Source organism: Bacillus sp. 1NLA3E, from assembly GCF_000242895.2.
Lineage (GTDB): Bacteria > Bacillota > Bacilli > Bacillales > Cytobacillaceae > Bacillus_BU.
Genome location: NC_021171.1, coordinates 3,114,258 through 3,171,928, shown reverse-complemented (window position 1 = coordinate 3,171,928; position 57,671 = coordinate 3,114,258). Strand labels below are relative to the sequence as shown.

Here is a 57,671-nt window from a genome sequence, read left to right as displayed (position 1 = left end):
CTTTACGCCATTTTATGTAAGTCATTATAATTACGGAGCCATCAATCCAGGATCCAACTATCACTAATGTTAATCCAACGTAATAAAGCCAATGCGCTTGTAATGGAGCGTAAAATGTATAAAGCACAGATGCTTTACCTAATAGGACCATAACTGCAGCAATCACTGTTCCAAGTGTCATCGTCCAAAATCCAATCCAACCAGTCTTACGAACACCGCTGGTAAACGTACCAGATGTTGCACTTGTAGCTGCCATTTGGAAGCCCATAATAAAGAAGGTTGTTAACACTAGTCCTAACAAGACACCGTGGACCGTTAAAATTTGATAATATCCAATGCCAGCTGGCAATATTAATTTTCCTGAACGAACTAGTACTTGTAAAAGTCCAGCAATTCCACCGATTGCAAGTGCTGTAAAAGCCACGAAAAAGTGAGCCATTGCCAGTTTCCCATCATGACGATCAACTTTGATATTAACTGATTGAGTTTGCATTATTCAACCACCTCTATTTTCGACGTCATCAAGTGATGTCCACTTCCACAATATTCATTACATAAAATTAAGAATTCACCCGTTTTGCTAAATGTTGCGACATATTCACTGACAAAACCAGGTTCAAGCATCATATTAATGTTTGTGCCAGCTACTTCAAATCCGTGAATAACATCTTTTGTTGTTGCCATAATTTTAACCTTCGAGCCTTTTGGGATTTTCACATCTCCAGGAGTGTAATTAAATGCTGATGCTACAAAAACTAACTCGTAGTCCCATTCTTTTCCTTCTACCTTTTTTAATCCTGGCTTGTCAAATGGAGCTGTCGTATCAACCTTTGTCGGATCAATTGTTGTTAAACAACTCGGTGGTTGATTCCCCAAATAGAAAGCACTTACCCCAATAACAGATAAAAAGACGATTAACATGGTTATCCCGAAAATTAGCCAAATCTTTTCAAACTTATGGATATGCATGGCTTTTTTTCTCCTTTCCCTAATCTACAGCCGATCTAAATACAAAAAGTAAACTCCAACCCAAGCAACTACAAGGACAAATCCGACAAAGAAAACGGAAGCTAACGTTCCTTTTAGGGAAGAGTTATCTTCTGTTTTTGTGGGTACGTGTGTTTTGTTTCCAAGTTCCGTTCTCGCCACTTTGTCTCACTCCCTTCATAAATTTGTAAATATTAATGATTACACTTTCATCATACAGAACAATAGAGAATATTCCATATTGTTTGACTAAGTTCACAAAATGTTCAATATGTAATTAATCACCATATTAATAGTGTAAACCCGTAATAACAGTGATTAATATCACTTGTTCCAATTTCAAATGTGAATTTAATGTGAAATAACGTTTCGAGGGGTTGCAATATTTGAAATTGAATGTAAGGGTTTTCTTTGCTGATAGATTTAGTATTTCAGTAAAAATTTCATCTTATAAAAACTACATGAATCTTTTCATTTTTTTCTATATTTACTTCTATTAACTATATTGATATAATAACATTTAATTAAATAGGATCTCTACTCATATAATAGCGGGAATATGGCCCGCAAGTTTCTACCAGATTGCCGTAAATAATCTGACTATGGGTGAGCAATGGAAGAAGGACTATCTTTTTTGAGTCCTTTTTAAATTCTTTTGGATATCAGCCTAAAGGTCATTGTCTCGCTCAATTTTTGAGGGAGAATGACCTTTAGGCTTTTTGTATTTATTTTCTTGGCTATGTTAAAGCTCATTGTTGATTTTTTGCACAGTGTTGATTGGAGTGGAAGGCGCGAAGACTCCTGCGGGAGCAGCGGGACAGGTGAGACCCCACAGGCGCTTAAGCGCCGAGGAGGCTCACCGCCCGCCCCGCGGAAAGCGAGTGCCTGAAACGGAAATCAACATTCTAGTTTAACAGAGCCATTTTCTTAAAAAAATAAAAGATCGATAGAGACATAGGGGGAGCAGAATGGAAGCTTTAAAGAAAATAATTTTAAAAGAGGGAATAGTATTATCTGATTCAGTATTAAAGGTGGATACTTTTTTAAACCATCAAATTGACCCAGAATTAATGATGCAGGTTGGGAAGGAATTTGCCGCACGCTTTGAAAGTGACGGAATCACCAAAGTTTTAACAATTGAATCTTCCGGAATTGCTCCGGGTGTTATGGCTGCATTATATCTAAATGTTCCGTTAGTTTTTGCTAGAAAAAGAAAATCACTTACAATGGCTTGTGATTTATTTACGAGTCAAGTCCATTCATTTACGAAACAAGAGACAAATGAAATTTCAGTTTCCAAAAAGTTTTTATCTGAAGGAGAACGTGTATTAGTCATTGATGATTTCCTAGCGAATGGACAAGCGGCCCTTGGTTTAGCTGACATAGTAAATCAAGCAAAGGCTGAGGTAATCGGATTTGGCATTGTGATTGAAAAATCGTTCCAAGAAGGCGGTCAAATCCTACGTAATAAAGGATATAGAGTCGAATCATTAGCTGAAATTCAATCATTACATGCAGGACAAGTTCAATTTATTAAAAGGAATATGGAGGAGTTGGCATAATGAAACAACAACCATTAAAGATTGCCTCATTAGCAATTCAACACGTATTAGCGATGTACGCGGGTGCTGTTATTGTTCCATTAATTGTTGGTGGAGCCTTGGGTCTATCAGGAGAACAATTGACTTATTTAGTTTCCATTGACATTCTTATGTGCGGAATTGCCTCGATTTTGCAAGTTTGGCGAAATCGTTTCTTTGGAATTGGCTTACCTGTTATGCTTGGATGTACGTTTACTGCTGTTGGACCGATGATTGCCATCGGTGGTCAGTATGGAGTTTCAGCTATTTATGGGTCAATTATTATATCTGGTCTTTTTGTTGTTATTATTGCTACATTTTTTGGAAGGCTCGTTCGTTTTTTTCCACCGGTTGTTACGGGTTCAGTAGTAACCATCATTGGAATCACACTCATTCCTGTTGCCATGAACAATATGGCTGGCGGGCAAGGGAGTAAAGATTTTGGAGCATTATCTAATATTGCGTTAGCCTTCGGAACACTAGTATTCATTCTATTACTTTATAAATTTGCAAAAGGATTTGTTCGGTCTATTTCTATCTTATTAGGTTTGGCTGCAGGGACTGTTGTTGCTTATTTCTTAGGGAAAGTAAACTTTGCGGCGGTAGGGGACGCATCATGGGGCCATATTCCAAGTTTATTTTACTTTGGTACACCAACCTTTGAGATCACCCCAATTCTAACAATGACTCTTGTAGCAATGGTAAGCTTAGTAGAATCAACAGGTGTATACTTTGCTTTATCTGATATTTGTAAGCAAAATTTGTCTGATAAAGATTTAACAAGAGGATATCGTGCTGAGGGATTGGCGATTATTCTGGGGGGACTTTTCAATGCTTTCCCGTATACCACTTATTCACAAAATGTCGGACTAGTGCAATTGTCTGGTGTGAAAAGTAAAAGTGTTATTTATACTGCAGGAGGATTCTTAGTTTTGTTAGGATTTGTACCTAAAATTGGGGCACTTACAACGGTCATTCCAACTCCGGTACTTGGTGGTGCCATGGTGGCAATGTTTGGGATGGTCATAGCCTATGGGATCAAAATGCTAAGCAAAGTGGAGTTTGCATCACAAGAAAATCTGCTCATTATTGCCTGTTCAGTTGGAATTGGTCTAGGTGTAACAGCTGTGCCAGATTTATTTGCGAAAATGCCTGAAAATATTCAAATCCTAACAGACAATGGCATTGTTGCTGGAAGTTTAACTGCTATTATCCTGAACATTGTCTTTAATGTTTTTACAAAAGAAAAGAAGGCACAATTTGGTAGTTTAAAAGAACAAAAGATTTCATAAGTATGTCTGTTTTATCCTAAAAATTTTAAACGTTAATACGTCGCCTACATTTTTTAAACAAAAATGACTTAGGAGGCGTATTTTTTTTGAAGGCTTTGTTAAAGCTCAATGTTGATTTTTGGCACAATGTTGATTGGAGTGGAAGGCGCGAAGACTCCTGCGGGAGCAGCGGGATAGGTGAGACCCCACAGGCGCTTGCGCCGAGGAGGCTCACCGCCCGCCCCGCGGAAAGCGAAGCGCCTGAAGCGGAAATCAACATTCTAGTTTTTTCCATAGGTAAACTAAAATCCACGTAAACCATAAAATGTTAATTTATGGATTAATTTGGAAGGTTATTGATGTCCTTATGGCGAAATATAAATTGTACTAACATATTCTTGCGGGATTGTTATGAAAAAGTTCTGGTTAACTAACCTTCCTAAATCATCCATTATTACTCTACATACTGTAAATTAGTGGGTATACAAAATGTGTTTAAAAAGGGATTTTTTAATCCAGTAGGTTATCGTATTCAAAGCTGTGAGAAAAAAACAAACAAGAGGGAGACTTATATGAAGGAAACTCATTTAGAAGAATCAATCTCATTCGAGGAACAACGCAATGTTGCACAAACCAATACATCGTATTACGATTTAAAATGGGGATCAGTTAAAAATCCAGCAAAGGAGAACACTTGGAATTGGGTGGCATTTTTCTTCACTTTATTTTGGTTAGCATATCGTAAAATGTTTAAGCCTTTTTTTGTGTTAGGAGTAATAGAAATGCTTTGGATGGTACCCTTTTATCTTGTAGATATACCTTTTTGGGTGGATATTCCCTTTTATATTGTTATTTCTTTAGTGGTGGGGTGGAATGGAAATCGTTGGTATTATAACCATACTTCTCGAATTCTGAAACAAGCTGCAACTCTATCTGAATCCCAACAACTTGCCTATTTACGAACAAAAGGCGGATCACACATCGGTATTATGCTCGGACTAAATATATTCTTAATAGTATTGTACTTTATTGCAGACTTAGGATTATCCTACCTACCAACTAAGACAAATATTAAAGATGTTGTGCGTTTAAGTGGTGAAGGCGAAACATTAGAAGTATTTACTGATAAACCAAAATGGAAGTATGTCCAAAAAAACGGCCGCCACTATGTAACAGAATTTAAAGGCTATGATTATAGCGAAAAAGAAAATGTACGTATCGTATTCTATGTATATCTAGATAAGCAAATATATGAATGGAGGCAAATCTACATTAATGGTAAGAAGTTAAGTAAAAAGGAAGCGGAAGATTACGAGGTTTGGATTGAAGATAACTCATGGTATTGATGTGAAAAGTTTAAAAAAAGGTCGTTGTACATGCTGTTACATTTTGTATCATTCAGTCACCAATTCCGGTTTGTGCAATATACTAAAACAAACGGTCAAATGACGGGAAGTGATTGGGCTGAATGGAAAAATATTATTGTGATCTTTGTTTGCTTTTATATGATGATATAAAAAAATGTGACATTTGTGGCGCTTTAGCCGATAATAGGATCTTTATTGAAGTTCAGAAACAGCCTAAACAAAAATAATGAATGGAAAAGATTTCATCGTGACCTAATTAGTCCTGAAGATTATAATGTAAGAGCACAACAACTTCTTCAAAACGTTCTTGCCTCCTTCTTAACCGATGGGGGCTTTTTTTCTGCTCATACGGCATTCCTTGTGAATACTCCTTGTGTAAGTTGGAAAAAGTAACCTAACTGATCCTTTAAGGAGAGAAGTTTAATGCCGTCTATTGTTTCAATTGGCGATGCCGTTCCAAGGAATGTAATAGAGCAATCTCAGGCAATAGAATTTGCTACTGAGCTGTTTTCTCCTTCCTTTAAAGATATCGAACGATTACTAGCTGCATTTCAAAATGGTCAAATAAAGAAGCGTCATCTAGTGAAGCCACTAGATTGGTACAAGCAAGGGCACAGCTTTGCTGAGAAAAATGCTGCCTATATTGAGGCTTCAATCACTTTAGGCGCTGAAGCCATTACGAAATGCTTAACGAACACAACCTTTTTACAGGAATCTGTTCCATATGAAGACATCTCGGCGATTTTTATGATTTCTAGCACTGGAGTGGCCACTCCAAGTATTGAAGCGAGAATAATGAATTACTTACCATTCTTACCGCATACAAAACGGATTCCAATTTGGGGCTTAGGCTGTGCGGGTGGTGCTTCAGGTTTATCTAGAGCCTATGAATATTGTCTAGCATATCCACATGAAAAGGTAATCGTCCTTTCAATCGAATTGTCCAGTTTAACGTTTCAAAGGAATGATTTTTCAAAGAGTAATTTAATCGGAACGTCATTATTTGCTGACGGAGCAGCCTGCGCATTAGTTTGTGGTGACAAAACAGATCTCGAATCAATTCAGAAGCATAAAGCAGCGCCAAACATTATCGCGACGCAGTCTACCCTAAAACCTCAATCGCTCGATGTGATGGGTTGGGAAGTAAGGAATGAAGGATTTTTCGTTATTTTTTCTAAAGATATCCCGACCATTGTGGAAGGTTGGTTGAAACCAAATGTTACAGAATTTTTAACTAAAACTGGTTTTGAATGGAGAGAAATAAACCATTTTATCGCCCATCCTGGTGGGAAAAAGGTTTTGGAGGCCTATACGAAAGCACTTGAAATCCCAAATACAATGACGGAAGTTTCATTGGAAATATTACAGAACTATGGAAATATGTCCTCTGCCACTATCTTTTATGTTTTACAAAGAATGATGGAGAGTGCTGACATGGGGGATATCGGTCTTGCAACAGCATTAGGACCAGGATTCAGTTCAGAACTGTTGTTAATGAGGTGGGAATGACTAGGATGGTATTTGAAGGTTTTATTTCTTTCGTTGTCCTGCAGCGTTTGGTGGAATTAGTGATTGCTAAGAAAAATGAAAAAGTTATGAAGGAAAAGGGAGCAATCGAGTTTGGTCAATTACACTACCGGTTTATGGTATTGATGCATGTAATGTTTTTTGTTGTTTTGATTTTTGAGGTCAGTATTTTTAATGAGCAGGTCTCTCAATTTTGGCCCATTTTATTCCCTATGTTCCTTTTAGTACAAGCAGGAAGAATTTGGGCCTTAACTTCACTTGGGGAATTTTGGAACACAAAGATTATTGTGTTACCAGAAGCCCGCCCAATTAAGCGTGGACCTTATCGCTATTTAAAACACCCGAATTATGTAATTGTTAGTATTGAGTTGTTGGTGATTCCATTATTATTCCATGCGTATATGACCGCAGTTATTTTTACGATTTTGAATGGTTACCTTTTATCGATTAGAATACCTGCGGAAGAGCAGGCTCTTGCGCAATTGACCGAATATAAAACAACAATGAATCAAGTTCAACATCCTCACCATCGACAATGAAAAAATGTTAAATAAATGTGACGATTCAAAAAGGTGATTGAAAACGGTTATCATTCATGGTAAACTATTCTTAATGAAAATCATTATCATTTACGTTCACCTAAGGTGGTGTTACATATGCTGGCAATTTTCATCATTTTGACGATTGTAAGCTATTCGTTTCTTATGAAATATGTTTTGAACCATGTAGCAGGAACTACACATACTAAATAATATGGCATGATCAATAATAGCCTGGGTCTAGGACCTCGGCTATTTATTTTTGCATATTAATGCTAAAAGATAGGAAAAGATTGAAAAATCGGATAAAATAAAATGATAACGATAACAAGGGGTATATGTATGGTTCTTATTGTAAAACAAAAGGAGCAATCTTTACTTGGAAAGATTGCCGCTCTATACGAGCTTTTCAAAAAAAATCATGATGAACAAACAGCAGAACGAGCACAACAGTTAGCGAAGAAACTGGATGAAAAAGAATTTTCAATTGCTTTTTGTGGCCATTTTTCGGCAGGAAAATCGACGATGATTAACAAGCTGGTAGGAGATAACCTCCTTCCATCGAGTCCAATTCCGACAAGTGCTAACCTGGTAAAGGTAAAAGCAGGGGAAGAGTACGCAAAGGTATTTTTCAAACAAGGAAAACCTCGCCTTTATTTGGCACCTTATGATTACGAAAAAGTAAAAACGTATTGTAAAGATGGCGATGAGATTGAAGCAGTTGAAATCAGCCATAAAAATGCAAGTCTTCCGAATCATGTTATCATCATGGACACACCTGGGATTGATTCCACTGATGATGCCCATCGAATTGCAACCGAGTCCGCACTTCATTTAGCTGATCTTATTTTTTATGTCATGGACTATAATCATGTCCAATCAGAAGTGAATTTCCTATTTACAAAAGAATTAACCCAAGCAGGGAAACAATTGTGCTTGGTTATTAATCAAATCGATAAACACCGCGATGAGGAACTGAGTTTTTCAGATTTTAAGGAAAGTGTTTCACAATCGTTTGCTTCATGGGGGGTTAGACCTGAACAGATATTGTACACTTCATTAAAAGATGTAGACCATCCTAACAATCAGTTTTTGGAGCTTCAACATTTGCTTCATGAAAAAATTGATCATCGCGATGAAAATTTGCCTACCACTATCTATCAATCTCTCGTAAAATTAACAAATGATCATTTGAAAATGATGAAAGAACAAGATGAACAGGAAATTTCCGCTTTAGAGGGTAAACTAAGTTCTCTTTCTGATAGTGAGCGAGTTTCATTATTTGAACGAATGGGTAAAATCGAGAGTATATTACATGACTTGACTCAAGCGTGCGAGAAAGCTGGTCAAGAATTAGAAGATGAAATAGACAAAATATTAGATAATGCTTATATTATGCCATTTCAAACAAGGGAATTAGCCCAACAATATTTAGAAGCAAATCAGCCAGATTTTAAAGTGGGTCTCTTTTTTGCAAAAAATAAAACAGATTTGGAAAGACAAGAGCGACTTGATCGCCTTTTTACTGATCTTTCTGAACGGGTGAAATCCCAATTAGAGTGGCATTTGCGAGAGTTGGCACTTAGAACTTTAAAAGAATCTGGTTTTCAGAAACCTGAATTAATAGAAGTTGCCCAGTCTATCTCGATATCCTTTAATGCAGATCTTCTCGAGAAGAACATTAAACAAGGGGCGCGGTTATCAGGTGAGTACGTATTAAACTATACCAACGATGTGGCTAATTCTCTAAAAAGGCTATCTCGCAATAGTATGGCGGAAATAAAAGCGCTTTACCAAAGCGAAGTAAAGAAACAAAATGAAATGACCGCCAGCCAACTTAAGGGAGAACTCCAACACTTACAAACATTCCAAACGGCAATGGGGCAACTTGAATTGCTTAACAAGAAACAACAAAATGTTGCTAATGTAATAGAAACAACGCTAAGTGGTCAAATAGATCTCACGCCTTTTTTACAGCAAGCGCATAAAATATTGGAATCAGTTGTAGAAGAGGTAGAAATCGTCCGGGATTCAGGACAGAAGATCGAATCTAATGGTAAAAAAACTGAAGTAGCTATAGAAATAGAAGAAAGTCAAATAAATCTATCCAATACATTTTCAAAAAACCAAGTCGAGCGGATTGTAGAACACTTGAAGTTTTCTGCGCAAAAAGTTCACTCTGTCCCAGGTTTAGAGAAAATTTCTTCCGAGTTAGAACTAAGAGCGGAGCGGTTAGAAAGCCAGCAATTCACGGTGGCATTATTTGGGGCATTTAGTGCAGGAAAATCGTCTTTTGCTAATGCGCTAATTGGTGAGAAAATCTTACCTGTTTCACCAAACCCAACAACAGCAGCAATAAATAAAATTAAACCTATTGATCATGATTACCCACATGGGACTGTATTAGTGAAGCTCAAAAGTCCAGTTATATTACTTGAAGATGTTAAACGTTCTTTGGAAATATTTGATTTTGATGCAACTAATTTTGCTGATGCAGTTGTGAAAATTGAAAAAGTTCTAGGCAATGAGGAACATTTAGATGCCTATAGTAAAGTGCACTATGCATTTTTGCGAGCATTTTATAATGGGTTTGCAAACTATGAATCTCGTCTTGGTCAAGTAATAGAAACAGATTTGGAGGCATTTCGTGATTTTGTGGCTTTAGAAGAAAAATCCTGTCTCGTTGATTGGATTGATGTTTACTACGATTGTCCATTGACGAGAGAAGGTATTACCCTTGTGGATACCCCAGGAGCAGATTCAATCAATGCTCGCCATACAAATGTTGCGTTTGAGTATATCAAAAGCTCGGACGCTATCCTGTTTGTTACCTATTACAATCATGCCTTTTCGAAGGCTGACCGTGAATTCCTAATCCAATTAGGTCGTGTTAAGGATACCTTTGAATTAGATAAGATGTTCTTTATCATCAATGCGATTGACCTTGCTAATAGTGAAGAGGAAATGTCTACAGTAATAGAATATGTCAAAGAGCAATTAATTGGATATGGGATTAGAAAGCCAAATATGTTTGCTATTTCAAGCTTGTTAGCTATACAAGAAAAACTCCAGCATTTAACCACAAATGAATCGCGAATTAAATTGTTTGAAAATGCCTTTTATCATTTCATATCTGGAGAGCTAAAGGAAATGGTTGTGGACGCTGCTAAAGCAGAGCACAGTCGTGCCGTTCAAATCTTGAATCAACTTATTTCATCAGCACAAGAAGATAAAACGGTGAAAGAAACAAAACGATTACACATCATCGCCGAGCATAAGGAACTAAAGAATTATCTTGAGCAACAAACAGATGGTTTCTTGAAAAAGCGGTTAACCCAGGAAGCCGATGAACTTCTCTTCTACATTAAACAAAGGGTATTTTTCAGATTCAGTGACTTTTTCAAGGAATCCTTTAGTCCGGCAGTTTTAAAGGAAGACGGACGAAATATGAAAAAAGCCTTACAAATGTCATTACAGGAGCTTATCGATTCACTTGGATTTGATTTTTCTCAAGAAATTAGAGCAACCACTTTAAGATTAGAAACATTCATCGGAAAAATTTTAAAGGAGAGACTTGAACATCTAACCGAGGAGCTAAGGCTGAAAAACAATAGTTTATCCTTCTCACCATATGAGTCGGAAAAAATGGAAGGGCTTCAAGTGGAGACTGCCTTCCAAACGATTGATATGAAGAAGTTTCAAAAGGCGTTGTCTTTCTTTAAAAATGCAAAGTCCTTTTTTGAAAAAAACGAGAAAAAATTGATGCAGGAGGAACTTGAAAAGGTTCTACAGCAGCCTGCTGATGATTATTTGCAATCGGAGGGAAATCAAGTAAAATCCTTCTATATTAGCACTCTTGAAGCTGAAACGAGTAAAATGATTGATCATATTTCCGAACAGATTGATGAATTTTATAAAGGGATTATTGCTTCTCTAAGTGATGAATTTCCAATTGAAAAATTATTGGAAGTGGAGAGACAAATCAACTCTTTTGAGCAGGTACACCAATAAAATAATGCTGTTTAGATTATTAAATTTTGCATGAATTAGGTGGGAATATGCATAATCGCTATCATGTTTGTGCAACATGCGTTAATTATAAGATTGAAAAAAAAGATGCAATAATGAACTATTATTGCGGAAGATTAGGATTTGAGACGAATCCAAAATACCAATTTCAGTGTTGGACACCAAAAGAACAGGTTCGGAAATTGATGGATAAACGTGATCAGTTCCAAAAAGGGAATGGTCCTGAAGTTTGCTAAAATAGTATTGAAAAGACAAAAAAGGCTTGGTTTTCGGACCAAGTCTTTTTGTCTTTTATTAAATACTCCAAATCGAATCAACATTTTAATACAATCATTGAGCAAAGGTTACCTAAAATTTAGGAAAATTGTCACTTACATCAAGGGTTTCCCCTGATATAGTTTATAAATATAACTCCTAAAAAATCATTAGAAAAATCATAACAAAAGGGGGATTGATTAGGGTGGAACTTCAAGTTGGCCTTGATATCGGTTCAACAACCGCAAAGTTAGTCGTGTTAAATGAAAAAAATGAAATTATCCTTAAATCGTATCAACGGCATTTTTCCGATATTAAAAATACAACCTTAAAGCTATTACATCTTGTCCAGAATCAATTTCCAAATGCGAGACTAAAAATGAATGCAAGTGGTTCCTCAGGTTTAGGGCTGTGTGAACAATTGGGAATTCCTTTTATACAGGAGGTAGTCGCATGCACTGAGGCTGTCAAATCAACAGAGCCTAATATTGATGTGATTATTGAACTTGGAGGTGAAGATGCCAAACTTATTTTTTTAACAAACGGACTGGAGCAACGAATGAATGCCGCTTGTGCTGGTGGCACTGGTGCGTTTATCGATCAAATAGCTACATTGCTAAACACAGATGCGGAAGGATTGAATCGGCTCGCTGTTTCGGCTGATAAAATTTATCCAATCGCTTCAAGATGTGGCGTGTTTGCTAAAACGGACATTCAACCACTCTTGAATGAAGGGGCAAGGCGAGAGGATATCGCTGCTTCTGTGTTTCAGGCTGTCGTTAATCAGACGATTGGAGGTCTGGCCTGTGGTAGACCTATTCGTGGGAATGTGGCTTTTCTTGGAGGGCCATTAACGTTTTTGACGGAATTGAGATATCGCTTTATAGAAACACTTAAGTTAAAAGATGAGCATGTACTACATAGCGAAGATGGTCATTATTATGTTGCCATCGGCGCAGCACTAGAAAGCGAAAAAAATGATTCTATCGATATTAGAAGGCTTATTGAGCTATTATCCGAATTGAATCCAGAAAAAGATTCATCATCTGCTAACCGAATTGACTCACTTTTTAAAGATGAAAGTGATTATCAAGCTTTTCGCAATCGACATAATCGAGCAAAGGTAAAAACAGAATCATTGTCTACATACGTTGGGATAGCCTTTTTAGGAATTGATGCCGGATCAACGACGACCAAAATGGTTTTGACTAGCGAAAATGATGAAGTGTTGTTTAGTTTCTATGAGAAAAATAAAGGGAATCCCGTTGAAACAGTTAGGGAGGGATTAACTAGACTTTATGATTTGATTCCCGACCACGTACACATCGTCCGATCTACTGTGACAGGATATGGAGAAAAATTAATCCAAGCTGCCTTCCAGATTGATGAGGGTGAAATTGAGACCGTTGCACATTATACTGCCGCGAAAAAATTTCAGCCAGATGTCGATTTTATTATCGATATTGGCGGTCAGGATATGAAGTGCATCAAAATTAAGGATGGTGTGATCGATCAAATTATTTTAAATGAAGCATGTTCCGCTGGGTGTGGTTCATTTTTGGAAAGCTTTGCTGAAAACTTAGGACGGAGTGTCCAAGAGTTTTCCAAACTTGCTTTAACGGCAAGTAATCCTGTTGATCTCGGCTCCCGTTGCACTGTTTTTATGAATTCGAAAGTCAAGCAAGTTCAAAAAGAGGGAGCAAGCATAGCGGATATTTCCGCGGGCTTATCCTATTCAATTGTCACGAATGCATTATATAAGGTTATTAAACTAAAAACAGTGGAAGAATTAGGCCACAGAGTTGTTGTTCAGGGCGGAACGTTTTTAAATGATGCTGTGTTAAGATCCTTCGAAAAATTGACTGAAAAAGACGTAGTCCGCCCCGATTTAGCTGGTTTAATGGGAGCCTATGGATGTGCGCTCCTGGCAAGGAAAAGGTGGACAAAAAATTCTCAATCTGCACTTTTATCTAGAGACAAGCTCACAGAGTTTCAGGTTACATCAACCAATCGACGGTGCGGAATTTGTGAAAACCGCTGCCCAATTACCATAAATCGTTTTGCTGACAAACGGACATTCATAACTGGAAATCGATGTGAGCGAGGGGAAGGAAAACCAAAATTCAAAAGTCCATTGCCAAATTTGATGGAAGAAAAGCTAGAAAAATTATTTAATCGAAAGGGTTTGACGGGTCCAGCTGCATTTCGGGGAACAATCGGGATTCCACGCGTATTAAATCTATTTGAGAACTACCCATTTTGGCACCAGTTTTTTACTGAACTAGGCTTCGAAGTTGTCTTATCGGATCCATCAAACAAGGGAATATTTGAAAAAGGAATTGAAACGATTCCATCTGAATCTGTTTGTTATCCAGCAAAACTTACCCACGGACATATGATGAATTTAATCGAGAATGGCATCAAGAATATTTTTTATCCAGCCATTGTCTTTGAAAAAAGAGAAAATAAATCACTGCAGAACCATTTTAACTGCCCAATTGTTGCTTCATATCCTGAAGTGATTCGTGTTAATATGGAAAGAATTTTTGAAGAACAACAAGTCCGACTTTTTCATCCATTTTTAACACTTGATGATACAACCGCTTTGACAAAAGAATTGATGGTTTGCTTTTCAGATATTCCAAAGCAGGAAATCAAGCAGGCGCTAAAAAAAGCCAAACAAGAAGAGGCTTCCTTTACGGGATGGCTTCGTCGCCGTGGTGAAGAGGTCATCAAGCAATTGAAAAAGGGAAATCACAAAGGCATTGTGGTTGCAGGTCACCCATACCATATTGATCCGGCAATCAACCACGGGTTACCAGAGGAAATCAATCGCCTCGGTATGGCTGTTCTAACTGAGGATTCAATATGCCACCTTGCAAAAGAACAACCGCGATTGGATGTTGTTAATCAATGGACCTTCCATTCAAGGCTTTATCAAGCGGCAGACGTTGTAAAAGCTCATTCTCAGCTTGAATTGCTTCAACTTACTTCTTTTGGCTGCGGTTTGGATGCGATAACGACAGATGCTGTTTCAGAGATATTATCAGCAGATCATCAGTTATACACATGGATTAAAATGGATGAGATCAGCAATTTGGGAGCAGCAAGGATTCGGCTACGTTCTTTACAGGCAGCCATTTTAGAAAGAGATAAACAAACGGAACCACGAAAAAAGAATCTGCTTCAAAAGCGGGGAGAACCTATTTTTACTAAAGAAGCTAAATCGGGGTATACAATCCTTTCCCCACAGATGATTCCGACCCATTTTGAATTGTTTGAGAAGGCTTTTCAGCTTCATGGTTACAATTTTAAAGTTCTTAAAGAGGTTTATGATCATGAAGTGGAGGAAGGTTTGCGCTATGTAAATAATGACGCCTGCTATCCTGCAGTCGTATCAATCGGTCAATTAATAGCCGCATTAAAAAGTGGTGACTATGATTTGAACCGGACGGCAGTCATCATGTCTCAGACAGGTGGGGGGTGCCGGGCGACCAATTATTTAGCTTTGCTGAAAAAAGCCTTGAAAAATGCTGGCATTTCGCACGTTCCAGTTCTCTCATTGAATTCTGGTGGTTTGGCGGGAGAAACCCAGCCTGGGTTTAAAATAAGCCTGTCGTTAGCGAAGAAATTAGTCATTTCCGCCTGTCTTGGGGATTTGTTGATGAGATTAAAGCTTGCAGTTAGACCGTATGAAAAAATCAAAGGCAGCACCGAGTTTTTATATGATCAATGGCTAGGTCGTTGTCAGGGAATGTTGGTAGATTTTTCAATGAAAAAGTACCAAAGGATCATCAAATCGATGATTGCTGATTTTAAAAATCTCCCCGTCTTTGATGTAAAAAAACCACGTGTTGGAGTTGTAGGCGAAATTCTTGTAAAATTCCATCCGTTTGCTAACAACCAGCTGATTGAACAAATTGAGTTGGAGGGCGGAGAGGCTGTCTTACCCGATTTCATCGACTTCTTTTTGTACTGTCTCCACGATAGTAGTTTTAATGCAGCCCATTTTGGAAAATCCAAGATTGATGCTGTGATTGATAAAATGGCCACACAATTTATCGAATACTACCGGAAGCCGATTCGTGAAGCTTTATTTGAAAGTGGACGATTCGATGCACCATTGGAATTCAGCAGGCTTGCTGACAAATCTGCTCGTTTTTTAAGCTTGGGTAATCAAATGGGTGAGGGGTGGCTCCTTCCAGGAGAGATGGCGGAACTGATGGAGATCGGGGTCGAGAATGTTGTGTGTGTTCAGCCGTTCGGTTGTTTACCTAATCATATTGTGGGTAGGGGGATGTTTAACGCGATTAAAAAAGACTATCCGAACGCAAATCTGATTTCAATCGATTATGATTCAAGCATTAGTAAGGTTAATCAGATTAATCGAATAAAGCTGATGATTAATATTGCAAAGAATAAGGTACTTGTATAAATTTTCTTAATGAAAGACTGTGTTAAAGCTCAATGTTGATTTTTTGCACAATGTTGATTGGAGTGGAAGGCGCGAAGACTCCTGCGGGAGCAGCGGGACAGGTGAGACCCCACAGGCGCTTAAGCGCCGAGGAGGCTCACCGCCCGCCCCGCGGAAAGCGAAGCGCCTGAGCGGAAATCAACATTCTATTTTAGCAGAGCCTAATGAAAAAAGACTAATGATTCTAAGTGAACAAGCCAGATCCTCTATTTGCGTAGTGGATTTGGCTTTTTGCAATTAATACCTTTTTGCATATTAGGCGGATGTCAAGCTAACCCTAAAATTGGAATTCACATTCTTGAAAGGGGTTTAGCCGACATGTTTGATCTATTGAATGGAATAGAGTATCAGAATCCTTTGGTGCTTAATTTTGAAGGGATTATGGCAGCCTTATTTTATTTTGCAATCTATTCTTTCTTTGGATGGATACTTGAAAATTGCTATAGTTTGATCGTGATTCGGAAGTTTTTTAAACCGAATTTTTTATGGGGACCTTTTAAACCAATGTATGGTTTTGCCCCTGTGCTTCTTGTTTTTCTGATAACGGAAAACACAAATTGGGCGATGATTTTATTTTTATGCTTTTTCATTCCTACCATGGTGGAGTATGTGAGTGGAGCAATGTTACAGAAATTTTTCCACCGAAAATGGTGGGATTATTCTAACATCCCTTTGCACATACACGGTCATATATGCCTGCCATTTTCCGTTTGTTGGATATTTTTATCCTTTGTTTGTTTGAAGTGGATTCATCCTTCAATAGTCCTGCTTTATAAGCTAATGGAGCCATTTTGGACTTGGATTTGGCCAGGTATTTATATATATTTTATGGCTGAATTAATGATTGCCATCCGCAAACACTCCTTATCCATTGTTCCAGAGAGTGAACCTTCAAATCCAAATTAATAGACTCATTATCGAATTCTATACATGTCCAAAACATTTCCAATCAAGTGAACTAGTCAAACGTGCTATAATTAGGATTGCTATTCATTGATTGGAGGTACATCAATGCAAACTAATAAACCAAATTTAATGCTGGTAGACGGAATGGCCTTATTATTTAGAGCCTACTTTGCTACTGCGGTTACTGGACAATTCATGATTAATTCCAAAGGAATTCCAACGAATGCAGTTAATGGATTTGTTAAGCATTTTTTAACAGCTATTTCAAACTTTAAACCAACTCATGTGGCAGTATGCTGGGACATGGGCAGTAAAACCTTTCGTTCTGAAATGTATGATGGGTATAAAGCTAACCGTTCAGAAGCACCCGTTGAAATGCTCCCACAATTCGATCTCGTAAAAGAAGTGGTTTCTTCCTTTGATATTCCAAACATCGGAATGGGTGGATTTGAAGCAGATGATTGCATCGGTACTATTGCTCAGAATGCAAGTGTAGAGGCGCATGTTCATATTTTAACTGGAGACCAGGATATTCTTCAGCTTATAGATGACAATATTCATGTTATTTTAATGAAAAAAGGATATGGTAATTATTTGGTTCATACGAGAGATTCTTTTTTTGAAGAAAAAGGAATCTCACCAAAACAAATGATAGATTTAAAGGCGTTAATGGGAGATCCAAGTGATAATTACCCTGGTGTAAAAGGAATCGGGGAGAAAACAGCACTTAAACTCCTTACTCAATTCCAAGATGTAGAAGGGATTGTGGCAAATTTAGATCAGCTTTCTAAATCGCATAAAACGAAAATTGAACAGGATCTTGACATGCTTTATTTAAGCAGACGCCTTGCAGAAATAAAATGTGATGTACCTGTAACCTACAGCATGGACGAAGCTTTGTTTAAATTTGATTACGACAAAGTCGTTTCAAAATTTGACGAGGTAGAAATGCGTGGACTTCATCGTTTCTTAGATTTCGGTAAACAGTACGCGTAAATGAAGAAATGCAACACACCTTATCCAAACTGGCTAAATGTGTTGCATTTTTTTTACGTTTTGGCAGGCTGCAATAAAGAGAGCTTGTTCACTTTTATTCTTCAATCCCCGTAACCGGCAGTATCGAAACCTATGTAGCTCTTTTGATATCACCACATATTTTTATTATTTTGTTTGAGTGGAAGGTCTGTATTGGAACCGCCCTGTTGATTGGAGTGGAAGGCGCGAAGACTCCTGTGGGAGCAGCGGGACAGGTGAGACCCCGCAGGAGCCTTAGCGACGAGGAGGCTCACCGCCCGCCCCGCGGAAAGCGAAGCGCCTGGAACGGAAATCAACAGACCTATTGAACAGCCTATTTATTTATAATAATTTGTTGTATTACAACAAATTAACGCAGTTAATTACTAAAGTTTTTAGGTAAAACAATAGACTGTCGAGAGTTTCTCGACAGTCTGACTGCTGTCAATTCGGCAGTTTTTTTGAATGTATTTTTTTGATAAACTAAGCTACTTTTTATTTGTTTTTTTCGCTGCGTTTTCGAGCTTACTTTTTGGCTCTTCAGAAAATTCAGCGTCCTGACCATAGCCTTGGGGATTTACCCCTGGAGCTTTAGTACCACGGTTTTTATGTCTACTCAACATTTTCACCACCATCAGTTTTTAATGAGCATTTCCATATTTAATGTACCCGTCTAGAATAAATTCACTCATGTTACTTCACAATAAGTATGAGGTGAACATAAATGAATAAAGGTGTATCAATTGCCCTCATTAGCATTGGACTGGCTCAGGCGGTGAAGATTCCGCTTCACTTTATGAAATCGGGTGAATGGAAGCCTGAAATGTTTTTTAGCACAGGTGGAATGCCAAGTTCTCATTCTGCAGGTGTAACGTCATTAACAACCTATATTGCCTTAAAACGTGGATTTCCAACAATTGATTTTGCATTATCGCTCGTTTATGGGCTAATCGTTATGTATGATGCGCAAGGAGTTCGGAGGCAGGCTGGTGAACTGACCCTTAGAGTAAATGACCTAGATGAACTAGTTGATAAAATTCAAAAGGATGAAAGCGTAAAGTTTGAGGAAAAACCGCCCAAAAAACTAAAAGAGGTACTTGGCCATAAGCCAGAAGAAGTGATTGGTGGAGCAATATTTGGTGTTTTAACAGGAGCAGCGGGATATTATCTTGGGAAAAAACGATAGAAAAACGTCGAAATTTGCGATAAGATAAAAAAGATGATAGTCGTTTGGAGAGGAATGGTAAGTCAGTGCAGACAATTGAAGAATACTTACACTTCTTGCAGGGGAAGGGCTTTCAATTTCAAGAAGATGCAATAGGCTTTATTTATTTTGGAAAACATTATACAAGTGCCACCGATGAACAGGTGATTTCAGCCATCGAGTTAACTCTTAAAGCACAAAAACAATTTGAGGGGAGCTTTTATGTCTCATTGCTCGAAATGTTAACAGCTAATCAAGTTCAAACTCGAAAAGATGCCATTCAATTTGTTAAAAAGAATGAATTATTAGCGATATAAAAATGAGGCTAACCCATATTATTAAACGGGTCAGCCTTTTTTATCATTATGAATTAGTTAATACTTATGCAGCAGATTTTTTCTTTAGTTTGTTTAAAGAAAAGATTTTTCCAAATTGTATTTCGGATAGGATCATTCCGAAAAAAATGAGCAAACAGCCGAATACGGCACTGCTGGAAAGCCGTTCTCCACCCCAAAAGTATGCCGTTATCGCCGCAAATACTGGTTCCATGGAGAATATTAATGCGACTCTTGTAGAGGTAGTATACTTTTGAAAGGTTGTTTGTGCAAAAAAAGCCAAAGCTGTGGCAAAAATTGATGTGATGAGTAAGGCAGAAATGACATCACTATTGAATAAAATATGGGGTTCCAAAGCTTTGTGCCAATCTTCAAATATAAAGGCAGATATACTAGATAAAACAGCGACTGTTGTTATTTGTATAACCGTTAATAATAGGGATGGATGGAAACTGCTATACTTTCCAGTCACAATAATTTGGAGGGCGAAGCTAACTGCACAAATAAACACTAAGCCATCACCGATGTTTAAAGGGGTAGAGTTGGTCATGGTTAAAAAATATAATCCTCCAGTAGCAACTAAAACCCCAATAACTGCATTTAAGCCTGGAAGTTGTTTTAGTAAAAAAATAGATAAGAGTGGTACTAATACAACACTTAACCCAGTAATAAATCCTGCATTTGAAGAGGTTGTATACATTAAGCCCATTGTTTGAGTTGCATAACCGACAAACAGCCAGAACCCCATTAAGGAACCAGCTAGGAATAATTTACTATTAAAGAATTTCAACTGCTCGCGTTTAAAAAGCAATAACCATCCTCCTAGTAAGACGGCTGCAATCGAAAAACGAATTCCATTAAAAGAAAATGGTTTTAGAAAAGAGATAGCATTTTGAACTAATACAAATGTCGCTCCCCATACGAGCGCGACAAGCATTAAACTGATATCAGCAAATAGGGATTTTTTCATGTAAACACCTCAATATATAAGTAATTTAATTTTTTCGAATGGCAGCCCTTGCTAATTCATCTGCTTGTTTATTCTGGCGGGAAGGAATCCATTTCATAAAAAATAATTCAAACTCTCTTGTTAATTCCAATGCCGTTTCAAGTAAAGGAGCGTGCTGTTTATTTTTCGCAAATTCTTTTTCGACAGACCGATTAACTAGCTCTGAATCAGTTCGGAAAGAAACAATTTGATAACCCTTTTCTATACAAATTTTAAGTCCTTCAATAAATGCGCGATATTCTGCTTCGTGATTGGACATGATTCCTAGTGGAATTGAATATTTCTCAAGTACTCCATTGCCTTTAATAAAGATCCCTGCACCGCTAGGACCGGGATTTCCAGCGCTTGCTCCATCAATATAAACTTCAATCAAGGTAATATTCCTCCATTTAAGCGTAAACTAAAAGTAAGTGTATCACAATCTGAAGTAAAATAAGAAAGATTAACAGTAAAAACAAAGAAATCGTTGACTATGAAAAAGAAAGGCTGAATATCATGAAATATAAAATGGAATGGAAATATAAAGTAAAAGGAATGGAACCTGTGCTATTCGAGTCTGGTTTAGTAACGGGAGAGGTTGCTCTTAAAATTGCTGAAGACCTAGAAAAGACGGGAAAAGCGGCGGATTTTACTTTTTATGATGAGATGGGTGCAGATTGGAATCTTAAACAATTGAAAAAACTACTCACTGAAATTGAGGAAGAGGCTAACGAAATTACGGTCTATTTTGATGGAGGTTTTCAAAAGGAAACAAATCAGGCTGGGTTGGGTGTTGTTATCTATTTTCAACAAGGTAAGAAGAAATATCGAATTAGAGCGAATGAAAAGTTTGACGAAATGGAAACTAATAATGAAGCAGAATATGCGGCCTTTTACTTTGCATTAAATCTTCTTGAAGAAATGGGCGTTCACCATTTACCATGTGAGTTTAGAGGGGATTCACAAGTTGTTTTAAAGCAGCTTGATGGTGAATGGCCTTGCTTTGAAGAGGAACTAAATCGCTGGCTTGATCGAATCGAAAAAAAAATGAAATCCTTGGCTATTAAGCCAAAATACTTCCCAATCCCAAGAAATGAAAACAAAGAAGCAGATAAGCTAGCAACACAAGCTTTAGAAGGAAAAATGGTTCAAAGTAAAATGCAAATTTTATAGGCAGAAATGAAAGGCGGGAATTCTTTGACTCGAAAAGAGTTATTAGAAGAGGTTGAACAGCTAATGAATCATTATTGTAATGGTTGCTTCCTAAATCAACATTTCAAAAAGGAAAAAGGTAGACGAGGTGCTCACCGATTTTGTATCTCGGAATGCACTGTAGGAGAAAAGCTAAGAAGCTATGGAAACAGGCTAAAAAAATAACAGGCTGGCAAAATGCCAGCCTGCTGTAATCTATTTATGAGAGCGGAAATTATAATTTTACAACATTTGCTGCTTGTGGTCCACGGTTACCTTCGACGATTTCAAAAGAAACCTCTTGACCTTCTTCTAACGCTTTATAACCTTCACCTTGGATAGCAGAAAAATGTACGAATACATCGTCTCCACCTTCAATTTCAATAAAACCAAATCCTTTTTCGTTATTGAACCATTTTACCTTACCGTTTTGCATAATTCCATTTCCTCCTAAGGCTTTAAAGACACCCCTGTGTCAAAGTAATATATTTTCATGTAACAGAAAATATTTTAGGATATATTTTAACAAAACCGGAAATATATTCTGCTAAATGATGATTTAAATATACAGGAACAAAGCGTATCAGTCAAGGGATGAAACCGCTTTAACAAAGGGAATAAGTTAATATTCGCAAAATTCCATAAACTCGTAAATGCCCAATTATCTTTATTTGTTCTAACCAAAAAAACAGCCACTTTTACGGTTGTTTTTTCATAATCAGATGCTTTTCTCATATGTATAAGTATAAAAGAAATTTTGATCTAAACTGGGGTGAGTAAATGTTCCGAATAACGATTGAAGCCGAGGAATGGATTTTTCGCTTTTCTCCCCATCTTTCGGTTGAAAAGGAAGAACGTGAGGCAATCGTTGATTCATTACTAAAACTTGGCGGCAAACTTACAAGATTCCCCCATGGAGACTCATTTATCATCATGAATGAAAAAATAGGAATGATTGTTTGTAGGGTTGAGAAAATTCCCTCACTGATCCTTATTATTTCAACAGTAGTTCCTAAGGAAAACTGGTTTGTACAAAAGGAACATTCAATACGAAGAGTTGATCCAGGTCAACAAATAATATTATTTAACTAAAATCGGCAGATTGCCGATTTTTTTATTTATTAAGGAGAAAATTGTTAACGATTTGAGAATATATATCATAATATAATTCAAAAGTTGCGTAAGGTAAAAAATATAGACCGGGGGAAATAAAAGTGGATATAGGGAACAAGCTAACTTTATTTGAGGGATGCAAGGGGGATCTAATAAAAATTGATCATCTAACCATTCAGGGTGTCATGCGGAGAAGATTATTGGACTTAGGGTTTGTTCCTGGCTCAGTGGTGGAAGTACAAAGAAAAAGTCCACTGGGTGATCCCACTGCATTTAGAGTAAGTAATACGACAATTGCCTTAAGGAAGGAAGAAAGTCAAAAAATTCACGGGGAGTTGGTTCAACATGCAGAGTAACTACCATATTGCTCTTGCTGGAAATCCTAATACAGGAAAAAGCTCATTGTTTAATTTGCTCACCGGTTTAAAACAGCATACAGGGAATTGGGCTGGGAAAACAGTCGATATGAAAGAAGGAATCTTTTTTCATAAAAATATTCAATACAGCTTAATAGACTTACCTGGGACCTATTCATTATTTTCTAATTCAATGGATGAAGAGGTCGCACGGAATTATCTAGTGTTTGAGAAACCAGATATTACCCTTGTTGTAGTAGATGCAACAGCAATCGAGCGAAATTTAAATCTTGTATTACAGGTTTTAGAAATAACAGATAAGGTGATTATTTGCATTAATATAATCGATGAAGCAGAAAAACGGGGAATTAACATTAATGAGCAGCTGCTTATGCGAAGATTAGGTGTCCCTGTAATAAAAGTTTCTGCACGAAATAAACTTGGGATTGCTAAGCTTCTTGATACCATCGATAGATTGGTTTCGGGAGCGATTACGTGTAATCCGCCTATATTGAGATACGACGAAGAGACTGAACAGAAAATTTCAAAATTGGAACAGGAAATAATAGAAGTTTTTGCTGAAGAGGTACCGGCTAGATGGATTGCACTTCGACTTCTTGATGGTGATGTAAAGCTGATGGTAGAGGTCAAAAACCGTTTGGTTGCGGAGAGGGGGAGAATAAGAAATGAATCTTCAAAGTATGGATGATTTGGAGGAAAGGCTATCAAAGTTAATTCACCAGGCAGATATCCTTTCTACCTATAATATGAGAGACAAAATGGTTGAGCGGATTTATAAAAGGAGTAAACAACTGACAAACGAGATTGTATCCTATAATGGCAGTAAAAGCGATAATCGAACTGAGAGGTTAGACTCCATTTTTACATCTTCCATTTGGGGTTTTCCAATCATGTTAACCATGTTAGGGGTACTATTTTATTTGACGATTGCTGGTGCAAATATACCTTCCGCACTCTTAGCCCAGTTTTTTGGATGGGTTGAGGGCTTTATTACCCATTTTTTTATGGCAATCGGGACCCCAGAATGGGTTCATGGCCTTCTCGTTTTGGGATTATATCGCGGAACTACTTGGGTAATCAGTGTCATGCTCCCTCCAATGGCGATTTTTTTTCCAGCATTTGCACTGCTTGAAAATTACGGTTATCTTCCCCGTGTTGCCTTCAATATGGATCGATTATTCAAATCAGTTGGAGCGCATGGAAAGCAATCATTAACAATGGCGATGGGCTTTGGATGCAATGCGGCTGCAGTCATGTCAACACGAATAATCGAATCACCACGAGAACGAATGTTAGCAATTTTAACGAATAACTTTGTTCCATGTAATGGACGGTGGGGGACGTTAATAGTCTTGTCTTCTTTATTTATGGCAACCGGTTTTACTGGAGGGATGAAATCGCTCGTTACGACATCAGTGATTGTAGGAATTGTTATGTTTGGCATCATTATCACCTTCGTTGTCTCTTGGGCTTTGTCCAAAACAGCATTAAAAGGAGTGCCAACCCACTATACATTGGAACTCCCTCCGTATAGGAAACCTAAATTTTTTGATACAGTAGTTAGATCCTCTCTAAATCGTTCGCTTTCAGTTTTAATCCGTGCTGTAAAAGTGGCGGCTCCAGCTGGGCTATTAACATGGATATTAGCCAATGTTGATGTGAGTGGCCAAAGCTTACTATTATACATTGTTCACTTTTTGGATCCTTTTGGGCAATCCTTGGGACTCGATGGATTTATCTTAATGGCCTTTTTGATAGGATTACCAGCCAACGAAATTGTTTTGCCAATTCTGTTAATGGGGTACTTATCTACTGGGGCACTAATTGAAGTGGATGAAATAAAAGATTTAAAATTAGTATTCCTGGAGCATGGCTGGACTTGGCTTACTGCATTAAATACAATGCTATTTTCGTTGCTCCATTTTCCATGCGGAACTACTTTGGTCAATATTTATAAAGAAACCAAAAGTAAAAAATGGACGTTCATGTCCTTCTTAATCCCAACTGTGATTGCCATCTTGATTACTTTTGTGATCGCCCAAACGGTAAGGCTACTTGGTTGGGTGTAGGGTCTAAAACATAATGTGCATTAAAAGTTCTATTATTTAAAAAATCCCCAAAATGATGACCAAATGCACCTAATTGGGGATTTTTTCAACCTTTATCAGTTTATTCATAATTAAATTTCTTTTGCTTGTATAAGAATTTATCCTTACAATAAAATTATCAATCTAAAAAATGAGGAGTACCAGGATGAAACTCATAATCGCCGAAAAGCCTGATCAAGGACTGACATTGGCTTCTGTTTTTAAAATGAAAAAGCAGCAGGGTTTCGTTGAAATATTGCCTAATGATATTTTCCCCAATGGAGCATTTGTCACCTGGGCGGTTGGACATGTGTGCCAGCTTATTTCACCAGAGAAATATGATAGTGGTTGGAAAAAATGGTCCTTAAACACTTTGCCGATGATTCCAAGTCAGTTTCAGTATGAAGTGACAAGGGACAAGGCAAAGCAATTTGCGATTATTAAGAGGCTGATTACGGATCCTAGAATCACTGGGATCATTCACGCAGGAGATGCCGGGCGCGAGGGAGAACTGATCGTTCGTAATATCCTTCGGCTTACAAAATGCAAAAAACCGATGCAAAGACTTTGGATTTCTTCGTTAACACCAAAATCAATTAAGGAAGGATTTCAATCACTTCTCGCCGAGTCTGATACCCGTAATCTATACTTTGAAGCCTATACAAGGGCATGTGCCGATTGGGTTGTGGGCATGAATGCATCGAGATTATATAGTTTACTTTTACAAAAACGAGGGTTTTCCGATGTGTTTTCAGTTGGAAGAGTTCAAACACCTACCCTTGCTTTAATTGTAAAAAGAGAACATGAAATTGAAAATTTTGTTTCTGAGCCTTTTTGGGAAGTCCAGGCTCATTTTAAAATAGCGGAGAAAAAATATACTGGTAAATGGGAAAAGGATGGAGAAACAAGGATAAAGACGAAAGAGATGGCCGAGAAAATTGCCGCTTTTTGCCAGCAGAAACCGGCTGAAATTGCTGAAGTAAAAGCTGAGAAAAAAGAATACATGCCCCCGCTGTTATACAATTTATCCGCTCTTCAAGCAGATGCTAACCGTAAATTCAAATTTCCTCCCAAAAAAACGTTGGATGTCCTGCAAAAGTTGTACCAAAAGGGTATTGTCTCATATCCCCGAAGTGATTCCAGACATGTGACAAAAGGCGAGGCAGAGACGTTTCCGGAAACCTTGAAAAAAATCGCCGGGTTATCAGAGTATCAAAGTTTATTTCCACTGCCTTTTGAGTCCATTGTTTCGAATAAACGTTATGTAAATGACAAAAAGGTAACGGATCACTATGCTCTAATCCCAACAGAGCAAGTTCCGAATATTGGAAAGCTATCTCCCGATGAAAAGCTGCTATACGATATGATTGTCAGAAGCCTGATTGCTGCTCACTATGGGAAATCAGTAAGCGAGTATACCACTGTTACAACCCTTGTGGATGGTCGGGCTGAGTTTGTTTCAAAAGGGAAGGTCGAGCTTGAAGAAGGTTGGCGTAAAGTACTACCACAGAAGGAAAAAGATGGTGAGCCAGAGCTACCACATTTATTGTTAGGTGAACAAGGGCAAGTGAAAAAAGTGGATGTAAAGGAAAGTTCCACTCAACCACCTAAGCGCTATACTGAAGGTCAGTTGATTACTTTAATGAAAACGGCTGGAAAACATATCGAGGATAAAGAATTAGAAAAGGTATTGATGAAAACAGAGGGTTTAGGGACAGAAGCTACACGTGCTGGTATTATCACGATGCTAAAGGATCGAAATTATATAGATGTGAAAAAAAACCTTGTCTATGCTAATGCTAAGGCGAAGATACTTATTGCGGCGATTGGCACGCAAATCCTTGCTTCTCCAGAAATGACTGCAAAATGGGAACAACGGCTTAAAGAAATTTCCCAAGGGACAGCATCACCAAAACAGTTTATGGAACAAACCAACAAGATGGTAGCACATTTGATTAGTGCAACAGCAAATGAAGCAACGGAATGGCAGTTTTCAGAGGGTGACCAAGAAGGTTTTGTTCCTCGACAAGCGACCCAAAAGAAGCTAGTCAAGCTTGGCCCCTGCAAAAGATGTGATGGATTTATCGTGGATAAAGGGACATTTTATGGTTGTTCTAATTACAGCAAAACAAAATGCAATTTTACTATTTCTAAAAAAATGCTAGGAAAATCAATTACACAGCAAAATATTAAAAAGCTACTTAAAGATGGAATCACAGATGTAATTGAAGAGTTTTCTGGGAAAGATAACACATTTAACGCCAAGCTTTCCTGGGATGAAAAAGAGCAAAAGTTGAAATTTATTTTAGAAGGGCAATTGGTGAACCAAGGGGAGTAATTCATTCAAATTGCCTTGTCAGTCTTTGCCACTTATAGTAAACTTTTCATTGATTAGTAATTATGGGAGGGTATCGGATGCCGACACCAAGTATGGAAGATTATATTGAACAAATCTATAAACTCATCGAAGAGAAAGGCTACGCACGTGTTTCTGATATCGCGGAAGCGCTTTCTGTCCACCCCTCATCAGTAACAAAAATGGTACAGAAGCTTGATAAAGATGACTATTTAGTGTATGAAAAATATAGAGGTTTAGTATTGACCAATAAAGGGAAAAAGACCGGGAAACGCCTTTTATATCGTCATGTGTTGCTTGAGCAATTTTTAAGAAGCATTGGCGTTAAAGAAGAAAATATTTATCATGATGTTGAAGGAATTGAACATCATCTTAGTTGGGATGCAATTGAACGGATCGGTGATTTAGTACAATTTTTTGAAGAAGACGAAAAACGTTCCGAAGATCTGCAAACAATCCAAAAACAAACCGAGTCTGAACATTAATATAAAAACTAACCGGTTCAGAAAAACGCTCAGAGAATTTTATTCTCCGAGCGTTATTTTTTATTATTCAACAAAAGCCTTTGTTAGTCGAACTTTCGAGGTGAAATAAATGCTCGATTTTCAGGATCAAGATTTCCCCAACATGATTGCGATGGACTCCAACTTTTTCACCTGCCATTAATCTCACTCCTATCTAAGTTGAGTGTTTTTCGTCTAGAAAAAATATAAACAAACAGGAAAAAATCTTAGATGTATCGAAATATTAATAGAATAGTTAAAAAATTCACACAAATACATATGTAGAAATGAGGGTAATATGGTAGATTTTGATTGGACCGAAGAAGCGGAAAAACAATGGAATGAAAGGGCTAGTTCTTGGAATTCTAAAAGTAAAGAAATGTGGGAGACTGGAAGCCGAAAAGACGTTATCTCGTTTTTTAAAAGTCATGTTTCTGATGGGAAAAGTGTATGCGATTTAGGTTGTGGTGATGGTTATGGATCGTTTAAGCTGGCTAGTTCAGGTTATCATGTAACTGGAATGGATGTTTCTCACGAAATGATTGAAAGAGCAAAAAGCTTGGAGAAAGCCTCTTCATTGCAATTTGTTAAAGGGGATATAGCAATTTTGGCAGTCCCTGACAGCCACTTTGATGCGATTATTGCTATAAATTCACTTGAATGGACGGAAAATCCGTTATCAGTTTTATTAGAAACGAAAAGAATTGTAAAAAAAGAAGGATATGCTTGTTTTGGAATTTTAGGGCCAACAGCGATGCCTCGAGTAAACAGCTATCAAAGACTATACGGGGAACAGGTAATTTGTAATACGATGATGCCGTGGGAATTTGAAAAATTAGCAAGTGAAAATGGCTTTTCAAAAGTTGCTGAATATGGTGTTTATAAACGCGGTGCTGATCAACTTCAACTTGGATCCCTATCTACTGATTTGAAACAAGCCCTTTCATTTATATGGGTGTTTATGTTTCAACTTAATAATAAACATTGATTAAAAACAAATAATGACCGGAAGGAGTTCCTCCGGTCATTTTGTATATCTTAATCTCAATCCCACTCATAGGGTGTTTCTTGATAAACATAGTAATTTAGCCAATTTGAGAAAAATAGATGGGCATGTGATCGCCAAAGGTTTGCTGGTTGATTTTCTGGATTATCATTTGGATAGTAATTTTCAGGGAGGTGAATGTCTAACCCTTTTTTCGTATCCCGTTCGTATTCTTCAGCAAGTGTGTCAACATCATATTCTAAATGCCCGGTAACCATGATTTGTTTTCCGTTTAAGGAAGAAACTATAAATGCTCCGGCTTCATCTGAGGCAGCTAATAGTTTAAGATCACTACATGCATTAATGGCTTGCATCGATACATCGGTGTACCGAGAATGTGGGGCAAGAAAAATATCATCGAAGCCTCTTAATAGTTTGACGGTTTTGTCATATAATTTGTGATAGAACAGGCCGTAACATTTCCTAGGAAGCTCAAATTTATCGATTCCATAATGGTAGTACAGGGCAGCCTGTGCCCCCCAACAAATATGGAGTGTAGACGTCACATTAGTCTTCGTCCAATCCATTATTTCGGTTAGCTCGTTCCAGTAATCGACCTCTTCAAAGGTAAACAGTTCTACAGGGGCTCCTGTAATAATCATTCCATCATATTTTCGATGTTTTACCTCTGAAAAAGTTGAATAAAACTGTTCAAGATGATATTTGCTAGTGTTTTTTGATACATGAGTAGCAGTTTGTAGAAAAGTAACATTCACCTGTAAAGATGTATTCCCTAGCAAACGAAGTAATTGTGCTTCTGTTCGTTCTTTTTCCGGCATTAAATTTAAGATTAATATATTGAGTGGGCGAATATCTTGTTGCATAGCCCTTTCATCTTCCATAACAAATATATTTTCTGATTCGAGAATTTCTCTGGCAGGAAGTAGCTTTGGTATTCTGATTGGCAAATTATCAACTCCCAGTATGAATTTTCAGGTTATTTCTATTATATAGACAATGATCAGTTCTTTTCAATCATTTCATGTTAAAAGTAAAGATGTAAAATTTTTATCAATTAGATTGCTTCAATTAATGGTAAAATAATATTGCAAACCTGATAACTACCATGGGGGAATTTAGAATGACAACACATATGAGGATTAAATCAGATATTGAAATTGCCCAGACTTCACAAATGAAACCAATAGTTGAAATTGCTGCAAACCTTGGTCTTGGTGAGGATGATATTGAACTCTTTGGGAAATATAAAGCGAAACTCTCAAACCAAGCATTGAAAAAAGTACATACGAATAAAAATGGAAAAGTGATCCTAGTCACCTCTATTAATCCCACACCTGCGGGTGAAGGGAAATCAACTGTTACTGTCGGTCTTGGTGATGCGCTTCATGCCCTTGGAGAAAAAGTAATCATTGCCATGCGCGAGCCTTCTCTTGGCCCAACAATGGGAATGAAAGGCGGCGCAACTGGGGGCGGAAATGCTCAAGTTCTTCCAATGGAAGATATTAATCTTCATTTTACAGGGGATATTCATGCGATTACATCCGCAAATAATGCGCTTGCAGCTCTTATCGATAATCACCTGCAACAAGGAAATGAATTGAAAATTGATCAGCGACGGATCGTTTGGAAACGTGCTTTAGACTTAAATGATCGTGCGCTCAGACATGTTTTAATTGGACTTGGCGGACCATTACAAGGTGTTCCCCGTGAGGATGGTTTCGATATAACGGTTGCTTCTGAGATTATGGCTGTTTTATGTTTAGCAACTGATATTCATGATTTAAAGAAGCGTCTATCGAAAATGGTAGTGGCTTACAATGTTCAAAAGCAACCAGTAACTGTGGGTGATTTAGGCGTTGCTGGCGTTTTAGCGCTTTTATTAAAAGAAGCCATAAAGCCAAACCTAGTTCAAACAATTGAACATACACCAGCTCTCATTCATGGTGGACCATTTGCGAATATTGCCCATGGCTGTAATAGTATTATTGCGACCACTGCTGCAGCAAAACTTGCAGATTATGTCATAACTGAAGCGGGCTTTGGAGCGGATCTCGGTGCTGAAAAGTTTTTACATATTAAAACAAGAAGTGCGGGTTTTGAACCGGAGGCAGTAGTGATTGTAGCTACCATTCGTGCCTTGAAAATGCATGGAGGGTTACAAAAATCCGAACTTAACGACGAGAACGTTGAGGCATTAATTGCAGGTTTAGCAAACTTAAAGAAGCATGTTGAAACCATAACCAGTTTTGGGTTACCCTTTGTCGTAGCCATTAACCGGTTTGTCAGTGATTCTGATGCGGAAATTAATACATTGTTATCCTATTGTGATGGACAAAACTACCCGGTTGCTCTAACTGAAGTTTGGGAAAAAGGGGGAGAGGGCGGTATTGAACTTGCCCAAACTCTGTTAAAAGTTTTGGATAAAAATGAATCAAGTTTTCAGCCATTATATCTTTTATCTGATCCAATCAATGTTAAAATAAGGACCATTGTTCAAAAGGTATATGGAGGTAAAGATGTCGAGTTTTCTACAAAAGCCCAAAACCAAATGAAGGAATTTGAGTCATATGGATGGGGGGATTTGCCGATTTGTATGGCGAAAACGCAATACTCACTATCGGATGACCCCAAAAAACTTGGTCGACCAACGGACTTTATTATTCAGGTCCGCGAATTGAAGCCGTCAATTGGAGCAGGCTTCATCGTTGCGCTGACAGGTGACGTGATGACGATGCCCGGTCTGCCAAAAAAACCAGCTGCATTAAACATGGACATTGATGATAATGGAAATGCGGTAGGTTTGTTCTAAGATAGGGGGAATTTGGTAATGTTTGATCCGACTGCTTTCGAAAATCTTAAGATTGTAATCGAAGGCGCTGTCTATGACCGAGACTTTAGCGGAGAAATTCTCGTAACAGACCGCAATGATATCATAAATTTAGCAAAACTCGAAAGAAGATTTGAAATCTCTTTTGTTGATAAAGTTAATCGAGGTAAAAAAATTACGGCAATCTGGGTTTTAGAAGCTAAACTTGAAAATCTTGCAGCTGAACTTCTCCCGGCCACATTATCAGAAAAAACTGCAGGCTGCCATGTTGCAGTGAAATTTGAGCTGGAACATCCGAATGAATTTTCTATTTTCAAAGATATCAAAAAGGCCTTATTTGAAATATGGGGAGATAGCCGCAACATTGATCAGCTCATCCAAATGGTGCCTTTTGAAAACCAAACAAAAATAAAAAACGTTGTCACGATTAAGTTCAATCGCCTTATTTACGAAGATCAGATTGATGACCTAACCACTATGGTAGATTTTATGATAAAGTCGCTCAGGGATTTGAGTAAAATAATTAAGTAATGTTGAATTTTTTTCACCCTTAAACATATGAAATTAGTCAAGCCATGCAAATGCTGAGATGGTTTGACGATATTGACAACCGGTGCTCATTTTGGGCACTTTTTTTTTCAAATTTTCTTCTCTTACCGCTCTTCGTGATAAAATAGACTTCGGAATGAAAGAAGGTGTTGGTGATAGAAAAAGATGTCATACTAATAACTGAGGAATTTGTAAAAAAATCCCTTGGACAAGATTGTACTGGTCACGACTGGTATCATATTGAACGTGTGCGAAAGAACGCTTTATATATTTGTGAGCAAGAAAAAGCCGGTGACCCATTTGTGATTGAGATGGCGGCACTACTCCATGATATTCCAGATGGTAAACTCAATGAAAGCGAAGCAGCTGGATTTGAGATATTAGCTAGTTTTTTTGATGGTCTATCTTTAAGTAAGATTGTGAGAGAGCGTATAAATGAAATTATTACTTCGATTTCTTATAAGGGTGGACGAAAGGTAGAATTAACTTCAGTTGAGGCGAAAATAGTTCAGGATGCTGATCGCCTTGATGCGCTTGGAGCGATTGGAATTGCTAGAACATTTGCTTATGGTGGGCACAAGGGACAAGCCATTTATGATCCAATGATAACCGTTAGGTCCGAAATGACAATCAACGAGTATCGCAACGGAAGGTCTTCCTCCATCCACCACTTTTATGAAAAATTACTAAAACTAAGAGATCTGCTCCATACAAATACGGCAAAAAAAATCGCAGAGAGACGACATCGCTTTATGGAAATGTATCTGCAAGAATTTTATAGTGAATGGGATGGTCAAGCATGAAAATGATTTCGATAGAAAATGTTTCAAAAACATATGGGGAAAAGCAGTTATTTCAAGACCTTTCCTTTACCATTTCCGAAAAAGATCGGGTTGGGTTAATTGGCGTAAACGGAACAGGAAAGTCTTCTCTGTTGAAAATAGTCGCCGGGATTGATTTGCCTGATAGTGGAGAAATGATTAAGCCAAAAGACTATCAGATTTCCTATTTATCGCAGCAACCAGAATTAACTGGTGAGTTAACTGTGTTAGAGCAAGTGTTTGAGGGAGATGCCCCAATTCTTAAGCAGTTGCGAGAGTATGAACAAGCCTTACTTGATCTTAATGAGAATCCAGAGGACTCGGATGTACAACATAGGCTTTTTGAATTACAGAAGCGAATGGATGCCGAAAATGGCTGGGATGCTAGTGCGAATGCGAAAGCCATCTTAACAAAGCTTGGAATAGAAGACTTTCAGAAAAAAATTGTGGAGTGCTCAGGTGGTCAAAAGAAGCGGGTTGCCCTCGCCCAGGTACTAATACAGGCACCTGATTTGTTAATTCTAGATGAACCTACCAACCATTTAGATTATGAGTCTGTAAAATGGTTGGAAGATTATTTAAGTCGCTACCAAGGTGCGCTATTACTTGTCACACATGATCGTTATTTCTTAGACCGGGTAACCAATCGGATTTTTGAGTTAGATAAAGGGAATTTGTACAGCTATAAAGGCAATTATGCCGCATTTCTCGAGGCAAAGGCAGTACGAGAAGAAAATGATGCAGCTACCTTGGAGAAACAACGAAACCTTTATCGTCGTGAACTAGAATGGATCAGACGAGGGGCTAAGGCTAGAAGTACAAAACAAAAAGCACGAATCCAGCGGTTTGATAAGTTAGATGATGAACTTGCTGCCGTTAAAAGCACAGATAAACTAGACTTATCTTTAAATGGCAGTCGCCTTGGAAAGCAAGTATTTGAGTTAATATCGGCTTCCAAACAATATGGGAACCTTCGGATTCTAAAGGATTTTGATTTACTTATCAAACCGGGCGATCGGATCGGAATTATTGGTCGCAATGGAACCGGAAAATCAACGGTGCTCAATATATTGACTGGAAGGATCCCGTTAGATTCCGGTGAGGTAACGGTCGGGCAAACAGTTAAACTAGCATATTACACGCAAGAAAATGAAGATATGGACGAAAACAAACGAATGATTGAATATGTGAAGGAAACCGCCGAAGTTATTCATACATCTGATGGGAAAATGATTTCCGCCGCACAGATGCTTGAAAGATTCTTGTTCCCATTAAATTCGCACGGAACACTGATTCGAAAACTTTCAGGTGGGGAAAAACGCCGTCTATATTTACTGAAGCTGTTACTAACAGCGCCAAATGTGCTTTTACTTGATGAGCCTACAAACGATTTGGACACGCAAACATTGACGGTTTTAGAGGATTATTTAGAAGAATTCCCAGGCGTGGTCATAACCGTTTCCCATGACCGCTACTTTCTGGATAAAGTGGTTGACCAGCTTTTAATATTAAAAGGGGCAGGGGAAACGGATTCATATTATGGCAGCTACACAGAGTATTTGGAGAAACAATCAACAAAGCAACCAGAAAAAGTAGGATCCATACAGGCAAAAGAGCCTCAACAGGAAAAACAGAAAAAGAAAAAAATGACCTATATGGAGAAAAAAGAATGGGCAGAGATTGATGACAATATTGTCAGCGTTGAATCCCGGATTGAAGAAATTGGTGCAGAGATTGTTAAAACTGGCAGTGATTTTGAAAAAGCTCAGAAGTTGATGGATGAGGAAGCGAGCTTAAATATACAGCTTGAGCAGCTGATTGAGAGATGGAGCTATTTATCAGAGTTAGCTGAAAATGAGTGATACAAATGTCTGTTATGAAAAGAGCCCGATATCTGGGCTCTTTTTCCTATCTTTGGAGCTTTCAAAAATGAAATCCATCACCACTATGTGATAACATTAAATTGATTAACACTATAAACGTAGTGCGAAGGGTGAAGGAAATGAAAATTAACGCGATTGAACCCACACCTAGTCCAAATACAATGAAAATCATTTTGGATGAAGAACTGCCAATGGGGAAAAGCAATAATTATAAAAAAGATACAAGCGAAAATGCTCCTTCCATCATAAAAACCATTCTCAACATTAATGGGGTTAAGGGAGTTTACCATGTGGCTGACTTTCTTGCGGTTGAGAGAAATGCAAAATTTGATTGGAAGGAAATATTACCACAAGTGCGTCAAGCATTTGGGGAAACTCCTAGTCAAACTCTTGAAAAGGGTACCAGACAAAATGACCATTATGGTGAAATTAATGTCTTGGTTCAGCTTTATAAAGGGATCCCGATGCAAGTGAAATTGACGAACGGAGATGAAGAAAAACGCTTTGGGTTACCGGAAATCTTTACCGAAACAGTTAAAAAAGTTCAGAGGCCTGAAGATAATGTTGTCGTCATGCGCAGATGGAAAGAGTATGGTGTTCGTTATGGTGATATTAATCAGGTTGGTCATGAATTAGTTGAGGAATTGCAGGCTGCTTACCCTAAAGACAGATTGACATCAATTGTTGAAGCCGAACAAAACCAATCCCAACAGGATAAAAAAGTTCATCTGAACCGTCTAAAATTGTCTCTTCGTGATTTAGAACACCCTGACTGGCGAAACCGCTATTGTCTATTAGAACAAATGGAGGATCCAGACCTAACAGACTTGCCAGTTCTTGAAATTGCGTTAGGTGATGAAAAGGTTTCGATTCGAAGATTAGCAACCGTTTATTTAGGGATGATTAAGAATCCACAAGTTTTGCCATTATTATATCGAGCTTTACGAGATAAGACCGTTACAGTTAGGCGAACTGCTGGTGATTGCTTGTCAGACCTTGGATTTGTGGAGGCAACATCTGAAATGGTTAAGGCCTTAACTGATGATAGCAAGCTGGTTCGCTGGAGAGCGGCAATGTTTTTATATGAAGTAGGTGATGACCGCTCTTTACCAGCTTTAAAACAGGCACAAAACGATCCTGAATTTGAAGTAAGTTTGCAAATCAAGTTGGCTATTGAACGGATCGAAGGCGGGAAGGAAGCTAAAGGTTCCGTCTGGAAGCAAATGACCGATGCCAGAAACCCTGATGGGCAATAGTATTTTGAGTTCAAGAACATGACTGCAGAAATTTGCTAAAGTGTGCAATCCGATTGCATTGATTGCATTGAATATAGTATGCTTACACTGCTAAAAGCAGATAGCAACCTTGCTAAGGTTAAATAGGAGGAATTTACATGTCAATGGCTTATGAAGAATATATGAAACAAATGGTAAAGCCTATGCGGAGTGAACTCGTTGATGCGGGTTTTAAAGAACTATTAACGGTTGAAGATGTAGAACAGTTCATGGGTAATGTTGAAGGCACTACCTTAGTAGTCGTTAACTCTGTTTGCGGTTGTGCGGCAGGGCTAGCACGGCCAGCAATAACTCAAGCATTATTGAAGTCTGAGAATAAACCGGATCAATTAGTAACGGTTTTTGCAGGACAGGAGAAAGAAGCAACCGCTAAAATGCGTGAGTTTTTCTCAGGCTACGAGCCTTCTTCACCTTCAATGGCATTATTAAAAGGAAATGAAGTCGTTCATTTTATCCCTCGTTACCAAATTGAAGGGCATTCAATGGAAGAAATCATGGATAACCTACTTACAGCATTTGAAAGTAATTGCTAAAAAAGAAAAATAGAAAGCGTTTGGCTCAAATAGCTTAACGATTAAAGGATGTCATCTGGCATCCTTTTTTTTAGTGATTAATTTTTTGTGCTTTTCAATAAATACAAAACATCCCTCCATAAGTTAGCGGATTTAGAGGAAATATTTCCTTAATTGTCGAAGGAAATAGTATGGGAATAATCTCCGTTAATGTGCTTAGGGCTATATTATTTACCGGTCTCAAAAATCTGCTGGTCCTCATTTGTATAGAGTTTTTCCTGTAGTCTATTTCTATTTTTTATTTGGTTAAAAAGCCAAGTTTGGAGCAAAGCCAACGAAGCTTATGGGAGCGGCGTGAAGAGGCAAAGCAGATATTACAAGATAAGGAGTAAGGTAGATGATAGGACATTTTGGATTTTCATATGTAGGTTTGATTTATTTATTGATGTTGTTTATCCCCAACATTATATGGACTAAAAATAGACCAGTGGGCTATGAAGATATTGTTATAAAGGAAAATAAGATACTGTTGGTATTGGAACGGGTTGGACAAGTTTGCGTAACGTGTGTTGCGTTGATTTTTAGTGATTTTAATATTGGTTCGATTAATTTATGGAGTATTTGGCTTGTTATTTCCTTTGTCATTATGTTTTTGTATGAGGTGAACTGGATTCGATATTTTAAAGGTGAGCACACCTTAAAGAGCTTCTATGGCAGTTTTTGTGGCTTCCCAGTAGCAGGTGCGAGCCTGCCAATAATGGCATTTCTATTATTAAGTATTTATGGAAAGGTGATTTGGCTTACTGTATCGGTGATTATACTTGGTGTAGGACACATTGGAATCCATCTTCAACATTTAAAGGCTATAAAATAATCTGCTCAATTTAGCGGTGAGAAAATGAGCATAATCTGTATTAACTGTTGTGTCATAATATTCATATGTTCCGTCACAATTTCTTATTTTTATGAACAAGGTCGTTTTCTTGTTCGAGTAACAACGGGTGGCTTATCTTGAACAAGATTTAAGCAATGTTCTTCAATAATCGAGCGCAATTCTGCAGCAAGAATTGTGCTCTTTCTTTATGTTAGGGCCATTTAATGGAAGAAGAATCTTTTTGTTTGTGAAAAATTGTACTTAAACTATAGTGCAATTTAATTGAAGAAAGAACGCAATATAGCTTAGTTTAGACTAAGTAGCCTTTAAAAAAAAGCTATGTTAATCTCTAAAACCGCCAACCAAAAGGCTGACGGCATTGCGTTATCTGCTACATGCTACTGTAACAGTTTGGTTTTTATCTAAAACCAATTCAAATGTTTGGTCTAACCGTACTAGAAAAAGTGCGGAAAAATAAGAAATAAAATATGGTAAGTTGATGGATGGATTTCAATAAGTTTTACCATAAGGAATTTAATATTTATAAATTGCCCATAATAGTAAGTGAATTATTATTATTATTATTATGGGGGTATGTATGGATAAACAAGAAAAAATTAATCAAGCTAAGGCTTTATTACATAAACTCGTATTAGAGGATTGGAAAACGAGTGACCTTTTTTCTCCAAAATGGTTTGGAACAGTAGGTTTTATACTACTGTCATATTTTATTTGTTTTAAATTACTTGATAAACGGCGTTTTACACAGATACTTTTATTTGGCTCCCTATTAACTGTTTCGATAACTGTTGTTGACTTATTCGGTACACAGTTTGGGCGATGGACATACTTAACAAGGGTATTTCCTATTGTACCCAGTCTGTTTTTCTTTGATTTCACAATAATCCCTCTATACTACATGCTTGTATATCAATATTCTTCTACTTGGAAAAGTTTTGCTATTTGGAACGCTATATTAGCAGGTATTATTTCATTTGCTTTCTTCCCTATATTAACTGCACTAAAAATGTTTGAATTGAACAATTGGAAATATATTTATTTTTTTTCAATCATTTATGCTATGGCTTTTTTTTGCAGGGGAGCTGTTTGGTTCATCCTGTCTGTACAAAATAAGAGAATGGAAAGTTAGAGTATATAGGAAATTATTACCTTTATGCTCAAGCTGGTTTAATTGTTTTATTGAAAAGCGAAGCATGGAACCTTATTAAGGTACCCATAAAATATGCCTAACATCAACAATACTCTTAAACAGAGCCTAAATAAAAGACTTCTAATTAAGCTGACTGGTGCAATTCTGCAGCAAGAATTGTGCTCTTTCTTTAAGTTAAGGGCCATTTAATTGAATAACACTTTAAAGAAAATTGGATATGTATGGTAGAGTTTAGAAAAGATTGTGAAGGTTTGTACTTAAAGTAATGGTACAGTTTACAGGTTCTTTAAGCTCAAGAAGGAGTTTCTGGTCTAAGAACAAAATATAATTAAAAAACTCGCCAAAAAATGGACGAGTTTTTTGTGTTTTTGTATACCAATTATTATTTCAAACAAGAATTCTCTATAATAACCCCTAACACAAAACGATTATTCTATAGGGTGTGGTTTGGGCGGGGATACTTTTTGTAGCAGGTCCATAGATAACAATTAGATCTCGGTTCGCTGGGTTTCTGGAAAATGATTGCCCATTTGTTAATAATAATTGAGTAAATGGAGATATATTTAATTGTAATCTTCCATCACTACTCACCAACTGACTATTAAAATAATCTACTTTTACATTCTGATTTGGGCTTTCTTTCACCATAACAAGTGCTTGATATTGAGGAGGGTAAATAAGAAGGGCAGGTGCATCCCCGTCATAATATCCAGTCACGCGATCTCCTACTGTCACCATTACATGGTCTACAAAGTAAGTGGTGGGTGAAACAACGAAATTTACTATGGCTCCCAATCCGTTTTCTACAGTAATGAATTTATAACAGCCTTCTCTTTTACCATTTTGACCAGTAAAAAAATCACTAATCATATTGACAGTCCCGTGAAAAGAATAAAAATTTGTCATACAATACCTCCATTGCTTTAAACAGATAGTATATTAAACTATAAAGCGAGCTTTTTATTTCGACATTAGTCCAGGCTAATGTACTTTGTTCCAAGTATCGCTGTGGCCAATCTTGTGGATATAAATTGAGTGCCATTCCATGTTAAAAGGTTTTCGACATGCCCTAATGTATCCGAATTAGAAATACCAATAATTCGTTGAAAAACAAGTAAATCATAATTCATGCTTTTTTGATTCGTAACAATTGGATATAAAGCACCAGCAGAAAGAACCTCGCCTTGAATTGGTTGTATTAATTTTCCATTTTCATCGTAAAGCTGTGATAGATATTCATAGCCTTTGTAGCTAATATCGAGGGTGAAAAGCAGGTCTAGTGGTGGACTTCCTACACTTACTTTATAAAAATCTTCATAATTGACTTTGAAAGTATAGCTATTATTATATTTTTCAAAATCAAACAATAGTCGTGGAATATTATTTCTGAAGGAGTAAATATAGAAAATACCGTAACCCCCGCTTCCACCCGATTCAATACTTATCAAAATATCCAATATGTAATCTTTAGAAAAATCCCCAAGGAAGAGCTTAGCATTGTATCCAGCATTATTTGGATGTTTAATTGTTGAAACCTGGTTTGATCGGCCATTTTGAATGACAAGAGTAATATGATCTGCGAAGATTTCGGTTTCATCGCGTTTATTTCCATATAAATAGACGTAATCTATTATACCGTCACCAGTAACATCACCTTGCTTCATGTCAAGTAACGAGATGTTCCTAGAATAAATATAGTTATCATACGTATGTTCTTGAAATTGCCTATACAAATGAACCCCTCCAAAGCAGTAGGTGACTTCTATGTACAATATGTAGGTTAATACCTAAAGGAATGTGTGGGTGCCTATAAAGGTTAAGGAAATATTCTGTAAAGTAATGCTAAGTGAAAAAATGTGAACTGTTGTTAAAAACTATGAAAGAGCTAACAATTTTATAAGGTCAACAAGGGGAAGCACTTAAGAAATAACTTTTTTATAGGTAAATGCACATTTGTTAGTGAACAAGCTGATAGGTTAATGACTAAAGAATATGATGATGTGAGGTTAAAAAGTAAAGGAGTGTATTTTATGTATCCTATTCCTCCGTATTTTAGCAATCCAAGTAATCAAGAAGCTTATTTATATTCGAATCCATTTCAAGATGAGATTTATAACTATGCAGCCCATGATGTAAGACAATTTGGTGGCCCACCTTCACTTCCACCACCTGGCCAAGGCCCAGCGTTTGGTCCACCTTCATTTCCACCACCTGGCCAAGGACCAGCGGCTGGACCGCCTCCATTTGCACCACCTGGTCAAGGTCCAGAGGCAGGTCCACCAACTGCACCACCGCCTTCATTTGTTCCACAACCGCAAGTAGAAGCATTTGCAGTTGACCCAGGCGGAATTGCAAGATGTTTATTCAGATACACGTATGTATGGCTGAGAGGTTTTCAACAATTTTGGTTTTATCCAACATTTGTTGGTCGAAACTCTGTCTCAGGGTATCGTTGGACTGGATTTAGATGGGTTTATTTCGGTATTAGCTTACGACAAATTCAATCGTTTACTTGCTATTAATAAGAATATGATTTGAAGAAATCTATATTAGTTGGTCAGAAATAAGCAATATTATACACAATCATCGTATTTTAACTAACAAGTGCGATGCTTTAAAACAAGGCATCGTCTCTTTTTGATTCAATTAAAGAGACCGATTGTGAAGAATTGCACTTAAAGTAACGGTGGTTTTAGTGAAAGAAGAAATAATTGATTTTATGATTGAAATCATATTTTTATTTATTCCATTATAGGGCGCATTCTACAGGACCAAGACCGTATGATTGTAACGAAAATTGGAGAACCGAAAAGATTTGATATTGTAGTATTTCACGCATCAGATGATGAGGATTATATAAAACGGGTAAATGGATTACCTGGAGACCGAATTGAGTACAAAGATGATAAATTGTATTTAAATGGAAAACTTTATGGTGAACTGTATTTAGAAAAAAGTAAACAAGAAGTAAAAGATGGGCCACTTACTAATTCATCTACGTTACGAGAAACACCAGTGGGTAGTGACGTAGTTCCAAAAGGTCATTTGTTCGTAATGGGGGATAATATGATATATATATACTTTGTAATTGGGAGGATGATGGACAAGATGATCCGTATGCGGTTTGGAACGGTCCAAATGGAGATTACTCTCTTAGCGAAGCAAGGATAAATTTAAAAAAGAATCTTATAATGTATAGAGGTAATATCGATCAATCAATCAAAAAAAGAAATTGATACTAAAAAAGCTTTAATGGTAGCGTTTGATAAATTAGAGGAACAGGAACAAAATTCACCTGAATATAAAACTCTTATAAAACAAATAAAAGACTTAAAACTGACTTTATATAATCAGTAAAAATTTCACTAAAAGGGGCGTTAATCCAAGATGGATTAACGCTCCTTTTGATTGAATCTATTGTAACGGGTCAGTTGAAGAAGGATTTATAGTTCCTGTTGATGAAGTTAGTTGTAATAGGATAAATGAAATGTGGGATTGATGATGATAATGGAAATGGATATTCGATGTCATTTTTATGGTGAGAAATTTTCTCCCAAGAAGGTTGAACAACTAACTGGGTTTACATTAGAAAATAAAATAGAAGTTGGGGATATATTGCATAAAGGAAAAAACAAAGGAAAGCCATCTGATTTTGGTAATGGAGAACTATGTCCCCCAAATGATATTAGAGATAAGGAAGATTTTGGACTTCTTTGGGTAGCTGAGGCTTTATACAAACATATAGATGTTTTTCGTATTTATGGAGCAGAAAATATTGATTTAGTAATTGGAGTATTTTATGAGGCACAATGCAATTTTGTATTTGAACCAGAATCATTACTGTTGTTTGGTAAAATAGGAATCCCTATACAGGTTAGTTGTTATGAAAGTTAATAAATCTTATTCAAGTAACGGGGGGCGATTGCTAAATATGGTGATCGCTTTTTTATTGTAGCATCAGGGCAGTTTATTTGAACGAAAAAATGTGAAATAAAGGGATTCCCAAGACTTCAAAGAATTAATAAGACAATAAACTTATAAGGGGGATGCGTAATGCCTATTATTAACGTAAAGTTGGCAAAAGGAAGAACTAGTGAGCAAAAACAACAATTTGTTAAAGCAGTTACTAAAGAAGCTGTAAGAATGTTAAATGTTAAAGAGGAATGGGTAACTGTAATATTTGATGAATATGAACGAGAAAATTGGGCATCTAATGGACAATTACACTCTATAAAATTTGGTGACGGTTTTGGCAAACAAGGCGTAGAATGAGAATCTCTTATTAAAAAAACGGGCGCAATTCTGCAGCAAGAATTGTGCTCTTTCTTGTTAAGGGCTATTTAATGGAATGAAACTTCCAAACAAAAGGGAATAATAAATGATAAATTACATCTTGTGGAGGCTATTATGATTGATAAAAGAAAGGCTTTATCATTTAGTATATTAGTTATTCCCTGGTTAACTACTCCATTGCTAGGGAAAAATTCTTTTGTTCGCTTTCTTCCAGTCGCAACTTTTATTGGTTATATCTTTAGTTTTTTAAGCGAAATAGCTGATAGACGTAAGTGGTGGAAAGTGAAAAATGGATTATTTCCAGATTATCGTTTAGATTTCTCTTACCTTTTAGGCTTATTTTTTATAACAACTATTTGGGTATTTAAATTGACATACGGTAGCTTTATAAAGTACTTAACATTAAATATTGTACTCGATTATCTTCTTTCATTCCCTATCGTAAAATTTTTCACTAAAGTAGGAGTATTCGAATTCAAGAAAATGCGACCTAAACATTTTTACATATTATCAGTTGTAACAGCAATCGTTATTTATTTTTATCAATTATTAGTGGAACGAACTATTGTAAAAGAGGTAAATAAATATTAGAAGAAGTAATGTTGTTTGTACCCCTTATAAAAAGGCATTGTTTTAAGGATAACAATGAGATTAAAAATACTTTAACTAAACTTGCTGTTAGAAGTTCAGGGATTATTCCATTATAGGGCGCGTTTATGGAGCAACGAAAAAAGCCCAATTTCTCAGCTTAAACTTGAGAAGTTGGGCTTTTAATATTGGTATTTCCTTAAAGTTGTAAATTCAACATATTGCTTTAGTAGATTTGGAAGGAAAAAGATTTAAGCATTTAGATAGGGTGATTTGTTACTTAATTGATAAGGGGTGTTTAGTTGAAGAGGTTAATGTTCCATATGAATTTATGATAAATGGAAATTCGATGTTAAAAATAAAAAAATGTTTAACATGAAAGTTCTTCTGTCTATCCTTTTATGATAATTTTCTTATACCGTGATCGGGTGCCTTGCTGGAAAAGCAGTAAGGCACCCTTTAAGGCCTTTTCACTTGAGAGGGCTAACAGATTTTCCACATATCCTTCGTTCGCCCATAGACTAGAAGGGGGGTGATAAATATGTAACACCGAAATCTAGATTAGAAGGGTGATTAAAAGTATAAGATTTTCAAATATTGTAATATGATAAATTTAATTATTTAAGTTGAGCGATGGCATGGGACAGTGAACCCTTCCTTATACACAAACTAAAAAACTTTAGCTAAGGAGTAGTGAAAATGGCACGTGTTTTATTCCTTAATGCCGGATCAGAAGGACATATCAATCCAACTATTGGAGTTGTACAAGAGCTTATTTCGCGCGGCGAAGAGGTAGTGTACTTTACGATAGAAGCTTTTCGAGAGCGAATTGAGAAGACGGGAGCTACTGTACGCACATTGGACGGTAAAAAATTCATAAAGGCCTTTATCTCTGGTGGAAGAAATTATTTATTTGAAAGAATTAACGGTCTTTTACTTACGGCAGATATTGTCATTCCTAGTGTGCTTGAACAGATTGAAGGAGAACTTTTTGATTACATCATCCACGATTCCATGTTTGGTTGTGGACGTTTGCTTGCTCAAATCCTTAAGCTTCCTGCAATCAATTCTTGTACTTCCTTTGTAGAGACAAGGGAATCATTCGAAAAAACGTTGGAACAGCTATCTAAAAAAATTCCAGAAGAAAAAGTAAAACCTATTTACGACGAGTTTCAAAGACTGACAATAAGGTGTGCGGAAAAATATGATGTCGAGATTCAATCTCCTTATGAAGTTTTTTGTAATCCGGCGCCACTTACAATTGTTTATACAACTAGGGAGTTTCAACCTTTTGGAGATGAATTCGACCAAACATATAAATTTGTAGGTCCATCCATCTCTTCACGATCAACGCGAGAAAACTTCGATCTTGCTGCAATCAAGGGAAAAAGCCCAATTTACATTTCACTGGGTACGGTCTTTAACCAAGCAATAGAGTTTTATAAGCTTTGCTTTAAGGCATTTGGGAACACTGATCATACCGTTGTCATGTCGATTGGGGAAAAAGCACAAATATCTGATTTAGGGGAGATCCCTACAAACTTCATTGTAAAAAATTATGTTCCTCAAACTGAGGTCCTGAAATTCAGTAAATTATTTATTACACATGGTGGAATGAACAGTACCCATGAGGGTCTTTATTACGGGGTTCCGCTCATTGTAATCCCGCAAAGTGCGGATCAGCCGATCATTGCCAGGCAAGTTGCCGATATTGGAGCCGGTATTAAATTACAAATGCAAAGCTTGACTATAAATCAACTACAAGAAGCCGCAAATCATGTAATGAACCACCCATCTTTCCATAAAGCTGTTGCAAATATAAGAGAATCCTTTCAAAAATCGGGTGGATATCACCAAGCTGTTGATGAGATTTTCGAATTTAAAAGACAATATGATATCTAAATATAAACTTTCCCAGCTAACCATTATTGTGACTTTTTCTTAGTAGGTAATGTAACTTCTAATCGGGCGTGGTCCAAGAAGAATTATACTGTCATTATGGCAACGATTCAGGTTATACCAAAAAATAATAAAAACCAATTTTATCCAAAGTTGTACTTAAATGCTAAAATAAAACAAGAGACAAATGGGGAGATGATTGAGTTTGAAAATTAAATATATATCTATATTTTTATTAGCCTTGGCATTATTGGTAGGATGTGATAATGAAAATAAAGAAGAAATCTCCACAAATGATGTACAGAAAATTAAGTTCGAATTAATAAAAAAACAAACTTTGGAAGGAGTTAATTCATATTCTATAAAATTGATTAATGACAGTGATTTTGTTATTAAACAAAATAATGTATTTGTTTATTATCCAATAAAAATAAATACAGATGCTTTCAAAGGTAACGAATATAAAGTTGAAGCTAAGGGAAATAAATTAGATATTCAACCACGAGAAAAGATTATATTAAATGTATTAATGCCTTTTGAAGGTATGGGAGATAAATCTTTGTTGCGAATAGATAATCCTAGTATTCAAATAAATGGTTACTTAGGAAAAATTGATAATAAACATAAATTTAGTATTGGCGGGGACCTAATCAAAAAATAAATTCATCAACCATTTGGCGATATAAATGGTTCTTGACGGGCTATGGAAGAATTTTATCATGAGGGAAAAATCAAGCGAATTCATTAATGGTAACTGATTTTTTATAATTAGGCTGTGTTAAGGCTCAATGTTGATTTTTTGCACAATGTTGATTGGAGCGGAAGGCGCGAGACTCCTGCGGGAGCAGCGGGACAGGTGAGACCCCGCAGGCGCTTTAGCGCTGAGGAGGCTCACCGCCCGCCCCGCGGAAAGCGAAGCGCCTGGAGCGGAAATCAACATTTTAGTTTAATAGGGCCTATAATTAAGTACGGTTTTTAAATCCCAATTTTCCCGAGACTCTTGAATTTTGGGCATCATAGGGAAAAAGGTCGAAGTGAAAGAGTTCTAGTTTGTTTTCCTTTTGGTCAAACTTTTCGGAAAATAAGCCCATAGGTTTAAAGGAAATCTTTTTCATTGTATGTTAAAAGGAGTATAATATACCGTAATAATACAAGGTTTAACCTATTTTGGAGGATTGGAAATGAACATCATTGCCGCAGAACGGATGAATGCTTTTCAGCAAAGTATTTTTGCTGAGCTAACTCAGTTAAAAAAATCACAGCTTTCTGAGGGTAATCATGTCATTGATTTAAGCATTGGGAGTCCAGATATGCAGCCACCTTCCTTTGTTAGACAGAAACTACTAGATTCAGTTAAAAATGATGATGCTTTCGGATATACATTAACAGGAACAAAGGATTTCTACCAAGCGGTGGCAATCTATTATAATCGGAATTCCTCGGTGTATGTAAATCCTGAAAACGAAGTATTACTGCTAATGGGTTCGCAAGATGGGTTGGTTCATTTGCCAATGGTTTTATGCAATCCTGGTGATTACATACTCGTACCTGACCCTGGGTATCCAGCCTATATTACTGGAGCAACGATGGCTGGAGCAAATATTTATCCAATGCCACTTTTGGTAGAAAATCAATTTTTACCTGATTTGGCCAAAATCCCACAAGAGGTACTAAACAAAACAAAATTAATGATATTAAATTTCCCTGGTAATCCAGTTCCAGCAATGGCCACCAGAGAGTTTTTTCAACAGGTCGTAGCTTTTGCCAAAAAAAATCAAATCGTAGTCCTTCATGATTTTGCCTATTCAGAGCTATATTTTGAGGAAAGACCGATTAGTTTTTTATCGGTAGAAGGGGCAAAAGATGTAGGGATTGAAATGAATTCCCTCTCGAAAAGCTTTTGTATGGCAGGAAGCAGAATTGCCTATGCAGTTGGAAATCAGAAAATTATCGAATGGCTATCCCAGTTTAAGACGAATCTTGATTATGGAGTTTTTTCACCTATCCAAGAGGCTGCTTGTCGGGCTTTAACAGACCAATCAGAATATTTAGCTCAAAACAGGATGATTTATAAGCAACGCCGAGATTTGTTAGTAGATGGGTGTAAACAACTTGGCTGGGAAATTGATCGCCCACAAGCTTCAATGTTTATTTGGGCGAAAATTCCTGACGGGTTTACCTCGACTCATTTTACGAAACAATTAATTAAGAAGGCAAATGTTGTTGTGACACCTGGAATAGCCTTTGGAACTTGGGGGGAAGGGTATGTCCGAATTGCCCTTGTTCAACCAGAAGATGAAATCGTTCGTGCTTTAGATAATTTTGATAAAAGCGGTATTTTTTCCTCACCTTATTCGTTAAGAAAGGAGTGATTAGTTCATGCCAAAATGGCTTAAAAAGTCGATAGTTGTTTTAATTACGGTATTAACGTTTGGACTCGTTACTCCTCCACAGACGCTTTTGTTTGATAAGGTTGCTGGAGATAAAACGTTAGAACGAGATACCTTTAAAGAAACGACTGCTGAAATTCCGATTGAGCAAACAATAGTAGAACGAGAAGAAAATCTGCAGACAAATAAACAAAAATGGGTAGAATTATTAATGCAGGAAGCGGAGGAGCAATCGTTTGTAAAATTTGGTCAAAAAATAAAACCGCAAATTGAAGACGAATTCCGCGGGGCAATCTTACCAAAGGTTGAAAAAGCGATTAGCTTAGTAGCAGATCAATATCCTGAAGAAGACCTAGCCTATTTGGCGATAACCGAGGAACCTGGAAAAGGAAAATCAGAGAAAATCTTTCATATTAAAGATCAAAAAACAGGGACTGATGTAATCCGATTTCATGTTAGACGGGATCACCCACCACAACAAGGATTTGTGTTTAATTTTCACTATCATACCTATCATGATAAGTATCAATCCCATCATGATTTAGGAGAAATTTATTGGGCGAAAAATACACCGCCTAATTGGATGAGTTAACCTGTATAACAGGAATATAAATATTTTTTTGTTTTTGAAACTTTTTATGCAAATATGCGTAAATAGGATATTGATAAGAAAATGGAGGTAATAATATGGCAATCAGTCTTTCAAAAGGTCAAAAAGTGGATTTAACAAAAACCAATCCTGGATTAACAAATGTAGTAGTTGGTCTTGGCTGGGATACCAATAAATACGATGGAGGAAAAGATTTTGACCTCGATTCTTCTGTTTTTTTACTAGGTGAAAATGGGAAGGTTCCATCAGAAAACGACTTTGTATTTTATAATAATACAAAAGGTGGAAATGGCTCAGTTGTACATACTGGAGATAACCGCACAGGAGCCGGAGATGGTGATGATGAAGCGGTTGAGATCAATTTAACAAATGTTCCAGCCAATATTCATCGGATTACTTTTACAATAACCATCCATGATGCAGAAGCACGCAATCAAAACTTCGGTCAAGTTTCTAATGCATACGTTAGAATCTTCAATCCTGCTTCTAATCAAGAATTAATCCGTTTTGATCTTGGTGAGGATTTCTCGATTGAAACAGCGTTAGTTGTTGGGGAACTGTATCGGCATAATGGAGAATGGAAATTTAGCGCAATTGGAAGTGGCTATCAAGGTGGCTTAGCTGCATTAGCTACAGATTTTGGTTTACAAGTTGGTTAATAAATTAAGTTAAGTTAGCGTTTTATCGAGACTCGGCCTAGCCGAGTCTTTCTATACGCTACTGTTAGGATTACTAGGAGGAACATTAGATATGATGCAAGGAATGTTGGATACATACGCCCAGTTTTTTGAACTCGATATGTGGATTAAGGTATTAACTGATCCCGTAAGCTGGGGGTTAATTGGTACACTGGTCATTTTAGAGGGGCTTTTATCAGCTGATAACGCTTTGGTGCTCGCCGTAATGGTTAAGCACCTACCTGTCGAAAAACGTAAAAAGGCGTTATTTTACGGATTACTTGGGGCATATACGTTTCGGTTTATTGCAATCGGAGCTGGTGTGTTTTTAATCAAACTATGGTGGGTGAAAATCCTCGGAGCTGGTTACTTAGCGTGGTTATCAATAAAGTATTTTATTGATAAAAACAAAGGAATGCATGTTGAGGACGAAGTAGAAGGTTTAAATCAAAATGGTTTAATGATGCGCCTGTTTGGCACTTTTTGGGGAACCGTGGCCGCTGTTGAATTAATGGACATTGCATTTTCAGTTGACAGCGTATTAGCGGCATTTGGGGTAAGCCAAGCTGTGTGGGTGCTTCTCCTCGGTGGAATGATTGGGGTTTTAATGATGCGGGGGGTTGCAGGTGTATTTTTAAAGCTCATCGATCTTGTTCCAGAGCTTGAGACTACCGCTTATATTCTCATCCTTATTATTGCAACTAAAATGTTTGCTGGTGTATTTGGGTATGAATTACACCACATTTATTTCTTTATTATTCTGTTATTGACTTTTGGAGCAACTTTTGTGATTCATTTTTTGAAAAAAAAGAAAGAAGGCAATCAACAGTAACCTTGATTTTTAATATTGGAATAAAAGGGATCTGACGAGAGTCTGCTCCCTTTCTTTTTACAAATGCACAAGGAGAGAAGCTCAATATGCAGTTATTTTCTTATCTTTATTCAAATGATCTTGATGAACTTTTTTATCAAAAACCAATCCCTTTTGATAAGCGTTCTGATCGGAGTTTGCTAGCCTATGCGCTTGGAGCAACTTTATATATGCCAGCAACTATGCCAAACATCTCACAAAATATAATCGCAAAAAAACATATTGGACTTTCATCCATGGTGATTTGTTTAGAGGACTCCATCGGCGATACAGAGGTTCATGTAGCAGAAAATCTCCTCGTAGAAGAATTGTTTGCTTTGCAAAAAGGGGTACAAGCGGAATATATCAATGAAAGGGAGCTTCCGTTAATTTTTATTAGAATAAGAGACCGTGATCAATTGATGCGGCTTGTGGATCGTTTGAAAAGTTCCATTAATCTCCTAACAGGATTTGTCATTCCAAAATTTTCTCCTGAGACGGGAAGGGCTATTCTTGCAGATATAAAATCAATAAGCACGAAGGTTAACCCTCTGTATGCTATGCCAATCCTTGAAACGAAACAAGTCATGAATAAAGAGACAAGATTGTCTGAATTGCTCAGCATAAAAGAGGTGACCGAACAGTATCAAGAACAAATCTTAAATGTTCGGATTGGTGCAACTGACTTTTGTGGGCTTTATGGAATTCGCCGTAACCCAGACACAACCGTCTATGATATTGCTGTCATTCGGGATTGTCTTACGGATATCATTAATATCTTTCTAAGAAGTGATAATCCTTATGTAGTTTCTGGACCAGTGTGGGAATATTTTTCTGGGAAAGAAAGGCTGTTGAAACCTCAACTTCGCCAAACTCCTTTTAGAGAGAAATTTGGGAATGAAGGGTTAAAATTCAGGACCGAACTTATAGATCATTATATGGATGGGTTTTTAAGGGAAATTGTTATGGACATTACAAATGGATTGACAGGGAAAACAATTATTCATCCAAGTCATATTATTCCCGTACAAGCGTTAAACGTGATTACCTATGAAGAGTTTGCGGATGCTAGAAATATTATTGCAGAGGCAAATGGGTCAGTTGGCGTTATGAAGAGTCAGTTTGCCAATAAGATGAATGAGGTTAAGCCCCATTATTATTGGGCTCAAAAAGTTCTACTGAAATCTCAAATATACGGGGTGCTTCATGAACAATATACATACCTTGACTTGCTCAAACAGGAAGTATTTATTTAATGGATTACAGGTTGAAGTGGAGATCGAATCAAACCCTTATCAGTTGCCAATATCACAACTTTTCTTGATGGCAGGTCGAATCAATAAAAAACGGTCTTTCCTGTTTGTTAGCAAATTACTAGGAAAGCACATCCCGATTAATCCAGTAAAGGGTTTAGTGGTAGGTGCGATTCTCGCTGATCGATACGCCAAAGTCGTCAAGGGGGAGAACTTGGGCCTTGATATGATGTTGAAAGATGCTTTGTCAGCTGAAGTTCCACCATCATTTCGGAGCCCTTTTATTTCTGAGCATACAAACCCAATAATCATTGGATTTGCAGAAACAGCAACAGGTCTTGGGCATTCTTTTTATGAATGCTTCAAAAGTGCGGACTTTTTTCATACAACCAGGGAAGAAATGTTATCACTCACTCCAGTGATTTCTTTTGAAGAAGAACACTCCCATGCCACTTCGCATCGCTGCTATGTGGATAACCTTTTATTACAAAATAATAGAGAGATCATTCTGGTAGATGATGAATTAACGACAGGGAAAACGGCAATCAATATCATTCGCTCTTTACATTTGAAATTTCCCCGCAAAACCTATACGGTCGTTTCAATATTGGATTGGCGAACAATCGAGCATCGCAAAGCATTTGCCTCTCTTGAAGCAGAGCTTGGGATAACAATCCATTGTGTTAGCTTATTAAAAGGAAGGATAAAGGTGTCGGGGGACTTACTGCTAGATAACACTAATGAAGCAACCTATTTTGAAACCCGTACTAAACAAACACTGACGGTGGTTCCAATTTATAAAAAATACCCGTCACCATTTTCAACCATACCTGTCGATGTTGCTTCAGACATTCCATACCCATATTTATATGAAACAGGTAGGTTCGGACTCCATTCTAAAGATAATCAAAAGATTGATGAATGGTTACAAATGTTGGCAAGTTTTTTAAAAGCACAGCGAACAGGGGGAAAAACTCTTTGCTTAGGTACTGGGGAGTTTATGTATCTTCCAATGAAACTGGCTACCTTAATGGGAAATGGAGTTTCCTATCAATCTACAACAAGAAGTCCAATCTTTGCTGAAAGTGACCCAGAGTATGGAGTCAATTGGAAGGTAGAGTTTGCTAACCCTGAAAATTTACAATTAACAAACTATGTCTATAACATCCCACCCCAAGCCTATGATGATTTGTATTTATTTTTTGAAAGAGAAGTTTCAAGTGAAAATCTTCAGCCATTACTTTCAGCGCTAGAAAAAACGGGAATAACCGATATCAAGATCATTTTCTTCAGTGGTAGAGGGGAGTGATATGTCGTGAGAAAGATAATGAAGAAACCGGATAAAATCGGTACGTATCAGGAAGAAGATGTCCTTTTTTTACTAAAGGATTTAAGTGGAATTAGGCTAGAAGGTCCTACCAATGAAAGGGAAAACCAAATCCAATTAGGTCAGCATTATAGTGAAACCTTACCGATTGAAACTTTGCCTCCTAAGTCCTATATGGATTTGTTTTGGTCAGCACTTGAAAAATCGCAACAAAAATTGGCTTTGGATATTGCCGTGGTAGCTGAGCAAATTTTTCACATTAAGGGTAAGGAAACCGTGCTTGTATCGTTAGCTCGAGCTGGAACCCCCATTGGAATTTTGATTAAGCGATATTTATTACAACGTTATCAAGTCTCGCTTCCTCATTATAGTATCTCTATTATCAGGGGACGAGGAGTGGATGATTTGGCGCTTCAGCATATTGTTCAAACGCACCCAGGAATGAAAATTCAGTTTGTCGATGGGTGGACTGGTAAAGGCGCGATATCAATCGAATTAACAACTTCCTGTCAACGTTTCTTTGAAAGAACAAATATAAAGCTTGATGACACTTTGGCAGTTGTAGCGGATCCCGGGAATTGCACCAACCTATATGGGACGAGAGAGGATTATTTAATTCCAAACGCCTGTTTAAATTCAACGGTTAGTGGGCTAATAAGTCGCACCGTTTTAAATGATGCATTGATTGGTCCAGATGATTTTCACGGAGCAAAGTTTTATCGAGAATTCATGCATGAAGATGTTTCAAATACTTTTATTCATTTTGTGGCTAAGAATTTTTTGGAGGTTTCAAAGCACGCTAGTGAGATTGCCAAAATAAAGCTTAAGGAAAATAATGTAGCTGATTTCCAAGGATTAAGTGATGTTAAAGAAATTCAAGCTCGCTTTCAAATCGACCATATTAATCTAGTGAAACCTGGTGTCGGAGAAACGACAAGAGTGTTGCTGCGCAGGGTACCATGGAGAATTCTTATTCGGGATAAAACTAGTCCCGATGTTGCCCATATCCTTATGCTTGCAAAAGAAAAAAATGTGGAAGTGATTTTTTATCCAGAAATGAAATACAGCTGTTGTGGATTGATTAAAAAAATGGTGGCTGAGAAAAAATGATGATGTTTGCATCAGATTTGGACCGTACTTTGATTTATTCCAAGAGAGCTGTTCAAGAATTTTCAGGTGATATTTCAGATCTAAAACAGGTTGAGATCAAGGGAAATAAAGCGCTTTCCTTTATGACATTTCAAGCTTGCGAGCTGTTGTGGGACATTGCTACAAGGACATTGTTTGTTCCTATCACAACCAGATCCAATGAGCAATTTAACCGTTTGTCACTTTTGGGAGACATCCCGCATTTATATGCAGTTACAGCAAATGGTGCTCACCTTTTTTACAAAGGAAAGTTGGATAAACAGTGGGAAGAAACCATTTTAAGAAGGCTGAAAAAAGAAGTAGCATCGGTACAAGAACTTAAATATGTATTATCAAGTCATCATATCGTTTTAGAGGGGAAAGAAAGGATTGTAGATGATCTTTTCTTTTATTATATTTTAAGTCGTCCTCAAGACATCCTCGATTTGGAAAAGATCCATCCACTAATAACAGCAATAGGGTGGAGATTTTCTCAACAAGGGAGAAGGTTGTATTTTGTGCCAACTCCAGTATGTAAAGGAGAAGCAATCAAATATATAAAGGAAAGGGAAGGGATAAAAACAATCATTGGAGCGGGTGATTCGCGGTTGGATGAAGACTTTTTAAAATTATGTGATGTTGGTTATGTTCCTAGGCATGGAGAAATAGTGGCAAATGGACTTATCCATGACGGATACCAAATAACTAAAAGTTATGGAGTCAAAGCGGGAGAGGAAATCCTTGCAAGTGTCAGAAACATCCTCCCCACTTCATCTTAACTATTTCGGTGCTCAAACCATCTTTTTAGTAAGAAAAACAAGCCAGCATGAAAAATGTAAATACTGATAAAAAACAATATAGAAAGACTTAAGGTCTTTAATACTGGTGAAAGTAAAACTGTAAATAGAAATGAAAAGAAAACTAAATCAAGCAAGACAAATGTACTAGATAACATGATATCTTGTACCATCGCCAGTTCCTCAGATAATTGATGTGGGTCGGGTCTGTTATAAAGAAATCTCATTTTTTCACCTTCTTAACACTCTGTACTCAAATATATGCGTATTTTATATGTATGGTGAAACATCTAGTAAGAAAATTGAAACCATATTTGTTTAAAGACGTATGTAATAAAAGAGCGATTTTTCATGATTGGCTGTGATATGATGGAGAGGTAACCAACATTACTTATACGCTTTTCGCACACAAAGGGAAGTGATTTTACATGAACCCGTCATATAGTCAATTGGAAATTCATACCTTACCTTTATCTTATGAAAATTGGTTTAAAACGCTTCAAGAAACCTTATCAGGACGCCAGTTCTTTCAGTTAGAAGGACCTGAACTCCATATTGGACAGGTGGTAGCCAGATTTTTAGGAATACCATTTGACCAAGATGAATATTACAACCAATTATTTGAATACGTACATAGTAGCACTCCGGAAATTCACTTGTTATGCGATGGGAATTTAAACAAAAACATTCCTAATCAGCACTTTCAAGCAATCCAAAAAGTCTTGAATTATCATCGCGACCAAAATCTTTCTATTAATCGATTTATTGCTTTTCTTGATGGTGAACAGTTATTGATAAAGCATCAAAATCCTGCTGTATTTAGGAAAATCCGAAGTTCATTTAAAGAGATGCTCGAATTATTTTCGAAGGTTGAACAGGACGGACTAAAAAATCCACAATTACAGCGAATATTAGTGGATGTCATTAAATGGTCTTTTAATCACCTTGGTCCTTTACTAAAGTCGGCAAATCCGGAAAGTGAATTGCCTAAATTTTTATGGTATGGGAACTTCAAAAAAAGCCATCAATATTTCCTTTATTTTCTATATCGAATAGGGAATGATTTAATTATGTTTCATCCGAATGGAGTCGATCCATTTGAGATGATTGATTCGGAAAAAAAACTTACTTTTGTCCATTATTATCCTGATAAACAAGAACCGGAGCCTTTTCCTGTTGAAAGGCGGAGACGGCAGGCAACTGTAGCGTACCGCGCTTCTAAGGAAATTGAATCAATCTTAAATCATGACGGTTCTCATTTATATAAGCCTTGGCAACTAAGGGAGTACACTCCCTCGTCTGTCACACTCAAAACAACTTATGATGAATTATTTCTGCTGGTAAAAGAGCCAGCCATGATTCGTCCAAATTTTGATGTAAAAAACCATGAAATAAAAATTCCAGCTGTTTTCGCCAAAATCCTAGGAGTCAGTAAAAATAGGAAAGAGTATTGGGACCGCTTGATAGCCTTAACAAGGTTGGAATTTAGTTTATTAATACGACAATTTCCGATTACAAGTAATGTGAATCATGACTATCGTTATCATTATCGGAATGCACTTGGGTCAGACGGTCTTTTGCAGCCTCAAAAGATTATGGGTGGACACTATTGGAAATATCAAAGCTTGCCAGTTGGATTGCAAACAGGCATCGCCAATGCGATCCGAAGCATCTGTGCTAAGCCATTTTTGAAACCAATAGGAAATGAAAGTATTGAGGAATTGAGAATCTATATGTTCACCCAATCCATGCAGGTTCCAACTAATATCATCAGGCTGCTCCAAAAATTTGACTATTCCCAAGATGTTCCTAAGCTTATTCTCTACAATAACCAATTGAATGGAACATTGACACGGCCAGATGCGGTATTGCTTTTGTTGTTAAATCAATTTGGAGTTGATCTTATTTTATATAACCCTTCAGCTCTTAACGATATTGAAATCTTTATTTCAGAAGGATTGTTTGATGCTCATTGGCTAGAGGATGTTGTGTTTGATCAGGAATTTAAAGAGACTTCATTTTTGAAAAAGAATCCAAAGAATCTTCTTAATGGAATATTACGAAATCTAAAAGGAGACTAGTTCATGAATTACGATCTTAATAAGAACACAAATGTTTCGGTAACAAGTCCAGTGGACCAACTCATCGAAACCAACGTACCGGAAATAAAACTTAAGTTACGTCAGGAACCAGAGGTTCAGCAATTAGCTAGATCGATTGATGCTCGTGATCAAATCCAAATTTTGGAATTCGGGAAAGAGCCTGCCGTCCAAATTTCTAGATTTTCCGATCAAATTTTAGGGAATATGCGCACCACAAAAATAGAGGATTCCGGAGAATTGCTTACCCAACTGGGTAAAATCATGGATCGTTTTGATAAAAAGGATTTTGAAAAAACCTCTCCAGGCCTATTCGGAAAGCTATTTAAAAAAGGCGAAAAACTCGTTGATAAGCTATTTGGAAAATACCAAACAATGGGTAGTGAAATCGATAAAGTATATGTCCAAATCTCAAAGTATCAATCGGAAATGGTTAACTCCACAACGATGCTGGAACAAATGTATGAACAAAATTATCAATACTATTTAACACTTGAGAAGTATGTTGTTGCTGGTGAATTGAAAGCAGAGGAAATGAAAAAACAGGATCTTCCTGCTTTAGAAACAAAAGCAGCCGCTGGTGATCAAATTGCTTCAATGCAGCTTGATACACTGAGAAATGCCATTGAGTTATTAGAGCAAAGAATATATGACCTGGAAATGGCAAAAATGGTTTCATTGCAAACCGCACCACAAATCCGGTTACTGCAAAGAGGAAA

General features: G+C 37.1%; 57 protein-coding genes, 1 pseudogene and 1 riboswitch (2 of these 59 cut by a window edge). Of the genes and pseudogenes, 47 read left to right on the top strand and 11 right to left on the bottom strand.

The annotated features are described in order from the left end of the window. The 3 genes in view from B1NLA3E_RS15120 to B1NLA3E_RS15110 are tightly spaced (at most 24 nt apart) and all read right to left on the bottom strand, a layout consistent with a single transcriptional unit that may run on beyond the window. Positions 1–493, bottom strand: the beginning of a protein-coding gene (locus B1NLA3E_RS15120; RefSeq protein WP_015594701.1) for a b(o/a)3-type cytochrome-c oxidase subunit 1. It extends 1,163 nt beyond the left edge of the window; only the first 493 of its 1,656 coding nucleotides appear in the window; the start codon lies at positions 491–493; the stop codon falls past the left edge of the window. After that, on the bottom strand, positions 493–969 hold the full coding sequence (locus B1NLA3E_RS15115) for a cytochrome c oxidase subunit II (RefSeq protein ID WP_015594700.1): 477 nt from the start codon (positions 967–969) through the stop codon (positions 493–495). The genes B1NLA3E_RS15120 and B1NLA3E_RS15115 overlap by 1 nt, the downstream gene beginning before the upstream one ends. A gap of 24 nt (positions 970–993) precedes the next feature. Next, positions 994–1,149 (bottom strand): hypothetical protein, encoded by a 156-nt coding sequence (locus B1NLA3E_RS15110; RefSeq protein WP_041580586.1) that lies wholly within the window; start codon positions 1,147–1,149, stop codon positions 994–996. Positions 1,150–1,508: 359 nt separating this feature from the next. After that, positions 1,509–1,610, top strand: a riboswitch (purine riboswitch). 345 nt (positions 1,611–1,955) lie between these two features. On the opposite strand from B1NLA3E_RS15110, the gene B1NLA3E_RS15105 reads away from it, so the two are divergent. From B1NLA3E_RS15105 to B1NLA3E_RS15055, 11 genes are all read left to right on the top strand, one after another. After that, positions 1,956–2,549, top strand: a complete 594-nt coding sequence (locus B1NLA3E_RS15105) for a xanthine phosphoribosyltransferase (protein ID WP_015594699.1) — start codon at positions 1,956–1,958, stop codon at positions 2,547–2,549. Continuing rightward, on the top strand, positions 2,549–3,859 hold the full coding sequence (locus B1NLA3E_RS15100; protein ID WP_015594698.1) for a nucleobase:cation symporter-2 family protein: 1,311 nt from the start codon (positions 2,549–2,551) through the stop codon (positions 3,857–3,859). Before B1NLA3E_RS15105 ends, B1NLA3E_RS15100 begins: the two co-directional genes overlap by 1 nt. Positions 3,860–3,945: 86 nt before the next feature. Beyond that, complete coding sequence (locus B1NLA3E_RS25380; RefSeq protein WP_015594697.1) at positions 3,946–4,155, top strand: hypothetical protein; 210 nt, start codon at positions 3,946–3,948, stop codon at positions 4,153–4,155. A 255-nt stretch (positions 4,156–4,410) separates the two neighbouring features. Continuing rightward, positions 4,411–5,184, top strand: a complete 774-nt coding sequence (locus tag B1NLA3E_RS15090) for a DUF2628 domain-containing protein (RefSeq protein WP_015594696.1) — start codon at positions 4,411–4,413, stop codon at positions 5,182–5,184. Positions 5,185–5,628: 444 nt separating this feature from the next. After that, positions 5,629–6,714 (top strand): type III polyketide synthase, encoded by a 1,086-nt coding sequence (locus tag B1NLA3E_RS15085; protein ID WP_015594695.1) that lies wholly within the window; start codon positions 5,629–5,631, stop codon positions 6,712–6,714. Positions 6,715–6,719: 5 nt separating this feature from the next. Further along, positions 6,720–7,271, top strand: a complete 552-nt coding sequence (locus B1NLA3E_RS15080) for an isoprenylcysteine carboxylmethyltransferase family protein (protein ID WP_041580585.1) — start codon at positions 6,720–6,722, stop codon at positions 7,269–7,271. A gap of 342 nt (positions 7,272–7,613) precedes the next feature. Next, complete coding sequence (locus B1NLA3E_RS15075; RefSeq protein ID WP_015594693.1) at positions 7,614–11,282, top strand: dynamin family protein; 3,669 nt, start codon at positions 7,614–7,616, stop codon at positions 11,280–11,282. A gap of 47 nt (positions 11,283–11,329) precedes the next feature. Next, on the top strand, positions 11,330–11,536 hold the full coding sequence (locus B1NLA3E_RS15070; RefSeq protein WP_041580584.1) for a hypothetical protein: 207 nt from the start codon (positions 11,330–11,332) through the stop codon (positions 11,534–11,536). Between the two features lie 224 nt (positions 11,537–11,760). Beyond that, positions 11,761–15,990, top strand: coding sequence for a 2-hydroxyacyl-CoA dehydratase (locus B1NLA3E_RS15065; protein WP_015594692.1), 4,230 nt, complete (start codon positions 11,761–11,763; stop codon positions 15,988–15,990). 357 nt (positions 15,991–16,347) lie between these two features. After that, positions 16,348–16,935: a putative ABC transporter permease gene (locus B1NLA3E_RS15060; RefSeq protein ID WP_144061491.1), complete on the top strand. Its 588-nt coding sequence runs from the start codon at positions 16,348–16,350 to the stop codon at positions 16,933–16,935. 105 nt (positions 16,936–17,040) lie between these two features. Continuing rightward, the gene (locus B1NLA3E_RS15055) at positions 17,041–17,931 is read left to right on the top strand and encodes a 5'-3' exonuclease (protein WP_015594690.1); all 891 of its coding nucleotides are present in this window, start codon (positions 17,041–17,043) and stop codon (positions 17,929–17,931) included. A 506-nt stretch (positions 17,932–18,437) separates the two neighbouring features. Here B1NLA3E_RS15055 and sspL read toward each other — a convergent pair. Further along, positions 18,438–18,572, bottom strand: a complete 135-nt coding sequence (sspL, locus tag B1NLA3E_RS15050; protein ID WP_041580583.1) for a small, acid-soluble spore protein L — start codon at positions 18,570–18,572, stop codon at positions 18,438–18,440. 101 nt (positions 18,573–18,673) lie between these two features. Here sspL and B1NLA3E_RS15045 point away from each other — a divergent pair, with 101 nt between their 5' ends. Continuing rightward, a complete protein-coding gene (locus B1NLA3E_RS15045; protein ID WP_015594688.1) occupies positions 18,674–19,135 on the top strand; it encodes a divergent PAP2 family protein in 462 nt (153 codons plus the stop codon). Between the two features lie 65 nt (positions 19,136–19,200). Then, positions 19,201–19,470 carry a DUF6123 family protein gene (locus B1NLA3E_RS15040; RefSeq protein ID WP_015594687.1) on the top strand — a complete coding sequence of 90 codons (270 nt, stop codon included), beginning with the start codon at positions 19,201–19,203 and terminating at the stop codon, positions 19,468–19,470. Positions 19,471–19,534: 64 nt separating this feature from the next. Here B1NLA3E_RS15040 and B1NLA3E_RS15035 read toward each other — a convergent pair whose 3' ends face one another. Both B1NLA3E_RS15035 and B1NLA3E_RS15030 read right to left on the bottom strand, forming a co-directional pair. After that, positions 19,535–20,458, bottom strand: a complete 924-nt coding sequence (locus B1NLA3E_RS15035; protein ID WP_015594686.1) for a DMT family transporter — start codon at positions 20,456–20,458, stop codon at positions 19,535–19,537. A 25-nt stretch (positions 20,459–20,483) separates the two neighbouring features. Next, positions 20,484–20,870 carry a reverse transcriptase-like protein gene (locus B1NLA3E_RS15030; protein ID WP_015594685.1) on the bottom strand — a complete coding sequence of 129 codons (387 nt, stop codon included), beginning with the start codon at positions 20,868–20,870 and terminating at the stop codon, positions 20,484–20,486. 122 nt (positions 20,871–20,992) lie between these two features. On the opposite strand from B1NLA3E_RS15030, the gene B1NLA3E_RS15025 reads away from it, so the two are divergent. Both B1NLA3E_RS15025 and B1NLA3E_RS24125 read left to right on the top strand, forming a co-directional pair. Next, positions 20,993–21,649, top strand: coding sequence for a reverse transcriptase-like protein (locus B1NLA3E_RS15025; RefSeq protein WP_015594684.1), 657 nt, complete (start codon positions 20,993–20,995; stop codon positions 21,647–21,649). A gap of 24 nt (positions 21,650–21,673) precedes the next feature. Beyond that, positions 21,674–21,853, top strand: coding sequence for a zinc-finger domain-containing protein (locus B1NLA3E_RS24125; protein WP_083935112.1), 180 nt, complete (start codon positions 21,674–21,676; stop codon positions 21,851–21,853). A gap of 49 nt (positions 21,854–21,902) precedes the next feature. Here the strand turns inward: B1NLA3E_RS24125 and cspD are convergent, their stop codons facing one another. Continuing rightward, entirely contained in the window at positions 21,903–22,103 is a 201-nt protein-coding gene (gene cspD, locus B1NLA3E_RS15020; RefSeq protein ID WP_015594682.1) for a cold-shock protein CspD, read from the bottom strand. A gap of 344 nt (positions 22,104–22,447) precedes the next feature. Between cspD and B1NLA3E_RS15015 the strand changes: the two genes are divergently transcribed. The 7 genes from B1NLA3E_RS15015 (at position 22,448) to B1NLA3E_RS14985 (ending at position 29,091) form a co-directional block, all read left to right on the top strand. Then, a complete protein-coding gene (locus B1NLA3E_RS15015; protein ID WP_015594681.1) occupies positions 22,448–22,759 on the top strand; it encodes a hypothetical protein in 312 nt (103 codons plus the stop codon). A 173-nt stretch (positions 22,760–22,932) separates the two neighbouring features. Beyond that, entirely contained in the window at positions 22,933–23,136 is a 204-nt protein-coding gene (locus tag B1NLA3E_RS15010; protein ID WP_442852667.1) for a FeoA family protein, read from the top strand. After that, positions 23,126–23,845 (top strand): FeoB small GTPase domain-containing protein, encoded by a 720-nt coding sequence (locus B1NLA3E_RS15005; protein ID WP_015594679.1) that lies wholly within the window; start codon positions 23,126–23,128, stop codon positions 23,843–23,845. Before B1NLA3E_RS15010 ends, B1NLA3E_RS15005 begins: the two co-directional genes overlap by 11 nt. After that, positions 23,823–25,226, top strand: coding sequence for a nucleoside recognition domain-containing protein (locus B1NLA3E_RS15000; protein WP_015594678.1), 1,404 nt, complete (start codon positions 23,823–23,825; stop codon positions 25,224–25,226). Before B1NLA3E_RS15005 ends, B1NLA3E_RS15000 begins: the two co-directional genes overlap by 23 nt. Before the next feature lie 184 nt (positions 25,227–25,410). After that, positions 25,411–27,582, top strand: coding sequence for a DNA topoisomerase III (locus tag B1NLA3E_RS14995; protein WP_015594677.1), 2,172 nt, complete (start codon positions 25,411–25,413; stop codon positions 27,580–27,582). Between the two features lie 77 nt (positions 27,583–27,659). After that, on the top strand, positions 27,660–28,085 hold the full coding sequence (mntR, locus tag B1NLA3E_RS14990; protein WP_015594676.1) for a transcriptional regulator MntR: 426 nt from the start codon (positions 27,660–27,662) through the stop codon (positions 28,083–28,085). Positions 28,086–28,401: 316 nt separating this feature from the next. Further along, the gene (locus tag B1NLA3E_RS14985; RefSeq protein WP_015594675.1) at positions 28,402–29,091 is read left to right on the top strand and encodes a class I SAM-dependent methyltransferase; all 690 of its coding nucleotides are present in this window, start codon (positions 28,402–28,404) and stop codon (positions 29,089–29,091) included. 56 nt (positions 29,092–29,147) lie between these two features. On the opposite strand, the gene metA is transcribed toward B1NLA3E_RS14985, so the two are convergent. After that, a complete protein-coding gene (gene metA, locus B1NLA3E_RS14980; RefSeq protein WP_015594674.1) occupies positions 29,148–30,056 on the bottom strand; it encodes a homoserine O-acetyltransferase MetA in 909 nt (302 codons plus the stop codon). 173 nt (positions 30,057–30,229) lie between these two features. Here metA and B1NLA3E_RS14975 point away from each other — a divergent pair, with 173 nt between their 5' ends. The 8 genes from B1NLA3E_RS14975 (at position 30,230) to B1NLA3E_RS14940 (ending at position 39,020) form a co-directional block, all read left to right on the top strand. Further along, positions 30,230–31,918, top strand: a complete 1,689-nt coding sequence (locus tag B1NLA3E_RS14975) for a formate--tetrahydrofolate ligase (protein ID WP_041580582.1) — start codon at positions 30,230–30,232, stop codon at positions 31,916–31,918. Between the two features lie 18 nt (positions 31,919–31,936). After that, positions 31,937–32,467 carry a hypothetical protein gene (locus B1NLA3E_RS14970; protein ID WP_015594672.1) on the top strand — a complete coding sequence of 177 codons (531 nt, stop codon included), beginning with the start codon at positions 31,937–31,939 and terminating at the stop codon, positions 32,465–32,467. Between the two features lie 170 nt (positions 32,468–32,637). After that, a complete protein-coding gene (locus B1NLA3E_RS14965) occupies positions 32,638–33,288 on the top strand; it encodes an HD domain-containing protein (protein WP_187292109.1) in 651 nt (216 codons plus the stop codon). Continuing rightward, entirely contained in the window at positions 33,285–35,168 is a 1,884-nt protein-coding gene (locus B1NLA3E_RS14960) for an ABC-F family ATP-binding cassette domain-containing protein (RefSeq protein ID WP_015594670.1), read from the top strand. The genes B1NLA3E_RS14965 and B1NLA3E_RS14960 overlap by 4 nt, the downstream gene beginning before the upstream one ends. A 140-nt stretch (positions 35,169–35,308) precedes the next feature. After that, entirely contained in the window at positions 35,309–36,445 is a 1,137-nt protein-coding gene (locus B1NLA3E_RS14955; RefSeq protein ID WP_015594669.1) for a conserved virulence factor C family protein, read from the top strand. 137 nt (positions 36,446–36,582) lie between these two features. Beyond that, positions 36,583–37,017 (top strand): BrxA/BrxB family bacilliredoxin, encoded by a 435-nt coding sequence (locus B1NLA3E_RS14950; RefSeq protein ID WP_015594668.1) that lies wholly within the window; start codon positions 36,583–36,585, stop codon positions 37,015–37,017. Positions 37,018–37,393: 376 nt separating this feature from the next. Next, a complete protein-coding gene (locus B1NLA3E_RS14945; protein ID WP_015594667.1) occupies positions 37,394–37,870 on the top strand; it encodes a hypothetical protein in 477 nt (158 codons plus the stop codon). A 598-nt stretch (positions 37,871–38,468) separates the two neighbouring features. Further along, a complete protein-coding gene (locus B1NLA3E_RS14940; RefSeq protein WP_015594666.1) occupies positions 38,469–39,020 on the top strand; it encodes a CBO0543 family protein in 552 nt (183 codons plus the stop codon). 435 nt (positions 39,021–39,455) lie between these two features. Here B1NLA3E_RS14940 and B1NLA3E_RS14935 read toward each other — a convergent pair whose 3' ends face one another. Together B1NLA3E_RS14935 and B1NLA3E_RS14930 are read right to left on the bottom strand one after the other, a co-directional pair. Continuing rightward, a complete protein-coding gene (locus B1NLA3E_RS14935) occupies positions 39,456–39,947 on the bottom strand; it encodes a hypothetical protein (RefSeq protein ID WP_015594665.1) in 492 nt (163 codons plus the stop codon). A 65-nt stretch (positions 39,948–40,012) separates the two neighbouring features. Then, positions 40,013–40,774: a hypothetical protein gene (locus B1NLA3E_RS14930; protein ID WP_015594664.1), complete on the bottom strand. Its 762-nt coding sequence runs from the start codon at positions 40,772–40,774 to the stop codon at positions 40,013–40,015. 297 nt (positions 40,775–41,071) lie between these two features. On the opposite strand from B1NLA3E_RS14930, the gene B1NLA3E_RS14925 reads away from it, so the two are divergent. The 15 genes and pseudogenes from B1NLA3E_RS14925 to B1NLA3E_RS14855 all read left to right on the top strand — a co-directional run bounded on the left by B1NLA3E_RS14925 (position 41,072) and on the right by B1NLA3E_RS14855 (position 54,835). Further along, positions 41,072–41,563 carry a hypothetical protein gene (locus B1NLA3E_RS14925; RefSeq protein ID WP_041580581.1) on the top strand — a complete coding sequence of 164 codons (492 nt, stop codon included), beginning with the start codon at positions 41,072–41,074 and terminating at the stop codon, positions 41,561–41,563. Between the two features lie 241 nt (positions 41,564–41,804). After that, a pseudogene (gene lepB / locus B1NLA3E_RS14920) lies at positions 41,805–42,116 on the top strand (signal peptidase I); the annotation flags it as partial. 432 nt (positions 42,117–42,548) lie between these two features. Beyond that, entirely contained in the window at positions 42,549–42,935 is a 387-nt protein-coding gene (locus B1NLA3E_RS14915; RefSeq protein WP_144061490.1) for a hypothetical protein, read from the top strand. 159 nt (positions 42,936–43,094) lie between these two features. After that, positions 43,095–43,313, top strand: coding sequence for a tautomerase family protein (locus B1NLA3E_RS14910; RefSeq protein ID WP_015594660.1), 219 nt, complete (start codon positions 43,095–43,097; stop codon positions 43,311–43,313). Positions 43,314–43,448: 135 nt separating this feature from the next. Then, a complete protein-coding gene (locus B1NLA3E_RS14905) occupies positions 43,449–43,925 on the top strand; it encodes a hypothetical protein (protein ID WP_015594659.1) in 477 nt (158 codons plus the stop codon). Between the two features lie 696 nt (positions 43,926–44,621). Then, positions 44,622–45,824: a macrolide family glycosyltransferase gene (locus tag B1NLA3E_RS14900; protein WP_015594658.1), complete on the top strand. Its 1,203-nt coding sequence runs from the start codon at positions 44,622–44,624 to the stop codon at positions 45,822–45,824. A gap of 202 nt (positions 45,825–46,026) precedes the next feature. Continuing rightward, the gene (locus B1NLA3E_RS23335) at positions 46,027–46,482 is read left to right on the top strand and encodes a hypothetical protein (protein ID WP_015594657.1); all 456 of its coding nucleotides are present in this window, start codon (positions 46,027–46,029) and stop codon (positions 46,480–46,482) included. A gap of 520 nt (positions 46,483–47,002) precedes the next feature. Further along, entirely contained in the window at positions 47,003–48,193 is a 1,191-nt protein-coding gene (locus tag B1NLA3E_RS14890) for an LL-diaminopimelate aminotransferase (protein WP_015594656.1), read from the top strand. Positions 48,194–48,200: 7 nt separating this feature from the next. Beyond that, the gene (locus B1NLA3E_RS14885) at positions 48,201–48,803 is read left to right on the top strand and encodes a YpjP family protein (protein WP_015594655.1); all 603 of its coding nucleotides are present in this window, start codon (positions 48,201–48,203) and stop codon (positions 48,801–48,803) included. 95 nt (positions 48,804–48,898) lie between these two features. Further along, positions 48,899–49,480, top strand: a complete 582-nt coding sequence (locus B1NLA3E_RS14880) for a TerD family protein (protein WP_015594654.1) — start codon at positions 48,899–48,901, stop codon at positions 49,478–49,480. A gap of 91 nt (positions 49,481–49,571) precedes the next feature. Further along, positions 49,572–50,330 (top strand): TerC family protein, encoded by a 759-nt coding sequence (locus B1NLA3E_RS14875; RefSeq protein ID WP_015594653.1) that lies wholly within the window; start codon positions 49,572–49,574, stop codon positions 50,328–50,330. 86 nt (positions 50,331–50,416) lie between these two features. Further along, positions 50,417–51,604 (top strand): HpcH/HpaI aldolase/citrate lyase family protein, encoded by a 1,188-nt coding sequence (locus B1NLA3E_RS14870; protein ID WP_015594652.1) that lies wholly within the window; start codon positions 50,417–50,419, stop codon positions 51,602–51,604. Further along, entirely contained in the window at positions 51,555–52,910 is a 1,356-nt protein-coding gene (locus B1NLA3E_RS14865; protein WP_041580579.1) for a phosphoribosyltransferase family protein, read from the top strand. Before B1NLA3E_RS14870 ends, B1NLA3E_RS14865 begins: the two co-directional genes overlap by 50 nt. Before the next feature lie 6 nt (positions 52,911–52,916). Continuing rightward, positions 52,917–54,038 (top strand): cysteine protease StiP family protein, encoded by a 1,122-nt coding sequence (locus B1NLA3E_RS14860; RefSeq protein ID WP_015594650.1) that lies wholly within the window; start codon positions 52,917–52,919, stop codon positions 54,036–54,038. Continuing rightward, positions 54,035–54,835 (top strand): hypothetical protein, encoded by an 801-nt coding sequence (locus B1NLA3E_RS14855; RefSeq protein ID WP_015594649.1) that lies wholly within the window; start codon positions 54,035–54,037, stop codon positions 54,833–54,835. Before B1NLA3E_RS14860 ends, B1NLA3E_RS14855 begins: the two co-directional genes overlap by 4 nt. Here B1NLA3E_RS14855 and B1NLA3E_RS14850 read toward each other — a convergent pair. Continuing rightward, positions 54,832–55,080 (bottom strand): hypothetical protein, encoded by a 249-nt coding sequence (locus B1NLA3E_RS14850; protein WP_041580578.1) that lies wholly within the window; start codon positions 55,078–55,080, stop codon positions 54,832–54,834. The two genes, B1NLA3E_RS14855 and B1NLA3E_RS14850, sit on opposite strands and share 4 nt — an antisense overlap. 201 nt (positions 55,081–55,281) lie before the next feature. On the opposite strand from B1NLA3E_RS14850, the gene B1NLA3E_RS14845 reads away from it, so the two are divergent. Next, positions 55,282–56,934, top strand: coding sequence for a YceG family protein (locus B1NLA3E_RS14845; RefSeq protein ID WP_015594648.1), 1,653 nt, complete (start codon positions 55,282–55,284; stop codon positions 56,932–56,934). 3 nt (positions 56,935–56,937) lie between these two features. Then, positions 56,938–57,671 carry the 5' portion of a toxic anion resistance protein gene (locus B1NLA3E_RS14840; RefSeq protein ID WP_015594647.1) on the top strand. It continues 367 nt past the right edge of the window, so 734 of the gene's 1,101 nt are visible here — the first part of the coding sequence; its start codon is at positions 56,938–56,940; its stop codon lies off the right edge, out of view.

What these genes read in the sequence shown, in the direction of transcription:
- B1NLA3E_RS14880 (WP_015594654.1), top strand. Translation starts at nt 48,899, where the DNA reads ATGGCAATCAGTCTTTCAAAAGGTCAAAAAGTGGATTTAACAAAAACC.
- B1NLA3E_RS14890 (WP_015594656.1), top strand. Translation starts at nt 47,003, where the DNA reads ATGAACATCATTGCCGCAGAACGGATGAATGCTTTTCAGCAAAGTATT.
- mntR (WP_015594676.1), top strand. Translation starts at nt 27,660, where the DNA reads ATGCCGACACCAAGTATGGAAGATTATATTGAACAAATCTATAAACTC.
- B1NLA3E_RS14975 (WP_041580582.1), top strand. Translation starts at nt 30,230, where the DNA reads ATGACAACACATATGAGGATTAAATCAGATATTGAAATTGCCCAGACT.
- B1NLA3E_RS15080 (WP_041580585.1), top strand. Translation starts at nt 6,720, where the DNA reads ATGGTATTTGAAGGTTTTATTTCTTTCGTTGTCCTGCAGCGTTTGGTG.
- B1NLA3E_RS15085 (WP_015594695.1), top strand. Translation starts at nt 5,629, where the DNA reads ATGCCGTCTATTGTTTCAATTGGCGATGCCGTTCCAAGGAATGTAATA.
- B1NLA3E_RS14985 (WP_015594675.1), top strand. Translation starts at nt 28,402, where the DNA reads ATGGTAGATTTTGATTGGACCGAAGAAGCGGAAAAACAATGGAATGAA.
- B1NLA3E_RS14875 (WP_015594653.1), top strand. Translation starts at nt 49,572, where the DNA reads ATGATGCAAGGAATGTTGGATACATACGCCCAGTTTTTTGAACTCGAT.
- B1NLA3E_RS14950 (WP_015594668.1), top strand. Translation starts at nt 36,583, where the DNA reads ATGTCAATGGCTTATGAAGAATATATGAAACAAATGGTAAAGCCTATG.
- B1NLA3E_RS14845 (WP_015594648.1), top strand. Translation starts at nt 55,282, where the DNA reads ATGAACCCGTCATATAGTCAATTGGAAATTCATACCTTACCTTTATCT.
- B1NLA3E_RS14935 (WP_015594665.1), bottom strand. Translation starts at nt 39,947, where the DNA reads ATGACAAATTTTTATTCTTTTCACGGGACTGTCAATATGATTAGTGAT.
- B1NLA3E_RS14900 (WP_015594658.1), top strand. Translation starts at nt 44,622, where the DNA reads ATGGCACGTGTTTTATTCCTTAATGCCGGATCAGAAGGACATATCAAT.
- B1NLA3E_RS14865 (WP_041580579.1), top strand. Translation starts at nt 51,555, where the DNA reads ATGAACAATATACATACCTTGACTTGCTCAAACAGGAAGTATTTATTT.
- B1NLA3E_RS14995 (WP_015594677.1), top strand. Translation starts at nt 25,411, where the DNA reads ATGAAACTCATAATCGCCGAAAAGCCTGATCAAGGACTGACATTGGCT.
- B1NLA3E_RS15115 (WP_015594700.1), bottom strand. Translation starts at nt 969, where the DNA reads ATGCATATCCATAAGTTTGAAAAGATTTGGCTAATTTTCGGGATAACC.
- B1NLA3E_RS14870 (WP_015594652.1), top strand. Translation starts at nt 50,417, where the DNA reads ATGCAGTTATTTTCTTATCTTTATTCAAATGATCTTGATGAACTTTTT.
- B1NLA3E_RS15045 (WP_015594688.1), top strand. Translation starts at nt 18,674, where the DNA reads ATGAATAAAGGTGTATCAATTGCCCTCATTAGCATTGGACTGGCTCAG.
- B1NLA3E_RS15075 (WP_015594693.1), top strand. Translation starts at nt 7,614, where the DNA reads ATGGTTCTTATTGTAAAACAAAAGGAGCAATCTTTACTTGGAAAGATT.
- B1NLA3E_RS14905 (WP_015594659.1), top strand. Translation starts at nt 43,449, where the DNA reads ATGATTGATAAAAGAAAGGCTTTATCATTTAGTATATTAGTTATTCCC.
- B1NLA3E_RS14850 (WP_041580578.1), bottom strand. Translation starts at nt 55,080, where the DNA reads ATGAGATTTCTTTATAACAGACCCGACCCACATCAATTATCTGAGGAA.
- cspD (WP_015594682.1), bottom strand. Translation starts at nt 22,103, where the DNA reads ATGCAAAACGGTAAGGTAAAATGGTTCAATAACGAAAAAGGATTTGGT.
- B1NLA3E_RS15090 (WP_015594696.1), top strand. Translation starts at nt 4,411, where the DNA reads ATGAAGGAAACTCATTTAGAAGAATCAATCTCATTCGAGGAACAACGC.
- B1NLA3E_RS14910 (WP_015594660.1), top strand. Translation starts at nt 43,095, where the DNA reads ATGCCTATTATTAACGTAAAGTTGGCAAAAGGAAGAACTAGTGAGCAA.
- B1NLA3E_RS15055 (WP_015594690.1), top strand. Translation starts at nt 17,041, where the DNA reads ATGCAAACTAATAAACCAAATTTAATGCTGGTAGACGGAATGGCCTTA.
- B1NLA3E_RS15015 (WP_015594681.1), top strand. Translation starts at nt 22,448, where the DNA reads ATGTTCCGAATAACGATTGAAGCCGAGGAATGGATTTTTCGCTTTTCT.
- B1NLA3E_RS14915 (WP_144061490.1), top strand. Translation starts at nt 42,549, where the DNA reads ATGGAAATGGATATTCGATGTCATTTTTATGGTGAGAAATTTTCTCCC.
- B1NLA3E_RS15000 (WP_015594678.1), top strand. Translation starts at nt 23,823, where the DNA reads ATGAATCTTCAAAGTATGGATGATTTGGAGGAAAGGCTATCAAAGTTA.
- B1NLA3E_RS14885 (WP_015594655.1), top strand. Translation starts at nt 48,201, where the DNA reads ATGCCAAAATGGCTTAAAAAGTCGATAGTTGTTTTAATTACGGTATTA.
- B1NLA3E_RS15035 (WP_015594686.1), bottom strand. Translation starts at nt 20,458, where the DNA reads ATGAAAAAATCCCTATTTGCTGATATCAGTTTAATGCTTGTCGCGCTC.
- sspL (WP_041580583.1), bottom strand. Translation starts at nt 18,572, where the DNA reads ATGTTGAGTAGACATAAAAACCGTGGTACTAAAGCTCCAGGGGTAAAT.
- B1NLA3E_RS14945 (WP_015594667.1), top strand. Translation starts at nt 37,394, where the DNA reads ATGATAGGACATTTTGGATTTTCATATGTAGGTTTGATTTATTTATTG.
- B1NLA3E_RS14970 (WP_015594672.1), top strand. Translation starts at nt 31,937, where the DNA reads ATGTTTGATCCGACTGCTTTCGAAAATCTTAAGATTGTAATCGAAGGC.
- B1NLA3E_RS14925 (WP_041580581.1), top strand. Translation starts at nt 41,072, where the DNA reads ATGTATCCTATTCCTCCGTATTTTAGCAATCCAAGTAATCAAGAAGCT.
- B1NLA3E_RS14855 (WP_015594649.1), top strand. Translation starts at nt 54,035, where the DNA reads ATGATGATGTTTGCATCAGATTTGGACCGTACTTTGATTTATTCCAAG.
- B1NLA3E_RS15105 (WP_015594699.1), top strand. Translation starts at nt 1,956, where the DNA reads ATGGAAGCTTTAAAGAAAATAATTTTAAAAGAGGGAATAGTATTATCT.
- B1NLA3E_RS14955 (WP_015594669.1), top strand. Translation starts at nt 35,309, where the DNA reads ATGAAAATTAACGCGATTGAACCCACACCTAGTCCAAATACAATGAAA.
- B1NLA3E_RS15060 (WP_144061491.1), top strand. Translation starts at nt 16,348, where the DNA reads ATGTTTGATCTATTGAATGGAATAGAGTATCAGAATCCTTTGGTGCTT.
- B1NLA3E_RS14940 (WP_015594666.1), top strand. Translation starts at nt 38,469, where the DNA reads ATGGATAAACAAGAAAAAATTAATCAAGCTAAGGCTTTATTACATAAA.
- B1NLA3E_RS15100 (WP_015594698.1), top strand. Translation starts at nt 2,549, where the DNA reads ATGAAACAACAACCATTAAAGATTGCCTCATTAGCAATTCAACACGTA.
- B1NLA3E_RS15005 (WP_015594679.1), top strand. Translation starts at nt 23,126, where the DNA reads ATGCAGAGTAACTACCATATTGCTCTTGCTGGAAATCCTAATACAGGA.
- B1NLA3E_RS15025 (WP_015594684.1), top strand. Translation starts at nt 20,993, where the DNA reads ATGAAATATAAAATGGAATGGAAATATAAAGTAAAAGGAATGGAACCT.
- B1NLA3E_RS14960 (WP_015594670.1), top strand. Translation starts at nt 33,285, where the DNA reads ATGAAAATGATTTCGATAGAAAATGTTTCAAAAACATATGGGGAAAAG.
- B1NLA3E_RS15070 (WP_041580584.1), top strand. Translation starts at nt 11,330, where the DNA reads ATGCATAATCGCTATCATGTTTGTGCAACATGCGTTAATTATAAGATT.